General features: G+C 42.7%; 53 protein-coding genes and 2 tRNA genes. 32 read left to right on the forward strand and 23 right to left on the reverse strand.

Annotation, left to right across the window (positions count from 1 at the left end; all coding sequences use genetic code 11):
* Positions 1 to 217: 217 nt before the first annotated feature.
* From Q8M62_RS17525 to Q8M62_RS17555, 7 genes are all read right to left on the reverse strand, one after another.
* Complete coding sequence (locus Q8M62_RS17525) at positions 218 to 439, reverse strand: hypothetical protein (protein WP_304902238.1); 222 nt, start codon at positions 437 to 439, stop codon at positions 218 to 220.
* A gap of 483 nt (positions 440 to 922) precedes the next feature.
* On the reverse strand, positions 923 to 1,816 hold the full coding sequence (locus Q8M62_RS17530) for a nucleotidyl transferase AbiEii/AbiGii toxin family protein (protein WP_305668231.1): 894 nt from the start codon (positions 1,814 to 1,816) through the stop codon (positions 923 to 925).
* 142 nt (positions 1,817 to 1,958) lie between these two features.
* Complete coding sequence (locus Q8M62_RS17535) at positions 1,959 to 2,552, reverse strand: DUF6088 family protein (RefSeq protein ID WP_304902240.1); 594 nt, start codon at positions 2,550 to 2,552, stop codon at positions 1,959 to 1,961.
* A gap of 165 nt (positions 2,553 to 2,717) precedes the next feature.
* A complete protein-coding gene (locus Q8M62_RS17540; protein WP_304902241.1) occupies positions 2,718 to 2,939 on the reverse strand; it encodes a hypothetical protein in 222 nt (73 codons plus the stop codon).
* A gap of 17 nt (positions 2,940 to 2,956) precedes the next feature.
* Positions 2,957 to 4,105: a hypothetical protein gene (locus tag Q8M62_RS17545; protein ID WP_304902242.1), complete on the reverse strand. Its 1,149-nt coding sequence runs from the start codon at positions 4,103 to 4,105 to the stop codon at positions 2,957 to 2,959.
* A 109-nt stretch (positions 4,106 to 4,214) separates the two neighbouring features.
* Positions 4,215 to 4,562: a DUF6717 family protein gene (locus tag Q8M62_RS17550; protein WP_304902243.1), complete on the reverse strand. Its 348-nt coding sequence runs from the start codon at positions 4,560 to 4,562 to the stop codon at positions 4,215 to 4,217.
* 5 nt (positions 4,563 to 4,567) lie between these two features.
* Positions 4,568 to 5,215 carry a hypothetical protein gene (locus Q8M62_RS17555; RefSeq protein ID WP_304902244.1) on the reverse strand — a complete coding sequence of 216 codons (648 nt, stop codon included), beginning with the start codon at positions 5,213 to 5,215 and terminating at the stop codon, positions 4,568 to 4,570.
* Positions 5,216 to 5,882: 667 nt separating this feature from the next.
* On the opposite strand from Q8M62_RS17555, the gene Q8M62_RS17560 reads away from it, so the two are divergent.
* The 3 genes from Q8M62_RS17560 to Q8M62_RS17570 all read left to right on the forward strand — a co-directional run bounded on the left by Q8M62_RS17560 (position 5,883) and on the right by Q8M62_RS17570 (position 8,716).
* Positions 5,883 to 6,314 carry a thermonuclease family protein gene (locus Q8M62_RS17560; RefSeq protein ID WP_304902245.1) on the forward strand — a complete coding sequence of 144 codons (432 nt, stop codon included), beginning with the start codon at positions 5,883 to 5,885 and terminating at the stop codon, positions 6,312 to 6,314.
* A gap of 283 nt (positions 6,315 to 6,597) precedes the next feature.
* Positions 6,598 to 7,083 (forward strand): DoxX family membrane protein, encoded by a 486-nt coding sequence (locus Q8M62_RS17565; protein ID WP_304902246.1) that lies wholly within the window; start codon positions 6,598 to 6,600, stop codon positions 7,081 to 7,083.
* 13 nt (positions 7,084 to 7,096) lie between these two features.
* The gene (locus Q8M62_RS17570; RefSeq protein WP_304902247.1) at positions 7,097 to 8,716 is read left to right on the forward strand and encodes a Gfo/Idh/MocA family protein; all 1,620 of its coding nucleotides are present in this window, start codon (positions 7,097 to 7,099) and stop codon (positions 8,714 to 8,716) included.
* Positions 8,717 to 9,022: 306 nt separating this feature from the next.
* Here the strand turns inward: Q8M62_RS17570 and Q8M62_RS17575 are convergent, their stop codons facing one another.
* The 3 genes from Q8M62_RS17575 to Q8M62_RS17585 all read right to left on the reverse strand — a co-directional run bounded on the left by Q8M62_RS17575 (position 9,023) and on the right by Q8M62_RS17585 (position 11,303).
* Entirely contained in the window at positions 9,023 to 9,274 is a 252-nt protein-coding gene (locus tag Q8M62_RS17575; RefSeq protein ID WP_092733353.1) for a hypothetical protein, read from the reverse strand.
* Between the two features lie 302 nt (positions 9,275 to 9,576).
* Positions 9,577 to 10,029 (reverse strand): hypothetical protein, encoded by a 453-nt coding sequence (locus Q8M62_RS17580; protein ID WP_304902248.1) that lies wholly within the window; start codon positions 10,027 to 10,029, stop codon positions 9,577 to 9,579.
* A 176-nt stretch (positions 10,030 to 10,205) separates the two neighbouring features.
* A complete protein-coding gene (locus Q8M62_RS17585; RefSeq protein ID WP_304902249.1) occupies positions 10,206 to 11,303 on the reverse strand; it encodes a Gfo/Idh/MocA family protein in 1,098 nt (365 codons plus the stop codon).
* Between the two features lie 129 nt (positions 11,304 to 11,432).
* Between Q8M62_RS17585 and Q8M62_RS17590 the strand changes: the two genes are divergently transcribed.
* A complete protein-coding gene (locus tag Q8M62_RS17590) occupies positions 11,433 to 11,885 on the forward strand; it encodes a heme-binding protein (protein WP_304902250.1) in 453 nt (150 codons plus the stop codon).
* Positions 11,886 to 12,233: 348 nt separating this feature from the next.
* Positions 12,234 to 13,418, forward strand: a complete 1,185-nt coding sequence (locus Q8M62_RS17595) for a DUF4221 family protein (RefSeq protein WP_304902251.1) — start codon at positions 12,234 to 12,236, stop codon at positions 13,416 to 13,418.
* 412 nt (positions 13,419 to 13,830) lie between these two features.
* Here Q8M62_RS17595 and fabG read toward each other — a convergent pair whose 3' ends face one another.
* Positions 13,831 to 14,577, reverse strand: a complete 747-nt coding sequence (fabG, locus tag Q8M62_RS17600) for a 3-oxoacyl-[acyl-carrier-protein] reductase (RefSeq protein ID WP_304902252.1) — start codon at positions 14,575 to 14,577, stop codon at positions 13,831 to 13,833.
* A 293-nt stretch (positions 14,578 to 14,870) separates the two neighbouring features.
* Between fabG and lpdA the strand changes: the two genes are divergently transcribed.
* The 12 genes from lpdA to Q8M62_RS17660 all read left to right on the forward strand — a co-directional run bounded on the left by lpdA (position 14,871) and on the right by Q8M62_RS17660 (position 23,145).
* The gene (gene lpdA, locus Q8M62_RS17605) at positions 14,871 to 16,268 is read left to right on the forward strand and encodes a dihydrolipoyl dehydrogenase (protein WP_304902253.1); all 1,398 of its coding nucleotides are present in this window, start codon (positions 14,871 to 14,873) and stop codon (positions 16,266 to 16,268) included.
* 81 nt (positions 16,269 to 16,349) lie between these two features.
* Positions 16,350 to 16,883, forward strand: coding sequence for an RNA polymerase sigma factor (locus Q8M62_RS17610; protein WP_092733377.1), 534 nt, complete (start codon positions 16,350 to 16,352; stop codon positions 16,881 to 16,883).
* On the forward strand, positions 16,883 to 17,707 hold the full coding sequence (locus Q8M62_RS17615; RefSeq protein WP_304902254.1) for an anti-sigma factor: 825 nt from the start codon (positions 16,883 to 16,885) through the stop codon (positions 17,705 to 17,707). Before Q8M62_RS17610 ends, Q8M62_RS17615 begins: the two co-directional genes overlap by 1 nt.
* A 100-nt stretch (positions 17,708 to 17,807) precedes the next feature.
* Positions 17,808 to 18,266: a DUF2721 domain-containing protein gene (locus Q8M62_RS17620; RefSeq protein WP_092733383.1), complete on the forward strand. Its 459-nt coding sequence runs from the start codon at positions 17,808 to 17,810 to the stop codon at positions 18,264 to 18,266.
* Positions 18,267 to 18,273: 7 nt separating this feature from the next.
* Positions 18,274 to 19,218: a glycerophosphodiester phosphodiesterase family protein gene (locus Q8M62_RS17625; protein ID WP_305668232.1), complete on the forward strand. Its 945-nt coding sequence runs from the start codon at positions 18,274 to 18,276 to the stop codon at positions 19,216 to 19,218.
* Positions 19,208 to 20,221, forward strand: coding sequence for a low specificity L-threonine aldolase (locus tag Q8M62_RS17630; protein ID WP_304902256.1), 1,014 nt, complete (start codon positions 19,208 to 19,210; stop codon positions 20,219 to 20,221). The genes Q8M62_RS17625 and Q8M62_RS17630 overlap by 11 nt, the downstream gene beginning before the upstream one ends.
* 65 nt (positions 20,222 to 20,286) lie before the next feature.
* On the forward strand, positions 20,287 to 20,568 hold the full coding sequence (locus Q8M62_RS17635; protein ID WP_092733389.1) for a type II toxin-antitoxin system RelE/ParE family toxin: 282 nt from the start codon (positions 20,287 to 20,289) through the stop codon (positions 20,566 to 20,568).
* Positions 20,569 to 20,578: 10 nt separating this feature from the next.
* Positions 20,579 to 20,878 (forward strand): HigA family addiction module antitoxin, encoded by a 300-nt coding sequence (locus Q8M62_RS17640; protein ID WP_092733392.1) that lies wholly within the window; start codon positions 20,579 to 20,581, stop codon positions 20,876 to 20,878.
* Between the two features lie 133 nt (positions 20,879 to 21,011).
* Positions 21,012 to 22,274 (forward strand): replication-associated recombination protein A, encoded by a 1,263-nt coding sequence (locus Q8M62_RS17645; RefSeq protein WP_304902257.1) that lies wholly within the window; start codon positions 21,012 to 21,014, stop codon positions 22,272 to 22,274.
* A 382-nt stretch (positions 22,275 to 22,656) separates the two neighbouring features.
* Positions 22,657 to 22,731 (forward strand) — tRNA-Val (locus Q8M62_RS17650).
* 47 nt (positions 22,732 to 22,778) lie between these two features.
* A tRNA-Val gene (locus Q8M62_RS17655) sits at positions 22,779 to 22,853 on the forward strand.
* A gap of 43 nt (positions 22,854 to 22,896) precedes the next feature.
* Entirely contained in the window at positions 22,897 to 23,145 is a 249-nt protein-coding gene (locus tag Q8M62_RS17660; protein WP_304902258.1) for a GIY-YIG nuclease family protein, read from the forward strand.
* Between the two features lie 294 nt (positions 23,146 to 23,439).
* Here the strand turns inward: Q8M62_RS17660 and Q8M62_RS17665 are convergent, their stop codons facing one another.
* Positions 23,440 to 25,266 carry a TonB-dependent receptor gene (locus Q8M62_RS17665; RefSeq protein WP_304902259.1) on the reverse strand — a complete coding sequence of 609 codons (1,827 nt, stop codon included), beginning with the start codon at positions 25,264 to 25,266 and terminating at the stop codon, positions 23,440 to 23,442.
* 155 nt (positions 25,267 to 25,421) lie between these two features.
* Between Q8M62_RS17665 and Q8M62_RS17670 the strand changes: the two genes are divergently transcribed.
* Positions 25,422 to 27,377: a M1 family metallopeptidase gene (locus tag Q8M62_RS17670; RefSeq protein WP_304902260.1), complete on the forward strand. Its 1,956-nt coding sequence runs from the start codon at positions 25,422 to 25,424 to the stop codon at positions 27,375 to 27,377.
* A 255-nt stretch (positions 27,378 to 27,632) separates the two neighbouring features.
* Here Q8M62_RS17670 and Q8M62_RS17675 read toward each other — a convergent pair whose 3' ends face one another.
* Positions 27,633 to 28,733, reverse strand: a complete 1,101-nt coding sequence (locus tag Q8M62_RS17675) for a PLP-dependent aspartate aminotransferase family protein (protein WP_304902261.1) — start codon at positions 28,731 to 28,733, stop codon at positions 27,633 to 27,635.
* A gap of 207 nt (positions 28,734 to 28,940) precedes the next feature.
* Positions 28,941 to 29,423 carry a DUF4293 domain-containing protein gene (locus tag Q8M62_RS17680; protein ID WP_304902262.1) on the reverse strand — a complete coding sequence of 161 codons (483 nt, stop codon included), beginning with the start codon at positions 29,421 to 29,423 and terminating at the stop codon, positions 28,941 to 28,943.
* A gap of 51 nt (positions 29,424 to 29,474) precedes the next feature.
* Between Q8M62_RS17680 and truA the strand changes: the two genes are divergently transcribed.
* The 6 genes from truA to hemE all read left to right on the forward strand — a co-directional run bounded on the left by truA (position 29,475) and on the right by hemE (position 35,084).
* On the forward strand, positions 29,475 to 30,284 hold the full coding sequence (truA, locus tag Q8M62_RS17685) for a tRNA pseudouridine(38-40) synthase TruA (RefSeq protein WP_304902263.1): 810 nt from the start codon (positions 29,475 to 29,477) through the stop codon (positions 30,282 to 30,284).
* A gap of 6 nt (positions 30,285 to 30,290) precedes the next feature.
* Positions 30,291 to 32,063 carry an ABC transporter ATP-binding protein gene (locus Q8M62_RS17690; RefSeq protein ID WP_304902264.1) on the forward strand — a complete coding sequence of 591 codons (1,773 nt, stop codon included), beginning with the start codon at positions 30,291 to 30,293 and terminating at the stop codon, positions 32,061 to 32,063.
* Positions 32,064 to 32,097: 34 nt separating this feature from the next.
* Positions 32,098 to 32,688: a hypothetical protein gene (locus Q8M62_RS17695; protein ID WP_304902265.1), complete on the forward strand. Its 591-nt coding sequence runs from the start codon at positions 32,098 to 32,100 to the stop codon at positions 32,686 to 32,688.
* 2 nt (positions 32,689 to 32,690) lie between these two features.
* Positions 32,691 to 33,203: a hypothetical protein gene (locus Q8M62_RS17700; protein ID WP_304902266.1), complete on the forward strand. Its 513-nt coding sequence runs from the start codon at positions 32,691 to 32,693 to the stop codon at positions 33,201 to 33,203.
* A 200-nt stretch (positions 33,204 to 33,403) separates the two neighbouring features.
* Positions 33,404 to 33,955 carry a hypothetical protein gene (locus Q8M62_RS17705; RefSeq protein ID WP_304902267.1) on the forward strand — a complete coding sequence of 184 codons (552 nt, stop codon included), beginning with the start codon at positions 33,404 to 33,406 and terminating at the stop codon, positions 33,953 to 33,955.
* Between the two features lie 103 nt (positions 33,956 to 34,058).
* Positions 34,059 to 35,084, forward strand: a complete 1,026-nt coding sequence (gene hemE / locus Q8M62_RS17710) for a uroporphyrinogen decarboxylase (RefSeq protein ID WP_304902268.1) — start codon at positions 34,059 to 34,061, stop codon at positions 35,082 to 35,084.
* Between the two features lie 31 nt (positions 35,085 to 35,115).
* Here hemE and Q8M62_RS17715 read toward each other — a convergent pair whose 3' ends face one another.
* Both Q8M62_RS17715 and Q8M62_RS17720 read right to left on the reverse strand, forming a co-directional pair.
* The gene (locus tag Q8M62_RS17715) at positions 35,116 to 35,922 is read right to left on the reverse strand and encodes an MOSC domain-containing protein (RefSeq protein WP_304902269.1); all 807 of its coding nucleotides are present in this window, start codon (positions 35,920 to 35,922) and stop codon (positions 35,116 to 35,118) included.
* A 3-nt stretch (positions 35,923 to 35,925) separates the two neighbouring features.
* The gene (locus Q8M62_RS17720) at positions 35,926 to 36,117 is read right to left on the reverse strand and encodes a hypothetical protein (protein ID WP_304902270.1); all 192 of its coding nucleotides are present in this window, start codon (positions 36,115 to 36,117) and stop codon (positions 35,926 to 35,928) included.
* Between the two features lie 235 nt (positions 36,118 to 36,352).
* Between Q8M62_RS17720 and dnaK the strand changes: the two genes are divergently transcribed.
* Both dnaK and Q8M62_RS17730 read left to right on the forward strand, forming a co-directional pair.
* The gene (dnaK, locus tag Q8M62_RS17725; RefSeq protein WP_304902271.1) at positions 36,353 to 38,266 is read left to right on the forward strand and encodes a molecular chaperone DnaK; all 1,914 of its coding nucleotides are present in this window, start codon (positions 36,353 to 36,355) and stop codon (positions 38,264 to 38,266) included.
* A 126-nt stretch (positions 38,267 to 38,392) separates the two neighbouring features.
* Complete coding sequence (locus Q8M62_RS17730; RefSeq protein ID WP_304902272.1) at positions 38,393 to 38,767, forward strand: co-chaperone GroES family protein; 375 nt, start codon at positions 38,393 to 38,395, stop codon at positions 38,765 to 38,767.
* Between the two features lie 31 nt (positions 38,768 to 38,798).
* Here Q8M62_RS17730 and Q8M62_RS17735 read toward each other — a convergent pair whose 3' ends face one another.
* The 7 genes from Q8M62_RS17735 to rocD form a co-directional block, all read right to left on the reverse strand.
* Positions 38,799 to 39,161: a hypothetical protein gene (locus tag Q8M62_RS17735; protein WP_304902273.1), complete on the reverse strand. Its 363-nt coding sequence runs from the start codon at positions 39,159 to 39,161 to the stop codon at positions 38,799 to 38,801.
* Positions 39,162 to 39,456: 295 nt separating this feature from the next.
* On the reverse strand, positions 39,457 to 40,632 hold the full coding sequence (locus tag Q8M62_RS17740) for a porin (protein ID WP_304902274.1): 1,176 nt from the start codon (positions 40,630 to 40,632) through the stop codon (positions 39,457 to 39,459).
* A 115-nt stretch (positions 40,633 to 40,747) separates the two neighbouring features.
* Positions 40,748 to 42,046 carry an ammonium transporter gene (locus tag Q8M62_RS17745; protein ID WP_370690570.1) on the reverse strand — a complete coding sequence of 433 codons (1,299 nt, stop codon included), beginning with the start codon at positions 42,044 to 42,046 and terminating at the stop codon, positions 40,748 to 40,750.
* 516 nt (positions 42,047 to 42,562) lie between these two features.
* Positions 42,563 to 43,528 carry a porphobilinogen synthase gene (gene hemB / locus Q8M62_RS17750; protein ID WP_304901700.1) on the reverse strand — a complete coding sequence of 322 codons (966 nt, stop codon included), beginning with the start codon at positions 43,526 to 43,528 and terminating at the stop codon, positions 42,563 to 42,565.
* Between the two features lie 119 nt (positions 43,529 to 43,647).
* Positions 43,648 to 44,859 carry a porin gene (locus Q8M62_RS17755; protein ID WP_304901699.1) on the reverse strand — a complete coding sequence of 404 codons (1,212 nt, stop codon included), beginning with the start codon at positions 44,857 to 44,859 and terminating at the stop codon, positions 43,648 to 43,650.
* Between the two features lie 240 nt (positions 44,860 to 45,099).
* Entirely contained in the window at positions 45,100 to 45,753 is a 654-nt protein-coding gene (locus Q8M62_RS17760) for an HAD family phosphatase (RefSeq protein WP_304901698.1), read from the reverse strand.
* 70 nt (positions 45,754 to 45,823) lie between these two features.
* Positions 45,824 to 47,095: an ornithine--oxo-acid transaminase gene (gene rocD / locus Q8M62_RS17765; protein ID WP_370690569.1), complete on the reverse strand. Its 1,272-nt coding sequence runs from the start codon at positions 47,093 to 47,095 to the stop codon at positions 45,824 to 45,826.
* A gap of 72 nt (positions 47,096 to 47,167) precedes the next feature.
* Here rocD and Q8M62_RS17770 point away from each other — a divergent pair, with 72 nt between their 5' ends.
* From Q8M62_RS17770 to Q8M62_RS17795, 6 genes are all read left to right on the forward strand, one after another.
* Complete coding sequence (locus Q8M62_RS17770) at positions 47,168 to 47,323, forward strand: DUF5522 domain-containing protein (protein WP_304901697.1); 156 nt, start codon at positions 47,168 to 47,170, stop codon at positions 47,321 to 47,323.
* 99 nt (positions 47,324 to 47,422) lie between these two features.
* Positions 47,423 to 47,665, forward strand: a complete 243-nt coding sequence (rpmB, locus tag Q8M62_RS17775; protein WP_092733452.1) for a 50S ribosomal protein L28 — start codon at positions 47,423 to 47,425, stop codon at positions 47,663 to 47,665.
* Positions 47,666 to 47,697: 32 nt separating this feature from the next.
* Entirely contained in the window at positions 47,698 to 47,880 is a 183-nt protein-coding gene (rpmG, locus tag Q8M62_RS17780; RefSeq protein WP_009036148.1) for a 50S ribosomal protein L33, read from the forward strand.
* Positions 47,881 to 47,917: 37 nt separating this feature from the next.
* Positions 47,918 to 48,070, forward strand: a complete 153-nt coding sequence (locus tag Q8M62_RS17785) for a DUF4295 domain-containing protein (protein WP_304901696.1) — start codon at positions 47,918 to 47,920, stop codon at positions 48,068 to 48,070.
* Between the two features lie 92 nt (positions 48,071 to 48,162).
* Entirely contained in the window at positions 48,163 to 49,119 is a 957-nt protein-coding gene (gene ftsY / locus Q8M62_RS17790; RefSeq protein WP_304901695.1) for a signal recognition particle-docking protein FtsY, read from the forward strand.
* 218 nt (positions 49,120 to 49,337) lie between these two features.
* The coding region (locus tag Q8M62_RS17795; RefSeq protein WP_305668233.1) for an SPFH domain-containing protein at positions 49,338 to 50,101 on the forward strand (764 nt) is incomplete at its 3' end.

The following is a 50,101-nucleotide window of genomic DNA, read 5'->3' on the forward strand; positions in this document are numbered from 1 at the left end:
GCGAAAAAAGCGAAAAATTAACCAAGCCAACCTTTAACTTCGCCTTCCAGAATTCCACTTTTCTGACCCAAAAATCCAAGTAACTCTAGGGGGTCAATTTCCAGCGGCGACAGGGGGTCAATTTAATCGGCGTATGCATTACTGGCGTATTTGGTTTTTTTAAAATTTCAGATTTCACTTGATTATATATTTTAAAAAGCCCCGAAGGGCTTTTTAATCAAGATTCCTCTGATTCCGGATCTTTGACAGAAACATAAACGGTGTGGGTCTTTCCATACTGATCAGACTCTTTAAGCTTAGCAACGTTGAACTTGACGTAAGTTTCTCTTTCGTATTTGAAAGTGTGGTCATGTAGTTCTTCCAATTTTAGGCTCACTTCTACGATGTCCATGTTCTCGACTTGCTTTCCTTTACCAATGTACTTTTTTGAAAATGCCATGATATTTTGGTTTTAGTTAAAATTTATGCAGGTCATTTAGGAGGGCAGGGAAGGTGTAGAAAAATTAGAATTTAAAAACTGGGAGGCAGTCCGTTGGAAACCCCGTTTTTTGAAAATTCTGCTGAAAGCCTCAATTTTTTGAAACTGATAGGCCATCCGACCTTTGTGCATACAATTGGATAAAACCGGAATAGGGCATGATTATCCAATGGTAAATATGCTAGAACAGATAAATTGAAAGGTCATTTCATGTGTTTATAATTGTTTTTTATTGGTCACATGCCCGCCTGTCGACGGACAGGGAATCTTCGCATGCATTATAATCATACCTCTGTGTGTCGCTTAGGGTCATGCCTGTCTGCCTCAGGCAGGCTTGATTTCATCTGTTTATAATTTGTTTTTTATGGCCACATGGAATGAATAACCTAAATAATCATTCCTCTGTGTGAGAAGCCATTTACATGGGCATTTCATCCATTGAATTTATTTACTAGGAAACTCCAATGAAAAAACCCAATCCAGCTTTGAGATCCTAACTTTCAGTTTCTTAATACTCTCGAGCAGTTCATCAAAGGTTGGCGGCTTTTCCTCAAAAATCATTTGTTCACGCATTTTTTGATAATCCGCTTTCCATGCTTCAATCACCTCTGGTATGGGCATTGGATCCAGTGTTTTTGGATTAAGGCTATTATAGTCTATCCCTCGTACTTTTGAAAAAGTAAATCTATGGTTCACTATAGTTTCATAGAGATCTTTGTCATGGATCGCTTTCTCGGCTATTTCAGAATTTGCCAATTGATGCACATCGTACAAATGACGACTTAAACGATCCACCCGCATTTTTTCTGGAGGACGATGAAATTCCTCATGAAGTAAGAATAGCTTTTCCAGGAAAGTTCTTTCCGGAGTTACTGTGGGTACATCAATCAATGGTGAGGCAAACTCTCTCCCTTCATAGTTTTCATCGACAAGTGACCCAAACTTTTTAACGGTGTATGGCTCTCGTAAGGATCGACAACCAACCTCAATTTGTACTCTTGGCAAAACGTAATCGGGTGTTTCTATCAAATTTGGATAGTGAATAAGAATAATTCTGGGGTCTTGATCGCTATCCTCGGCAGGAATCACTTCAAAGTTGACATCATGAAATCCTTTTGCGACGAACCTTGCTTCTAATTCTTGATAAAATGGTTCAGTCGTATAAATACCAGCTTGTTTCCTAAGATTGGTTCTTTGGTTTTTGGATAGATCTCCTTCGAAACCTAAGAAAGCGCGATCAATCGATAAATCAACATCTTCGGAAAATCTCTGGATTAGCTTCCATGCCTTACTTAGTGATGTACCTCCTTTGAACACGAGACTTTGACCAACCTCCATTTCAAAGATGATTCTTAAGGCCTGAGTCACCCACCAGTCTTTCTCTACAGCGAAAGCAGGCATCCCTGTTCTATTACTGATGTCTTGAAAGATGAGTAGTTTTTCCGATGCCTCAAGCGTGTAAAAATTGCCTTTCTGCATTTTATAAAGCTTTCCTCATAATTTTTTGAATCCAAACTGGTGCAAGCCCAATATCGTAAATCAAATTCTTTTCCTCCTCTTGCTTGAGTAGCTTTATTATTTTCGCCTCTTCACTTTCTGTGACTTGACTGTTCCCTATTTCTTTTAAAGCTTGAATGACTAGGCGGCTTATTTTACCCTTTGCCAGAAGATTTTTAGGGGTTGTCTTTTTAAACTTAATTGTACGCTTTCCGATTTTTATTTCTCTTGGAGAGCCATCCGTCAATAAAACAATCCGCATAGGTATCTGCGTACTCAGTCCCAGTGCGTTTAATGCATAGGAGCCAGTCGGAACTGTTCTCACCCTGTCCCGCTTTATTATTGCTTCGGCCACTTCCTCGGCTGATGGCATTACTTCACCAATCAACTTACTTTTCTTAGGTCGGGTATATATCCCCTGTGCTATTCGGAAAATGACCTTTTTATCTTCTAATCGTTCCAATGCTTTTCTTACTGCCTCGGACGAACCGAAACTCGAAAAATCATCTGGAAAGAATAAAGAACCCAATGGTTTCTGTTTAATATGCCTTTCTACTTGTTTTTCAACACTTTCCATAATTTCAGGTTCACCTATTTGTCACAAATATAGTTTCTTTTTGTGACAAATATTATAATCGTTCTGTCACAAATCTTACCAATATTTGTGACAGAACTAAATAGATTTCCTGGCTTTTCGCTTAATTGAACTAAGGAAAATAAAAAAAGCCCCGAAGGGCTTTTCTTAAGATTCTTCTGAATCAGGATCTTTGACAGAGACATAGATCGTGTGGGTTTTACCGTACTGATCAGGTTCTTTAAGCCTAGCCACATTGAACTTGACATAGGTTTCTCCTTCATATTCGAAGGTGTGGTCATGTAGTTCTTCCAATTTAAGGCTCACTTCCACGATGTTCCTATTTTCGACTTGCTTTCCTTTACCGATGTACTTTTTTGAGAATGCCATGATATGCATTACACACCTCACTCAGAATACTCCACCCATTCTCTTTCTACCTCAATCTTTCTCGCCTCTGCGTTTTCACCTTTGGGATAATAGAACTGGGCCAAGTCTGTTCCTAAGGCATGGATCAATTTGGATTTGATTCTTGAAAGCTTTTCACTGGCTGAATTGGTCTTCCATGGATTACTTAATGAATCAATACTTACTTCAACCATCGCCGGATCGCTTCCATTATACAGACCGGCATAAATCCTTTTTAGCTCAGGTTTGAAATCATTAAGCTCAACCAATTTAATCCCCTCGGGATGATTCAGGTACAAGAGAAACAGCGTCTTTTCCAGAGGAGTAAATTTCACCTCCAAGCTGCCCAAATCCGGAAAAATAATCCGTTTGCTTTCTCCTTTGACTTGAAGCTTCGGGGGCTTTGGATCCAGTTTCCACCTGCTTTTGAATAGCATCTGATCCCGAATTCCTTCAATTATTGACAGAACTTGACGTATGACAGCCCTGTCCACATTCCTTCTATCCATCAAATCCATGCAAGCAGGACAGATATCAGCAGTGCGAAGCTTTAGGGAAACCTTCTTTTTCTCAGCACAGAAATCATTCATGCAACCACGGGCCTCCTTGTGCAGATAGGCATTTAAATCACTGTAATTGGTAAATGTGAGCCGTTTTAAAACAGCAGAAACTACATGATAGGCCACTGGATACCGATGATCACTCCCCGTGTAGTGCTCCCAAAATGCCGTGTGAACAAATAAGTTCCGCTGTCCCTTTGGATCACCTGCCGTAAACCAGCCATATTCATTGGAATGCTCGGTCAACAAAACGATAAAATCATTTTCGGAAATCCTCTGGCTGGTTCGATATTCCTGGCATTGATCAAAAATGGTTTCCCATGACACCTTATGATAGGACGGAGGCGGCTCGAAGTATTGTACCATGGAGTTGGATATCTTTTCATACACCACCATTGGCTCCAATTTCTGACTATCCAGATCAATAGTTTCAAAGGGAACCTCTTCCAACTGGTCCTGGGGAATTTCCAAGTGTTTTTCTTGGGTCCTGAATTGAAGCGGACCTTGAAAAGTTTTTAATAATTCAAGTACCTCCCAGAATTTTTCGGCGGAGTATTCATGAGAACGAATCAACCAGATCGTATGCATTTTTGAAGAATTGATGGTTTGAAAAATCCTGGCGTGTTACAGCCAGGATTTATATTACTCAATCTTTGCCTAATATCAAGACTTGATCTTGAAAAGTGACAATTTGCAATTAGCTCTCGACACCTAAATAGATTTTTCTTGGGAAGTATCCGAATACAAACAGGGTTACATCGCACAACCAAACCTCCAGATTAAAATCTTGACCAAAGATGCTTCTTGTCTTATAGAACGCCCCGTTTTGCCTTTCATGAGCATCCCGAATATATTCGAGGAGATCAAAGTTTTCGACAGGTATTTCCGAAACCTTACACACCACTTCCGCCCCTTGATTGCTCAACTTATCCAATAAGATATCGGCTCCACAGACCATTTCCAAATCTGCTTTTGACCCAGTCCATTCTGGTAAATCCACGTACCAGCGGTCGTCATTTTCTTTGTAAAATCTAAGGTTTTGCATGGCTTTTAGAATTGATTTTTAGCTGATTTATTTTTGAAAAACTCATCCTTTTTAGCACCCTCTGATTTCAATTTCATGAAGTCAGTTATCTCATCGCTGACAAAATTCATTGAGGCAGCTATGGTGTTTTTCTCGAAACTGAAAGAGTTTTTCCCATTTCGTTCCAATTCTCGAGTTGCCTCTTCCACATTCAGCCCGGCACCGAGGAAAAGAAATTGCCATTTCCCGCTTAATTCCAACTCATTGATCAGACGCTTGACCTCATGTCCATTGAAAATCCTGGATGAGTTTTCAAAGCCGTCCGTGAGAATTAACATGACCACGTCGGTGTGCTCATTTTCAAGCTCAGTCCTCAATTTTGATTTCAGAAATTGGATGCTGCTTCCGATCGCATCATAAAGCGAAGTCATTCCGTCGGGAAAAATTTCTCTCCAGTCAATGGCTGCTTGAGAAATCGGCAGGATGCCTTCAGAGAATTTCAGTGCCTGATTGAATGCACAATAGGAAAAGAATAAATCCTGATCTGTGAATTCGACCTGTTTGTCTTTGAATCCCTGCAATTGGGATTCAAAGCTTTGTCTTGCTTCTTTCCAGCAGGAGTCCATACTGCCGCTTCGGTCGAGGACCAGATGATAATAAGTTTGTTTGTTCATGGCTTTGTTTGTTAAATCTTCCGAAAGTTCCGGCAATACCATGATGCAGCTAAATCTCTGCAAGCTTGTAGTCCACCTTTGGACAAAAAAATTCTCTTGTTCGGATTTGGCGTTTTTACAAACTGAAAAGGGCATTCTTACGAACCAAAACCAATCTCTATCGGGACAATGTGCCTACCTCTTTTCCTTAAAGGGGACTAAATCAAGCGAAACACTCCTTCTGAAATTATTCCGGGTAATAGGATAGCCATTGTGTAGAGTTTAATCCTGCAGTCATCTAATTTGTATGGGGTATTGTATGGGGCATTATTCTTTTCAGGGCACTTTCCTAGAACACACTAAAACTAAGCTGTCATTATATCCGAAAAACATACAGAGAATAGAACCATTTATGACCACTAAGCTTAAAAATCACATTTTAACGTGAAAACAAAGGTCTTTATTGAACCGACAGCTCTATTCTCACCATTTTCCACATTATACTGTGAATTAGGTTTGATTTGAATTATCCCCATCTTCCAAACGAGCGTAAATTTTACCCCTGTTATCCAAACAAGGGTAAAAAATCAATAAATTTACCCTTGTTGCTTTTACGAATGTAAATTTTACCCCTGTCACTGACCATTTATTGAGAAGAAGTATTCTATTTTTTGTAGCCATATTTTTTATGTTTTCTGCCTTCAGCCAGCAAAGAACAGACTTTTTGGAGGTGTCCAAAGTGGTGGACGGCGACACCTTTTGGGTAATCAATTCCAGGGGCAAGGAAGAGAAAATAAGGTTGATCGGAGTAAATACCCCCGAAGTCAGAAATACCGGAAGGACTCAGGTTGAATATTTTGGCAAGGAGGCTTCGGACTTTGTCAAGGCATTGCTTACAGGCAGACGAGTCCGCTTGGAATATGATGTGGGGCGATATGACCGCTACAAGCGAACCTTGGCCTATGTCTTTCTGGAAGACGGTACGTTTCTGAATGCCCTTTTGGTAAAGGAGGGCTATGCCAACGTGGCCACCTATCCGCCCAATGTGAAATATGTGGAGCTCTTTATGAAATTGGAGCGGGAAGCCCGGAATAAAAAGAAGGGGCTCTGGAAGGAATAGCTTGTCGGACAATGGAAAAGTAATCCTGTGTCGGGTCCTTTGACAGTGCAAATTCGAACGGCAGCTTTGCCGGAAGTCCAAGAAACAAAAAACAAAGCCAATAGGGAACATCCCTTCGGACCTATTCCCATTACCCTTTTTAAACTGGGAAAAAACCAACAAAATGGGATTTCTTAGCCCCTTCCTTTTCAAGACAAACCTCATTCTTTAAGCTGATTATCCTCATGTATTGAGTGGATAATTGTAGGTAGTATCGCCTGATCAAACCAAAAAAAACCACGGTATGACCCGACCTTCCCTTTTATCTCCCCCGCAGACCAGCGCCTTGGTTATTCTGCGAATCCTCATCGGATGGCATTTTCTTTACGAAGGTGTCATCAAGCTTTATAGCCCCTCATGGACAGCCAAGGGCTACCTACTCAGTGCTACGTACATGGAGTCCTTTTTCCACTGGTTGGCCAGTGATTCCATGATTTCTACCATTGATACTTTGAATATCGCCGCACTACTCTTGGTAGGTGTCGGACTGATTTTGGGTTTCAAGACGCAGGTCGCAAGTCTGATCGGAATAGGTCTTTTGCTTTTGTACTACTTTGCCCATCCGCCTTTTCCCGGATATCCTCAGGGACCTGCCGAGGGGAGCTACTGGATCATCAATAAAAACCTGATCGAAGCTGCGGCCCTAGTGGTGATTTTTCTGTTCCCTACTTCCATTTCCTTTGGACTGGAACGGTTTTTCACCAAAAAGGAAATCCAAACTCAACCCTAAAAACACGGAAATCATGGCAACTGACAAAAAATTATTTGCAGCCTTTTCGAGAAGAGATTTGCTTAAAAGCCTGGCAGGAATCCCGGTCTTAGGCGCTGTATGGGCAGCTGGGATAGATACCACTAAAAGGTCGAAACTGGAAAAAGATTTCCTCCTCGAAAAATTAAACATCAAAGCTAGCCCCCCTCCTGCCTCCGGCCCTATGAGTGGCGACCCCTTACGAATCGGTCTTATCGGCTTTGGCATACGAGGCGAGCAACTGATGCGAGCACTGGGATTTGCGACCAATGAATGGGTTGAGGCCATGTCAAAGGCTTTCATGGAGGACCCCAAAGACAAGCGATTGGAAGATTTCAAAGCTCAGGAAAACCTCAATGTCAAACTCACGGCAATCTGTGATATTTTTGATGTTCGGGCCGAAAAAGCCCTAAAATCATTCAATAACGAATCCAATACCTGTAAGCGCTACGAAAGCTACCTGGACCTGATTAACAGCGGAGAGGTCGATGCAGTCATTATTGCTACCCCGGATCACTGGCATGCACCAATGGCACAGGCTGCAATTGAGGCGGGAATCCATGCCTACATTGAGAAACCGATGACTCATACGATCGGCGAGACCTATCTGCTGAGAGAGGCAGTCAGAAAAAACCCCAAAGCTATCTTGGCGGTAGGGCACCAACATCGGCAGACGCTCAGCTTCTTGACCGCTCAGGATGCCATAGCCAAAAACACTCTGGGCCACATCTCCCTGGTCGTAACCAACACCAACCGAAATGATGGCAATGGAGCCTGGCAATATGAGATCCATCCGGAGGCTTCGCCTGAAACCATTGACTGGAATGCCTTTTTGGGCAATTCCCCTTCAGTCCCATTCAATCCGGAGCATTTTTTCCGATGGAGAAAATGGTGGGCTTATGGTTCGGGATTATCCGGAGACTTGCTTACCCACGACTACGATCGAATAAATTGTGTGCTTAAAATGGGGATCCCCAAGTATGTCACGGCCTCGGGAGGAATCTATACCCACCGTGATGGCAGAAATGTACCGGATGTGATGCAGGTGAATATGGATTTTCCGGAATTCAGCACCGGTTCAAGTCAGGAAAGCGGGAAAGAAAAAGGAATGACCCTTGTCTACAGTGCTACCTTGGGAAATCAGTTTGACCGGGGTACCGTACTGATGGGCCATGACGGCAGTATGGAACTGGGCAATATCCTGACTATCTATGCCGACCCGAGATCCACCAAGTACAAGGACATGATCGCAGAAGGACGGATCGACCCTTCGGTTCCCATCTACCAATACGACCCCACTGCCGATGGTGTCGATGCTGTGACCTCCGCTACGACCAAGTACTTCGCAAATAAAGGACTGCTATGGACCTATCGGGATGGCAAGCGTGTAGATTCTACCTTCTTACACATCCGGGAGTGGCTGAGCTGCATCCGATTGGGAGGAGAACCAAGCTGTGGCATTCAGGAAGGATTTGAGGAAGCTATCACCGCACATATGGCAGGACTTTCTTATAAAACCGGCCGAAAAATCGAATGGGATTCCGAAAGTGAGCGAATCATTTCCCTGCCGGGAGAAGACTTGGATGCTATCCTTTTGGACAATTCCATTAGCTGAAAATGAAATGACGCATCTCAAGCTTATGCGTCATTTTTTCTTTTCTGTATATCCGATTTCTTACCAGTAGCCATAGGAAATAAGGCTAGAAGTCCGATGAGACGAGCTGTGGACTTGCTTCCCGATTGCCATCGGGAGTGGACGGTCGTCTGTCGACGATTATCCGCTTTTTTCAAGTTCAATTTTAGCAAACTGGTAGAATTGCGGGTAATCATAAAAATAAAATACAGATGAGTTCAATACTTGAATCATTCCTTTTCTAAACTGATTTGATGGTTGGAAAAGGGGATTGCTGGACTGAATAGTTTACCCCACCCTTGACTCCGAGTACAAATCATAAGCCGCCACCAATAATTGCCGGGCAGGCGAATAGCCATACTTTTCATGTTCCTCGATTTCACTCCGCCGGATTGCGAACCCCGGCAGGTACTTTTCATCCAGCTCGTCCCAAAAAATCAACAAGTAGCAATAGGAAATCGGACTCGCCCTTCCTGCCTCCATCCAGGAATTAAATTGTGCTTCATCTAGGGATTTGGGATATTTGAGGCCTTCGAACATGTGAAACTAGCGCTTGATTTCTTGCAAAAGTAGGGAAAGCAAATAACTATTATGAGTATCCGCAAGGATGCACGTTGGATAAAAATTGGCCCAGTAAGTTGCGGATCCTCGACCATCGTCCATGGTCCTTAGCTTAGCAAATCTGTCCTCCAATCCAAATTTCAAAGGCTATGTGCAGGTTCACGGATACATATACTAACTATTCATTCAGCTCAATTTCAACTAGATGTTGTAAAAAAAAATCCCAACCTTCTAACTGAATGTTGGGACCCTTAACTTTCTTGTTTTTAGCTCTAGCTAAATCAATACACATCCAAAATCTTGTACCGAAGTCCATTGTATTCGATGAGTTCTCCCTTTTTTTTGCCTTTCATCTCAGCATAGATGGGTGCATGAACGGACAAACCAAATACCGACTTTTCATTAATGTCGACTGATTCAATCGAGGTACTGACGAAAAATATCCGCTGATCGGTGACGACGACCGCTCCGACTTCTATTTCTTCACAGATCAAATCCGGATCAATATTACCCAGAGTCATCAGCTCATTTCTCAAAAAAAGTAACTCGTGTTCCATCCTCACCAATAATTCGTTTTGTTCGGATGCACCGCGGTTACCCTGGCTTGGGCTTTCATCACGCGTGGTAACTTCCGACTTGAGCCGGGCCACTTCTTTTTCAAAATCAGAAATGGTCATTTGTTGCTTGATCGTGCAGGCATGCAAAATGCTGCTTTTCGAAAGTCTGGAGTTCATAGTTTGGTCTGATTGATAATCACAATAATACCTAACGCTAATCCTTGAACATATGACGAAAGTCAGCAAAGAAAATGATTTAGCATTCTGAGATAAGGTTCTGCGGGTACTTCGGCGGATAAAGATTACCTGCCCTGAATTGGTTTCAGGCCCTAGCGTTTTAACCCGATTACACCTTAAATAAGCACCTTACCGCCGGTTTGGGCACTTTCCAAAATCGCCTCCACAATCCGAATATCACGCAAACCTTCTTCACCCGGCACGAGGTAAGACTTGCCTGCTAGGATGGCCAAGGCATCCTGATCCATTTGATTGGCTTGCTGCCAAGGCACATCATAAGGAAAATTGATCACTCCAAGTGGGCTCTTACCTTTATTTCCTGCATATCCCTGGAAAGGCGACATTTCGATCAGTCCTTTTTCACATTGGATATTCAGAAAGTTGATGTTTTCTGCAAAAGAGGTCTTGATCTTTCCGATCACGCCGCCGGGAAACTCGAGTTCCGCTTCCACGATTTCGCCCAGACCATCCTTATATACTTCAGGCCTTTCCGTCCAGACTTTGGCAGAATTAACTGAAACAGGTTCCATATTCGCCCCCAACCTTGCACCTTGAATGGAGTAAACGCCCATATCGTAAATCACTCCTCCTCCCATTTCGCGCTTTTGCTTCCAGTGGTCGGTTCTTCCTTCTCGATACCCTGCTGCACAGTCTAGGCTCAGCACTTTACCCAAAGATCCTTCTTTGACGATTTTTTGGAAAGCTTGGGTATTGGGCTCATGCTGACAGCGGTACCCGATCGATAACCCAACACCATTTGCTTTGCAAGCATCAATCATGGCCTGACACTCCTCCACGGTCACAGCCATGGGCTTTTCACACCATACCTGTTTTTTGGCTTTTGCGGCACGCACCACATACTCCCGATGCATGGATGGAGGCAGCACCACGTAAACTATATCGATATCCGGATTGTCCACGATCGTGTCAAAATTCTCGTAGTTGTAGATGTTTTTATCCGGGATATTGTATTTGGCTTTCCAGGTAGCCGCCTTTGAAGCGGTTCCCGTCACAATACCGGCGAGGTAGCAATGCTTGGTGATTTGCAGTGCTGGAGCGAGAAGGTCAGTGCTGTAGTAACCGAGTCCAACCAAGGCAACACCGAGTTTATCTTTCTTTGATTTATTGCTGCACGCAAAAAGGCTGGAAGGAGCTAAAAGCCCAAGTCCGGTAGCCAGTCCAAGGGTTTTGAGGGAATCGCGTCTAGAGGTCATAGAGTCAAAATTTGATTGAAAAAATAAGTTATTGGTTCTTTGTCTTTTATAAAAACCAAACTAGAGGTATTTTCAAATAATATTCTTCCGAAATAAATTCAACAGTCAACCCAATAAACCTCCCTAACTATGAAAAAGCTCCTAATTCTTGTATTCCTTGCCCTTCCGATGATTGCTTTTGCGCAAACCAAACCTTATTTATCAATAGCTGATGCAGAGCGAATTACCGCGGCAGCTCAAGCCAAAGCCACTGCCGAAGGCTGGAATGTAGTCATCGCCATTCTCGACGATGGCGGACATCTGATTTCCTTAAAACGCATGGATGGCGTGCAAATAGGTTCGATTGACGTGGCTCAGGCCAAAGCCAAATCCGCAGTGTTTTTCAAGAGACCTACGAAAGTCTTTGAAGAAGCCATGAAAGGTGAAGGTGGAGGCAGAATCGCTACCCTTCCCAATGCAGTGGGGGTCGAAGGTGGACTTCCAATATTTAAAGATGGAATCATCGTCGGATCGATCGGGATTTCAGGAGTGACTTCTGCACAGGATGGGATCATTGCAGAAGCCGGAGTGAAGGGGTATTAAGAAAGGATGGATTCCATTAAAAATCCGCGCCGATCAGCGACCTTTTCCGCGAAAATCTGCGGGAAAGAAAAAGGGCTAATTATTTGGCTAAAGCCTCAATGGGATAATAATCCTCCCAGAAATGGGCTAAAGCCACATTCCTATTCAAAAAAAAATCTGTGAAAATCTGTGTCTTTTTCTGTGCAAATCTGTGAGAAACAAAACTTACTAAATCTTTGGCTAAAGCCCCATTTAGATCATAATCATCTAGGGAATGGGCTGAAGCCGCATTCCTATTCAAAAATCTGGATTTCAATTGGACAATCCCTATCAACTTCATTACTGAAAATAAACGGCTGAATACCTAAAATGAATAAAACCTATTCCTATTTACTCATTCTGATTATTATTTTTTCCTGCTCACCAGCTCCTTCAGAAAAAATCTACCAAGGTAAATTGGAGGAGTTAATTGTTGGAGACTTTTCACTTCACTTAGACTCTCTTACAAAGGGCATATACAATCCCCGAGTCATTAAAGACAGTAATAAAGAACTGATTCTTACCACCAAAGCAGCGGATAAATTCAAGGGATGGGCTTTTATCTTTTCGGATCCAAAAACTGGTATGGAGGTCGATCGTGTGGAAATTCCCACAGAAGGTCCTCAATCCATGAAAGGAGGAATATTTATAAATATTGTCAAATCCAAAAATCAGATATTCCTTATAAACCAGTATGGTGACATCGGAGAGTATGATCGAGATGGAATCCAGGTCAGATTAGTTTCAGCGATTAAGGATTTCTCTAAATCAAATGAAATCGAAATTCCAATCGCACGCTCTAAAATTTCGGACTTTCGAGCACCGTTTATTCAACTCGGTTTGAATCCAAACTCAATTATTAATTGGAAGGACAGACCCGGTCCCGGTGAAATGAGATCTGAGTTTCAAACTGATTTTAAAGAGTGGATTTTATTTGTCAACCTTGAGACGCAGGAAGTATCAACCAGCAATTTTTCTATACCCACTGGATATGAACTTTTTAAAAATGATTTTACTGCTACCGCACTAGTTGGAGCTTTTGATTCCAAGAGAGACCTATATTATTTAGGCTGGCCTGGATCAAATGAAATCTATGTTTTAGATGGAGTGGATTTGGTAAAAAAAATCACACCAAGTTCGAGAGTCCAATTTAACTTTCTACCCACTGAAGTAATCCCTTGGGGAAATAATTTTACCGTGTGGGCCTTGCCTAAGGAAGCATCTACCAATCTATTTTTGATGTATGATGAGGACAAAGATTTAATTCTCAAATGTTCGAAAATAAATGAATCAGAAGTCGGAGAGACTAATTTTGAGCGGACAAAACACTATGTTTTGAGTATATATTCTGGAGATTGGGATCCACTTGGAGAATACTTTTTTGATTTTGAATCGGAATTGGATTTAGAAAACTGGCTCCTAACATCCGAGGGCCTTTTCATCAACAAACCCGAACAAAAGTCAGAAGATGAATACGAATTCTATAAAATCGACCTATCCAGATTTAAAAATTAAGCTCTAATCAACGTTTAAAAATCCGCGCGCATCAGCGGCCTTTTCTGCGCCAATCTGCGGGAAAGAAAAATGGATGAATGTTTGGCTAAAGCCCCGTGATGAGATTAACTCTAGATGGAATGGGCTGAAGCCGCATTCCTATTAATTAGTTATCAAATCTGTGAAAATCTGTGCTCTTTTCTGTGAGATCTGTGGGAAATAAAAAAGAACTATGATTTGGCTAAAGCCCCACTTAGATCATAATCCTCTAAGGAACGGGCTAAAGCCACATTCCTATTCAAAATTCTGATCTAATCTGTTGCCTTTTCTGTGCCAAACTTGCCTGACGGCAGTCAGGTCTGTGGGAAACAAAAAACGGCTGAATCGCTCCAGCCGCTCTAATCTCAGATTTTGAATTTCAAATTTCAAATCATCAGGTATACATCGCTCCATTCACATGCAGCACCTGCCCTGAGATGTAGCTACTCATATCCGACGCCAAAAAGACACAGGCATTGGCCACTTCTTCCGGCTGTCCGCCACGCTTCATCGGGATTCCGTCTCTCCAACCTTGCACCGTCTTTTCATCCAAAGCGCCTGTCATCTCAGTTTCGATAAATCCCGGCGCCACGGCATTACATCGAATATTTCTGGAACCCAATTCCAAAGCCACCGACTTCGTAAATCCGATAATTCCAGCTTTCGAAGCTGCATAGTTTGCTTGACCTGCATTGCCTTTCACCCCGACTACAGACGTCATGTTGATGATCGAACCGGCCTTTGCTTTCATCATCGTGCGGGAAGCTGCCTTCACCGTATTGAAGCAGGATTTGAGATTTACATTCATGATTTCGTCCCAAGCTTCCTCAGTCATGCGCATCAGAAGGTTGTCACGGGTGATTCCGGCATTGTTGACCAAAATGTCTAAGGCACCAAAGTCAGCTACCACGTCATTAATTAATTGCTCAGCAGCTTTGAAGTCAGATGCATCGGATCGATAGCCTTTCGCCTTTACGCCAAATGCCTCCAATTCGGCTTCAAGCGCCTGTCCTTTTTCCACACTGGACAAAAAAGTGAATGCGACATTTGCACCTTCCAATGCAAATCGAATCGCAATTGATCTTCCAATTCCCTTAGAAGCTCCTGTAACCAATGCGGTTTTTCCTGAAAGTAATCCCATGAAGTGTAAAATTTTGTTCGGTCAAAAGTAAAAAAAAAGCCCGGATTTTTATTTTTCAACAGACCAGAGAATTGGCTTTGTACTGAAAACCAAAGAATTAAACACTCAAAATTCATTTTTGCAAAATATTACTAAGGCCATTGAATTTTTGCTAAAATTTTCATTCAAAATGGGCAAATCATTCAGCTTTAGCAGCTTTTCGCATGAAATCCTTGAACCGTATTGGATTTTTTTCTGAAGTCAAAAGGCCTATTTTTGCAGAGTTTCAATTTGTAATCAAACAAGAATTAAATATGTCTTCGACAAAATTTGACTTGATCGTGCTGGGAAGCGGACCGGGTGGGTATGTGGCTGCGATTCGCGCTTCACAACTCGGACTGAAAACCGCCATCGTAGAAGCTGCCGAATTGGGTGGCATTTGTCTCAATTGGGGTTGTATCCCAACCAAAGCCTTGCTGAAAAGCGCGCAGGTTTTTGAATACATCAATCATGCTGCTGATTATGGTATTTCGATCAAAGGTGCTGAGGCAGATTTCTCCGGAATGGTCAAGAGAAGCCGTGGTGTAGCCGATGGCATGAGCAAGGGAGTTCAGTTTTTGATGAAGAAAAATAAAATCGAGATCATCACGGGTTGGGGTAAAATCCAGCCTGGTAAAAAGGTGGAAGTAGCAGGTGCAGATGGCAAGAAAACGGTTTATGCCGCGGATAATATCATCATCGCTACCGGTGCCCGATCCCGTGAACTGCCATCAATGAAGATTGACGATAAAAAAATCATTGGCTATAGAAAAGCCATGACCTTGGAAAAACAGCCAAAAACCATGGTTGTCGTAGGTTCAGGTGCTATCGGTGTGGAGTTTGCCTATTTCTATAATTCCATTGGCACCAAAGTAACCATCGTAGAATACTTGGATCGCATCGTCCCTGTAGAAGATGTGGAAGTGTCGAAAGCTTTGGAGAAAATCTACAAAAAAGCAGGCATGACCATCATGACTTCTTCCGAAGTGACTGCGGTAGACACCAAAGGAACCGGTTGCAAAGTGACGGTAAAAACTGCCAAAGGCGAGGAAACCTTGGAGTGTGATGTGGTGCTTTCTGCCGCAGGTGTAGTTTCCAACTTGGAAAATATTGGTTTGGAAGATGTCGGAATTCTGGTGGAAAAAGGCAAAATCAAAGTTGACGAATATTACAAAACCAATATGCCTGGTTACTATGCCATTGGTGATGTAGTCTCCGGACCGGCATTGGCCCACGTTGCTTCTGCGGAAGGCATTACTTGTGTAGAGAAAATCGCAGGTCACCATCCGGAACCAATCGATTACAACAATATTCCGGGCTGTACTTATTGCTCCCCGGAAATTGCCTCCGTGGGTTACACCGAAGCAAAAGCAATCGAGGCAGGATACGAAGTAAAAATCGGCAAGTTCCCATTCTCAGCATCCGGAAAAGCTTCTGCGGCTGGCGCCAAAGATGGATTTGTGAAGTTGGTCTTTGACAAAAAATACGGAGAACTTCTCGGTGCACACATGATCGGAGCAAACGTGACTGAAATGATCGCTGAGATCGTTGCAATCCGTAAACTGGAAACTACAGGTCATGAATTGATCAAAACCATCCATCCTCACCCGACTATGTCGGAAGCAATCATGGAAGCCGCTGCAGCTGCATACGATGAGGTAATTCATCTTTAATAAAAAATAAAAGAACTCTAGGCTAAAACATTCGGCCTAGAGTTTTATTTTTAAGCATATTCCACTTCAACCCAAATACTTTTGCAGGAAGAACAACTCATCGAAGGCTTAAGAGCCCGAGACCGAAAAACGACGGAATATCTCTATGAGAAGTATTCAAGGGCACTATTTGCGGTTATAGCCCGCATAGTGTCAGATAAGGACATTGCGGAGGAGGTTTTCCACGATGCTTTTATCAAAATCACCAAAAAAATCGACTCCTACGAAGAGTCAAAAGGCCGCCTGTACACTTGGATGGCTAATATTTGTCGTAATTCTGCCATAGACAAACTTAGGTCCAAGGAAATATCTCAATCCGGTAAGACCAACGGAATTGATGACTTCGTATATGGACTTGAAAGTCAGTCAGGGACTATGGAACAGGTAGAGGCGATAGGAGTCAAAGAGTTAATCAATAACCTCAACGAGGATCAACGATTCATCATCGATCATATCTATTTCAAAGGTTATACGCATTCGGAGGTCTCGGAGGAATTTGATATTCCGCTCGGCACAGTCAAATCCCGCGTCAGGGCTGCACTTCAAGTATTAAAAAAGAACTTACACAGAATCTAGTGGACATCCAATCATACATAGCATCAGGCAAACTGGAACTCTTCCTACTGGGGGAGTTAACTGAGCGCGAGCGGGAGGAAGTTCTGGCCTTGGCAAAAACTTATCCTGAAATCCAAAAGGAATTGGATGAGTTGGAGGAAGCAATGTTTTCCTTTGATAACTTGACAGGACCCGAACCTTCCCCTCAGGTAAAAGAAAAAATATTTGCGAGCCTTGAGGCTGACTTCAAAAAGGAAGAACCTCTAAAAGCAGCTCCAGTTACCCCTAAAGAGACCAAAGTTGTCCCACTTTCCCCTTGGAAAAACTTTGCGGTAGCAGCATCTCTTGTGGCATTGCTGGCAAGTGCGGCAGCGATTTATTTCGCGGGCAAATACTACGACACCGATCAGAAATTCACTGCCCTACTCCTAGATCAGCAAGTGATGGCGGATAACCTGAATCAGGTCAAGCTTCAATACGAAGAAACGGATTCCCGATTGGATCGCCTGGTCTCTGGCGATTTCAAACGCGTGGAAATGAAAGGCGCTGGATTTGAAATGCAGAAAGACGCGAAAGTTGACGTCTTCTGGGATCAAAAAGCACAAGAAGTCTTCGTGGCAGTGAATAATTTGAATTCACTGGACGCAGAATCTGATTATCAGCTTTGGGCGATAGGCAAAGATGGTCCGGTAGGAATTGGCCTGGTCAATCCGGGAGAGAAATTCACCCTACAACAAATGCAAGCTGTGGCCGAAGCTGGTGCCTTTGCCATCACCATCGAGCCAAAAGGAGGCTCTAAAGCACCAACACTTGAAAAGTTGGTCGTGCTGGGAGAAGTTGCTTAATACCTAAAGAATAGAGTTTATCGAGCCTGCTTTGCAAAGAGCAGGCTTTTTTCATGCCTTTTGTTGAACTTAGCTTCCCTGAAAGCACTTTTAAAATCCTATGGAACTCCAACTCTCCACTCCTGCCCTACTCTTCTCTGCCATCACCTTGCTGATGTTGGCTTTCACCAACCGATTTTTGGCCATCGCCACCCTGATTCGTGGCCTGCATAAGAACTACCTAAAAGAGCCCGATTCAGCCATCATTGTTGAGCAGATTCACAACCTTCGCCGTCGGCTGACACTCATCAAAAACATGCAGCTTTTCGGAGTTTTCAGCTTTTTAATGTGCATCATTTGTATGTATTTGCTCTTCCAAGGTTATACTTCCGCGGCTAATTGGGTATTTGTGGCGAGTATGGGTTCACTTCTTGTATCCTTGATGATTTCACTGGTCGAAATCCAGATTTCAACCAAAGCACTCAACCTGGAGCTTTCGGATATGGAGGAAATCTTTCAAAAGCGGGAAAGTAGCTTGGATGTATTCTTTAAAAAAGACCCCAAAAAAGATGATGTGTAAAAATATTTTGTGGATACCCCTTGCGATTTGCTTACTGTTTTCATGCAAATCTTCCAATGGCGTTGAAAACCAAACTGAAATTGACCAAGCTGAAGTTAAGTCTCATTACATTCAGGTCAATTCGCTCAGCGAAACCGAAGACTTTTACACCTGGACAACTGATCGCATTCCTATGGTCTCCGCGCACCGTGGCGGGCCGTACCCAGGTTTCCCGGAAAACTCCATCGAAACTTTTGCCAACGTCCTCAACAACACTCCAAGCATTATTGAGCTGGACGTGGCAATGACCAAAGATTCGGTTTTGGTACTGATGCATGATGATGACTTAGATCGGACAACTACCGGAAAGGGAAAGGTTAATGAGGTGACATTTGAATACATTCAGAGTCTATTTTTGGAAGATAATGATGGGAATCTGACCGAATTCAGGGTTCCGACGCTGAAGGAGGCGCTGCTTTGGTCCAAAGGTAAAGCGCTACTTACTGTGGACATCAAACGATCTGTACCCTATGAGAAAATCGTGGAAGAAGTTCGCGAGACTAAGTCAGAGGCCCATGCGGCTTTGATCACGTATTCATTTGAAGCTGCCAAAAAGTTAAACCGAATGGCTCCCGAGCTGATGCTATCTGTAACCATCCGAAACGAGGAAGAAATCAAACGCCTGGAAGATGCCGGCATTCCATGGAACCGGGTAATCGCTTTCACCGGAGTGGCCGAGCGAACTCCCGAATTCAACAAAGCCCTTCATCAAAAAGGAGTTTTTACGATTCTTGGAGTTTTGGGCAACCTAGACAAAAGCGCCATTGCAAGAGGTGATGAGATTTACGCCAGCTTTGTCCAAAACGGAGCCGATATTTTAGCTACAGACCGACCTATCGAGGCCGCCAAAGCCATTCAGACTTTATCCCCAAAAACAAGTTCAAAATCCAAGTATTTCACCCATGTTGATTGATCTGAGAAGTGACACGGTAACCCGGCCGACTGCGGGAATGAAGGAAGCGATGTTTACAGCCCCGGTTGGCGATGACGTATTTGGAGAAGATCCTACAGTCAATGCCTTGGAGGAAAAAATCGCCAAACTCTTTGGAATGGAGGCCGCGCTCTTCTGTCCTTCAGGGACGATGACCAATCAGATAGCCATCCGCCTCCATACTGGGATTCAAACTGAGGTCATCTGCCATCAATATTCGCATATCTACCTCTATGAAGGGGGAGGGATCATGGCAAATTCACATGCTTCGGTCAAACTTTTACCGGGAGATCTGGGAAAAATCACTGCTTCACAAATTGCCGATTCCATCAATCCCGATGACGTGCATGCGCCTGAGACCACATTGGTTTCGCTGGAAAACACCATGAACAAAGGAGGAGGAAGCATCTATACATTAGACGAAATCAAACCTATTCATGCACTTTGCAAAGAAAAGGGCATCAAGCTTCACCTGGACGGGGCTAGACTCTTCAATGCCTTGGTGGAGACGGGGGAAAATCCGGCCGATTGGGGCGCTCAGTTTGATACGATTTCTATTTGCTTGAGCAAAGGTTTGGGCTGCCCGATTGGCTCCCTTTTACTAGGATCAAAAGCAGACATCAAGCAGGCGAGAAAGGTGCGGAAAGTCTTTGGAGGTGGCATGCGTCAAGCTGGCTTTCTGGCAGCTGCAGGCATTTATGCCTTAGATCATCAGGTCGAGCGACTGAAAGAAGATCATGCTAGGGCCCAAGCTTTGGGGGAAATGCTGGGCAAATTATCGGTGGTTTCAGAGATTTTCCCCGTTGCAACCAATATTGTGATCGCCAGACTTCAGGGAACTACTCCTGAGGAATTCATGAAAAAACTAGCGGAGCAAAACATCAAATCAGTCAAGTTCGGAAAGGATCTCGTGCGCTTTGTGACGCATTTGGACTTTGATGATGATAAATTGGAGGAGTTTGGGAAGAGGGTAAGAGAAATTTGAGATTCAGTATTTGAAATTTGAAATCAATTACTAACTTCAAGCGTTAGTATCGAAAAACAGAACTAGTGATACAATCTTTTGGCGACAAGGAAACAGAGAAAGTTTGGAATGGAATCCGTTCGGCTAAACTCCCAAATGATATTCAAGAAATTGCAAGAAGAAAACTTAGGATGCTCAATAACTCTCAAAACTTAAATGACTTAAGAATACCACCATCAAATCATCTAGAAAAACTCTCAGGAAATTTATCGGGCCAATTTAGTGTCCGCATCAATAAACAATGGCGCATAATATTTACTTGGGAAGGCAATCAATCATTTGATGTTCAAATAGTGGATTATCATTGATATTAAAATAATGGAAAATCTTAAAAACATCCATCCTGGCGAAATTCTATCGGAGGAATTCTTAAAACCAATGAAAGTCTCCGCATATAGACTTGCCAAGGAAACTCATATTCCTCAAACTCGCATTTCAGAAATCATTCAGGGAAAAAGAAGGATTACCGCAGATTCAGCGTTGAGGTTTTCCAAATTTTTTGGAACCTCCCCGAAATTCTGGCTTGGGCTTCAGGATGATTTTGATTTGGAAGAAGAAAAAACCTCCAAACAGACAGCGATTGACTCAATCACCCCATTCAATTATAACCAGGCCTAAAAAGGCCTTTTTTTATGCTAATTTGCTTCCAAAAACTTGCTTGAAAGGTTAATATAAAAACCTCTTGATACTAGCATCTTGCTTCTAGATACTCCTTCTTGTTTCTTGTCTCTAATCTCTTGCCTCTAAATCCATGAACCAAACTCCCCTAGCCGAACGCATGCGTCCTACCCGATTGGAAGACTTGATCGGTCAGGAGCATTTGTCTTCTCCCAACTCCTTTTTATACAAGGCGATCAAGTCAGGAAATGTCCCTTCGCTGATCCTATGGGGACCTCCCGGAGTAGGGAAAACAACTATTGCTAACATCATAGCCAATGAGATCAAAGCGCCATTCTACACCCTGAGCGCAATCAGTTCGGGGGTAAAAGATATCCGTGAAGTGATCGAAAAAGCAAAATTTCAAATGGGCGTGGTGCTTTTTATCGATGAGATCCATCGCTTCAACAAATCTCAGCAAGATGCACTTCTTGGTGCGGTGGAAAAGGGAACCATCCGCCTGATTGGAGCAACGACTGAAAACCCTTCGTTTGAGATCAATGGGGCTTTGCTTTCAAGATGTCAGGTTTTCACTTTAAATCCTCTTGGCAAATCCGAACTCGAAGCGATGATGCATCAGGCTTTGGAAAAAGATGTCGACCTCAAGAAAATTACCGTCGAATTGAAAGAAATCGATGCCCTGCTTCGAATCTCCGGCGGTGATGGTCGAAAACTCCTCAACCTCCTCGAAATCGTCATCGATGGCATCAACGAGAATCCCTGTGTGATCTCAGACGAAATCGTCATGAAAATCGCACAGCAAAAAGTGGCTCTTTACGATAAATCAGGGGAACAACACTACGACATCATATCGGCTTTCATCAAATCAATTCGAGGTTCTGATCCTAATGCAGCGGTTTATTGGCTTGCACGAATGATTGAAGGCGGAGAGGACGTGAAATTCATCGCAAGACGCTTGGTCATCCTCTCCTCAGAAGACATCGGCAATGCGAATCCAAATGCCTTACTTTTGGCTACCAATTGTTTTGAAGCAGTCAAAATCATCGGTTACCCTGAAGCGCGGATTATCCTTTCTCAATGTGTGACTTATCTGGCGAGTTCTCCCAAGAGCAATGCGTCCTACTTAGCCATCAATCAAGCCCAAGCTTTGGTGCGAGAAAAGGGAGACCTGTCTGTGCCGCTCCACCTCAGAAACGCTCCCACCAAGCTCATGAAGGACCTAAACTATGGCAAAGCCTACAAGTATTCCCATGACTTCCCCGGCAACTTCGTCGCTCAGGAATTTTTACCCGATGAAATCAAAGGCACAAAGCTCTATGAACCCGGAGATAATACCCGGGAAAATGAGTTGCGGAAGTATCTGTCAGGAAAGTGGAAGGGGAAATACGGGTATTAAAGGGAATTACGATTTTTGAATTACGAAATACGAGGCTTCTAGGAAAGGCTATGTCCTGAAGAAGATTTACCTCACTCGGTTTTTATTTTTCAAAATAGGTTTCACACATGTCGATTGAGATCTAAAAGGGAAAGAAGACTGCCATAATTTCCATCAAAAAACAAACAATCTGGAATTTCACACCAGCATAAATATCCGCTGAACGATTTAGAAAAATCCGCGAAAATCTGTGCCCTTTTCTGTGTTAATCTGCGGGAAATCATTTTTGTCCGAAAGAAATAAAAAAAATACCGCTCATTTTCAAACAATTGCGAAGGAAACAAACATTTTACTTGCCAATAAAAAATTAGAATTTACCTTTGCAATCCGTTAAGTAAGCGACGGGAGTTTAGCTCAGCTGGTTCAGAGCATCTGCCTTACAAGCAGAGGGTCGGGGGTTCGAATCCCTCAACTCCCACTTTCAAACTAATCAGAAGAGATTAGAAATTACATAGTCCACTTTTAGGGAGTTTAGCTCAGCTGGTTCAGAGCATCTGCCTTACAAGCAGAGGGTCGGGGGTTCGAATCCCTCAACTCCCACAAAAAGCCTTAGAGAAATCTGAGGCTTTTTTTATTTTTAGAGATGGCCTGTTCATTCTATATTCCTTTTTCAAAGTCAAAAGAGAAATTCTACGTGGGACATACTTGCGAGGAGATACAGGAAAGAATCAGAAAGCATAATTCAAACCATAAAGGCTTTACCGGGAGTGAAGCAGACTGGAAACTGGTTTTTATCGAAAATTATCCAGATAAATCGAGTGCTTATGCCAGAGAAAGGGCTGTAAAATCATGGAAATCCAAGAAAAAAATTGAGAAATTAATTAAACATTGACAAATCAGCTGGTTCAGAGCATCCCGATGCAATCGGGAGGGTCGGGGGTTCGAATCTCTCAACTCCCACAACAAAAGCCCTAGAGAATCTGAGGCTTTTTTTATTTCAATTATTCCCTCAGATTTTCGCAGATAAATCCGCTGAACACCGCAGATTTTTTTTGATTGGTGACAACTTACAATCTGAAGTGCTCCCTCCGAATTAAATAATAATAGAAGCATAAAACCGAATACCTTTTATTGATATTCGGTTTTTTATATCTGTGATGTTCTGTGAAATCTGTGAGAAATCTACCTATTCCAAATTCACCATAAATCCAGCCCGAAACCATCTTCCCGGCATTTGCACTGTGCCGGCTTCGATGTAATCAGTATTGGTGATATTGGACGCCTCTGCAAAGAATCCTAATTTACCCATGCGATTATAGTCCACCCGCATATCCAGCAGGAAATAAGGATCCAAACTGATCCGCTCCACATAGCGCATTTTGGTATTCCACTCCACTTTTTCACCAAAACCCACCAAAACCCCTCCGATCAATTGGTTTCTCAGGGCAGTCAACGCATACCGTGACTCTATCCCGGGTTGCGCCACAAAATTCGCATCGATAAAATTGTAAGAAAACATCAATTCTTTGATTTGGACATTTTTACCTGTTGGATTAATTCGATAATAAGCTGAGGCCTCGATTCCGTTAAACGTAACCTCATTGAAGTTTTGAGGCTTCCATGGTACATTCGCACTTACCCGGGTCCATTCGATTACACTTTCTGAGTAGCGATTGAAATACACCAACTCTCCTCTCCAATTGGAATGAGCCCATTTCCCCCCAAACTCGAAGGATCTCGCCTGTTCGGGCTGCAAATCCGGATTTCCGATATTTGTCGGGCCAACATAAAACAGGTCGGTATAAGTTGGAATTCGAAAGCTAGATCCAATTCCTGAATAAAGTCTGATCGCTTTTGTCGCCTGAAAGCCCACTTCCAAACCCGGAAAATGCTTCCAGCCATACTCCGAATAGTAATTGGAATAAACCCCGGCCCGGATATCAGTTTTTTCTCCCAGATTTACCATTTGCTCCAAGAAAATACCGGTAAGGGAGCGCTCATGATCACCTAGGTTATTGCTTTCAATCTGCTCTTTGCGAAGCTCTACCCCAAAACCTGTCACTCCTAATTTACTTTTATAGCTTCCGTTGGTCTCGAGGGCAAAAACATCAGAGGTATGGTTATTTTGATAAAATTGAGGTTCATTTCTACGAAGGCGATATTCATCTGAATTTCTTCTTCCATACACTCTGGTATTGAGTGCAAAAGCACCGGAATTAAACGTATGGCTCAAGGCACCCAAGGTGGTCTGCAGGCTTTCCCACTGATCCGGAAAGGCAGAAGTATAAAAGCCATTGGCACCAAAAGTCCGGTCAGTATAGGCTATCATTCCCCTGATGGAGTTTTTGGAATTCAAGTCCAATCCTCCTTCATAAAATATATTGCTCACCTGATAGTCGGAATTGTACTGATGCCCATTGGAATCGTCGTAAGACACCGCCAAGTTTTGCCGGTACTTCCCGACTGGCAGCGAACCTGCAAGATTTATCCCTTTCATCCCAAAGTCACCACCATATCCCTGCAATCTTAGGCTTTGCTTATCACTCAAGCTCGTGATTACATTCACGGCACCAGTGTAGGCATTCTGACCAAAAATCCTGGAGGCGGGCCCTTTCAGGACTTCTATTCGATCAATATTGACCAAAGGAACGGGAATGTTCATCATGTGATGTCCAGTCTGAGGATCGCTGAGTTTGATCCCATTGAGCAACATCAGGGTTTGCTCAAACGAACCGCCGCGAATCCCGATATCCGCCTGTACTCCGGTGACACCCCGCTGCCTTACATCGACACCCGGCACAAAACTCAGCACCTCCTGAAGACTTCTTCCCGGAGTGGTTTCGATTTGCTGCCGATCGATCAAAGAAATATTTCTGCTTTGCTTTGAAAAAGGAATCTGAATCCTGTTTTCCTGAATAATTACTTCATTCAGATTCTGGGTAGTGGTGTCCGTTTGGGAGTTTGCTTGGAAAGACAAAATGGCCAAACAGCTAATTAATAGTGCTTTTTTCATCAAGATGATTGGTAATTTGGCCAAAGGTAAAGGCCTTTTACCCCTTCTTGCAAGCCCAATCAAAATCAAAATTTTGGTTAAAAGTTTTTATTCCGCGTAAAAAGCATTCATCCATTAGGCCTTTGTCTGTATTTTGAGCTCAAATAGAACGAATGATGAGAAAATTAAAATTATTGGGTTGGACAGTTACCCTATTACTATTCACGGGATCCTTTTCCGTTTTTGCGCAGCAGGGAAAAGATAATAACCAGAAATATTTCGGGGAATTCTTAGATCGAAAGGGAAACAGCTATCGAACTGCATCCGGCAAACCGGGTGAAGCTTATTGGCAAAATGCTGCAGACTATCAGATTGAAGTCGGCCTGAATGATTCCAGTCATGTTCTTTCCGGCAAAGTCACCATCACTTACACCAACAATAGCCCCGAATCACTGGATTTCATTTGGCTGCAATTGGAACAAAACCGATTCACTCCAGATTCTCGAGGCACACTGACAACTCCGATTCAAGGTAACCGCTACAATGGTGATATTGACGGCGGCTACAATATTACCAACGTCAGTGCAAAAGTGGGCCTCAAAGGTGCCAACTCCACCAAGCATCTGATCGATGATACCCGGATGCAGGTTTGGTTTGCTGAGCCGATTCCGGCAAAAGGCGGAAAAGCGACAGTTTCCATGAATTTTTCTTTCAAAGTCCCTCAAAAAGGGATGGATCGAATGGGTAGATTGAAAGTGAAGGACGGTTGGATCTATGCTTTTGCACAGTGGTATCCTAAAGTTGCGGTATTTGACGAAATCGAAGGATGGAATGTAGATCCCTATCTCGGAGCAGGTGAGTTTTACCTGGAATACGGCAATTTCGATTACAAAGTCACCGTCCCATACAATCATATAGTCGTTGGATCGGGCAAGCTGATGAACCCGAATGAAGTTCTCAGCAAAGAACTTCAAAATAGAATGGCCAAAGCTGCTGCGAGTGATACGGCCATTTATTTGATTACCCCTGAAGAAATCAAAAACACAAAACTCACCCGCCCAAAACAAGAAGGAACAGTAACATGGCATTTTAGGATTCAAAACTCCAGAGACGTGGCATTTGCAAGTTCCGATGCATTTATCTGGGATGCTGCCAAAATCAATTTACCGTCGGGCAAAGCCGCGCTCGCGCAATCGGTCTACCCCATGGAAAGCAACGGGCAGGATGCCTGGAGCCGGTCTACCGAATACAGCAAGGCTTCCATCGAGTATTATTCCAAACAGTGGTTTGAATTCCCCTACGAAACAGCTACTAACGTCGCTGCAGAAATCGGCGGAATGGAATATCCTGGATTAAACTTCTGCCACTACAATTCCAAAGGCGCATCACTTTGGGGTGTGACAGATCATGAATTTGGGCACAACTGGTTCCCAATGATTGTCGGCACCAACGAGCGTCGATACGCTTGGATGGATGAAGGCTTCAACACCTTTATCAACCATTACAGCTCCAATGCTTTCAACAATGGAGAATACCCCTCCACTTTGAATCAAACCCGACGTTTTAACAATTATTTCACAAGCGATACACGCGAAGGAATTGATAACTACCCCGATTTGACCGACACCCGAAATCTCGGAATGGTAGCCTACATGAAGCCTGCTATTGGATTGGTGATGCTCAGAGAATACATTTTGGGTGAAGAGCGATTTGACAATGCTTTCAAATCCTACATCAAAACATGGGCTTATAAGCATCCCCAGCCAAATGACTTTTTCAATCACATGGAAAATGTGGCCGGAGAAAACCTCTCCTGGTTTTGGAAAGGTTGGTTTTATGGCAATGGCAACATAGACCTCGGCATCAGCTCCGTACAGCCTTATGGCGGAAATTATCTGGTAAACCTTGTAAATAAGGGAGACTTCCCCATGCCTGTTTTATTGGAATTTATTTACGAAGATGATAGTAAGGAGCGTGTCAAGCTTCCGGTTGAGATCTGGCAAAGGGGAAATTCCTGGTCTTACCTTCACAAGACAGGCAAGCGGGTGAAATCAGTTGAAATTGATCCTGACAAAGTCATTACAGATATTAACCTCGGCAATGATCACTGGCCAATGGAGATTTACAAGTAAAAATCGACCAGACTAATATTGATACTTTCGGTAGTTTGCTGGGCTGTAGTATTGGAAGACCGGAGACCGGAGACAGAAGAAGTCCAAAATTTGAAACCAATCACTATATAAACTGCTTCTAAGAAACCTTAGCTTTAAATAAAAAATGGCTCTCAATTGATTTTGAGAGCCATTTTTAATTACACACATTTAATTTGCGGAAAAATTCAGGAGAGATCTAAGCCTAATTTTTCAATTTTAAAATCTTCCAATCTATCAATCTAAAGCCTGCGCTAAATCCTCCAACAAGTCATCCGTATGCTCCAAGCCTACTGACACACGAAGCAGATTCTGGGGAGTTTTGGTATTTGGCCCTTCCACAGAAGCTCGACGCTCGATCAAACTTTCCACACCACCAAGGCTTGTGGCATTGGCAAAATATTTAAGTTTGGAAACCACTTCGTCAGCCCTTTTCGCATCACCTTTGACCATAAACGAAACTATCCCACCAAATCCGCTCATTTGAGAAGCTGCTATGGCATGACCCGGATGAGATATCAACCCCGGATAAAAAACTTTTTCGACATTAGGATGATTTAGAAGGTATTCAGCCAAAATCGTCGCATGTTCAGTATGACCTTTCATCCGGTAGGCCAAGGTCCGGATACTGCGGCAAAGCAGGTAACAATCCATTGGCGCAGGCACAGCACCTCCAACCCGCTGGACAATTTTAACTTTTTCCCAGAAAGGATTTACCTCCTTAGTGATCAAGGCTCCTCCCAAAATATCCGAATGCCCCCCAAAATACTTGGTGCTGCTGTGCATCACGATATCTGCACCGAGATCGATTGGATTTTGAAAAACCGGAGTTGCAAAGGTATTATCGCAGGCAATGATCGCTTTTTGCTCTTTGGCTAAAGCTGATATCTTTCTAATATCGGTGATTTTCAAAAGTGGATTGGAAGGCGTTTCCACCCAAAAAAGACGGGTATTTGGCCGAATAGCCTTTTTGACTTCTTCCAGATTACTCATGTCCACGAATGTCACTTCCAAAATTCCTGCAAAAAGCTGAACCATGGAATTGTGCAACCCATGGTACATATCATCCGGAGCAACAATATGCGAACCGGGTTCCAGGGCTTGGAAAACGGCAGTTCCGGCAGCATTTCCTGATGAAAAAGCGGCGGCATCGGCCCCTTTTTCCATGGCTGCAAGTAAATCTTCAAGCGCTTTTCGATTGGGATTATTGGCTCGGGTGTACATCATTTCCCCAGCTCCGTGCTCAAAAGTGGTGCTGAGCGTAATTGGCTGAACAACGGGTTTTGCGGAGTCTGTGATCAGATTTCCTTTATGGATAGTGAGTGTTTCGAATCGCATTGTTGGTGTATTTGGATTTGAAATTAGAAAAGTCTCTGTGGAGATTGACTTTATTTTCTAAAAATTCCTTGAGAGGCAACAATGATCCTGCCCAGGCCGAAAAACAGAAAGCCAGCGTACTGCCGGCTTTCTGCCATTTCAAATTTCAAATCTCGAATCTTGTGTCTTGTGTCTTGTGTCTTGTGTCTTGCTTCTAAAATCTTGTTTCTATCTAATTCTATCCACCGACCGAACCAAGGCCTCGTCTTTTCGGATAAATCGATTGGCAAGCATATTACAGACCATGGAGGCAAGGATAGCCCAAAATCCGATCTGATAAGCCCCGGCCACTTCAGCCGAAATAGCCTGATTGATTCCGTTGGTTGTCAAAAACACCGTTGCCACAAGGCCTACCATCAGCAGGCTGTTGATCATATTGATCATCATTTGTCTCGCGCGATTTTTATACTGAAAAATTGAAATCAGTGCCAAAAGCCCTGCAAATGAGGCCAATGTTGCGATATACCATTTGGAGGAAGATTGAATCTCTTCACCTGCGGAATCTAAGTTGGTCAGCATAAATGCGGTGAGATTCCAGGAATCCCCTGTACCCGATCCGGTGTCTACCTGCTCCCATAAAGGAGTGCCTACAGTAATTCCCATTCCAATCACTACGAGAAACAAGAATATGGTTTGAAGTCGCTGAATCATTTCTTTCTGTTTTTTTGGCAAAGAAAAGGGCAAATCCCATCATAACCAAGGATGGAAAAGACTCCCGTCGGATTTGACGGGGAATTGTATCTTTGCAGCCGTATGAGTGAGACGAAGCGATATTTTCTTGAATTGAGCTACAAAGGCACCCCATTTCATGGTTGGCAAATCCAAAGCAATGCCTTTACAGTCCAGGAATGCGTACAAACAGCCCTCAGTACTTATTTCCGAAAACCCATCTACATCACCGGAAGTGGCCGGACAGATACTGGCGTACATGCCAGTATGCAAGTATGTCACTTCGATCTGCAGGATGTCCTCCCGGGAGTAAACTTCCTCAAAGCCATCAATTCGATTTTGCCCAAAGAAATTTCCATTCATTCCATCCGTGAAGTAAAACCTGATGCAAATGCGAGATTTGATGCAAGGAGAAGGTCTTATGTGTATCGGATAATTTTTCGAAAAAATCCATTTCTGAACGATCTGGCGTGGCTTTGTTTTCACAGCCCTGATGTGGAAAAAATGAATGAGGCTGCGCAAGCCCTTCTACGCCATGAGGATTTTGAGTGCTTTAGTAAAGTACATACCGAAGTCAAGCATTTCCGTTGTGAAATTATCTCGGCCCACTGGGAACAAAAGGACGACCAATTGTTATTTCATATAACCGCCAATCGTTTTTTGCGTGGTATGGTACGGGCGATTGTCGGTACTCTGATGGAAGTGGGGCTGGGATTAAGAAAAGCCGAGGAAATGGACGATCTGATTCGTTCACGAAATCGGGCGATCGCCGGAAAAGCGGCCCCAGCCAAGGGACTTTTCCTGAGTCAAATCGTTTACAAAGAAGACATTTACCTAGACTAACCAGCCTTGAGCTTAGAAAAAGAAAAAGAATCGTCAGGCGAAATCGTCGACATGAAAGTACTGCAGCAGCTTTACTCCTTCGTAAAGCCTTATAAAGCGCAGTTTTACTTTCTTGTCTTTTTGACGATAGCCATGGCGATTTTGGCACCGACCCGACCTTATTTTATTCAGATCGCCATTGATGATTATGTTGCTATGGGCGATGCGGCAGGCCTGGTAAGGATCATTTACATTCTGGTAGGGCTGATGATTTTGCAGGCCCTTGTACAGTGGGCTCACACCTATTACTCTGGCTGGATAGGTCAAGTGATCATCAAGGATATACGGGTAAGATTGTATAAGCACCTACTCAAGCTCCGTCTCAAGTTTTTTGACAATACACCGATAGGCCGCTTGGTGACACGAAATGTCTCCGATATAGAAACTCTTGCCGATGTATTTAGTGAAGGGCTTGCAGCGATTATCGGAGATCTGCTTCAGATCATCACGATTTTGGGCGTGATGTTTTACATTGACTGGAAGCTGACCTTGGTGAGTTTGTGTACGCTACCGCTTTTGATAATTTCCACCTACGTCTTCAAGGAAAAAATCAAAGTCACCTTCAATGATGTTAGAAATGCGGTCTCCAACCTGAATTCATTCCTTCAGGAGCACATTACCGGGATGAATATTGTGCAAATTTTCAACCGGGAACAGCGGGAATTCGAAAAATTCAAAGACATCAACCGGGAGCATCGTACGGCCCACATTCGCTCAGTCCTGTATTATTCCATTTATTTTCCTGTCGCAGAAATTATCCAGGCCATCGGAATTGGTCTGGTAGTATGGTATGGTGCGGTGGGTGTTTTGGGACTTGAATTGCAAATTGGTATCCTGATATCCTTTATCATGTACCTTCAGCTGTTTTTCAGACCGATCCGTCAGATCGCTGATCGGTTCAACACCCTGCAAATGGGCGTTGTCAGTTCCTCACGGATTTTTAAACTTTTGGCAAGCACAGATAATATCGCAAATGAAGGCAATTACAAGCCTGAAAAAATCAAGGGAAACATCCGACTTGAAAATGTATGGTTTGCCTATGTGGACGAAGAATATGTACTTAAAAACATCACTTTTGAGGTAAAAGCCGGACAGACCATCGCTTTGGTAGGAGCTACAGGTGCAGGAAAATCCTCGATCATCAATTTGATTTCAAGATTCTACGAAATCAATCAGGGTCAGATTTTCATCGATGGGACCGAGATCAGAGAATATGAATTGGGGACTTTGAGAAAGCATATTGGAGTCGTGCTTCAGGATGTGTTCCTTTTCTCCAACACGATCTATCACAATATCACGCTCGGAAACCCTTCTATCACCAGAGAGCAGGTCCTCGAAGCTGCCGAAAATGTAGGTGCACGAAAATTCATTGAGCGGCTTCCCGGAGGGTTGGATTACAATGTAATGGAGCGCGGCGCTACGCTTTCAGTGGGCCAAAGACAGTTGATTTCATTCGTCAGGGCCATGGTTTACAATCCCGAAATCCTGATTTTAGACGAAGCCACCTCTTCCGTCGACAGTGAAACCGAAGAATTGATTCAGGAATCCACAGAGAAAATGATGAAAGGCAGAACTTCAATTGTGATCGCTCACCGGCTTTCCACCATCCAAAAAGCAGACAAGATTCTCGTCCTTCACAAAGGTGAAATCGTAGAATCGGGAACACATGATTCGCTTCTTGAATTGGGAGGTTACTATACTCAACTCCATCAAATGCAACTGAAGATGATGGCGATTTAATTCAGTAATCAACTTTAAACCAACTATCAATCCAGTGAAATATCGTATTCTATTTATCCTCATTTTATTGCCCTTTCTGGGTTTTGCGCAAGAAAGGGGCGTAGGAATCAGATTGGGAGAACCACTTTCAATTACTTACAAAGACTTTATTGAAGACTACCTTTCTTACGAAATTATGATCGGTGGCGCAGGTGTCAACGGCTCGGACTATTACAGAAAGCATTTTGAAAACAACCCTCCGTCATCCAATGCCTTTTATCAGGGGCATTCGGCAAGCAGGGGTATCTCCCTCAATTTCAGAATGGCATTGCATGAAGATATCACGGATGTTTTTGAAATTACCCAAGGGTATCTTTTGGGCTATGGCGGAGCCGGAGTGCAGCTCAGGACCACCAATGTCAATTACAGTTATTTTCAAAGTTCACCGGGTTCACCGGGTCAGCAACCGTTTTTATCCATTAAGCGAAGCAATATTGATTTAGGCCCTGAGGTTTTTGCCGGAGCAGAATATTATTTCAGTGAGACACCTCTCAACGTATTTGTCGAAGTAGGGATGTTTTTGGAATTGATTGATCGGATCAATTTTAAAGGTCAGGGAGGAATCGGCGTACGCTATCTGTTTTGAAAATGAAAAAAACAGGGATTGCTTTTGTGATTTTACTTGCCGTCTCAACGGTTTTCTACTTCATTTTTGACCGACTTGGGGGAAATAACCCCATCGAAATTGAGTTGGTAGAGGCCTCTCCTCCTACGCTAGCCGGAAAATATTTTATAGGACAGCCACAGGATCAAGAGTTGGGGAATACGTTTCGATCGATTGAGACATTGTTATCTCTCAACCCCGGAAAGAAAATCCATACCATCTATTTTGAAGAGCCAAAGGGAAAATTGGATACCATGAAAGTATTTGTCGCTCTGGATTTACCCTTTGCACCAGCTGATTTGGAACTACTGGGATTTGCCGAGACTAGGCACATGCGAGCAACGATTAAAAGAAACAAATGGGTGATGCCAAGTCCGGACCAAGTCAAGAAGGAGATTGAAGCATCAGCCAAATCGCGAAATCTTTCACTTTCCGGAATTTTTATCGACCGGATAATTAGCGAATCTGAAGTTCAGGTGATCGCACCGATCAGGTAGCTAATCTTTTGGGGTTTTAAACCCAACCTTGGCATCAAAACTGCCGTGAAAGAGTGAAAATAATTTAAAATCGAGCACGCCGAAATGCCTACAATCAAGGTGATACTTACCAGCCATCTGTCTGCCCTTGGCAAGTGAGAAATTCCTAACGTTAGCTAACTGGATATCCGATCAAAATCAAATTTTAATCCTATAAAATCATGCGAAATCTATCTTTAATTTTTGGCCTGGCTGTGGTTTTGGCCTTTCAGGCATGTGAAGGTCCGGAAGGCCTACCGGGATTGCAGGGTCCTCCGGGTCCTCAAGGACAACAAGGCGCACCCGGTGTAAATATTGTAGCCACCACCTACGAAGCCACCGTTGATTTTACAGCAGCAAATGATTGGGAAGCCTTTCTGGAATTTCCCGAAGAGTTGGTGGAAAGTGATGTTGTATTGACTTATATCCTTTGGGATGTAGTCCAGGGAAGAAAAATATGGAGAGCTGTCCCTCAAACCGTCTTTTTTCCTGAAGGGCCTTTGGTTTACAATTTCGATTTTACACAGGCAGATATTCGTCTCTTCCTTGAAGGGACGATTAATTTGAGAACTTTAGACCCGGTTTGGACTCAAGATCAGGAATTTAGAATTGTTGTAGTTCCCTCGGATTTTCCAAAAGGGCGAATTGATTGGACCAATTATGATGCAGTGACCAAAATGTTCGGAATAACAGATGCTCAGTTCCGAAAATTAGAGCCTAAAAAGAAAAATTAAAAGTAAACCAACTCTTACCACAGGCGAGGCCCGGAAATCCAGGCTTCGCTTTTTTATTTTAAGGCAATCCCTCCAAAAATAATTTGGTGCTTATCTTTGCGGCATGCAACTCAAAAACGATCTACTGCTTCGCGCAGCCAGAGGTGAAAAAACAGAAAGAACTCCAGTTTGGCTGATGCGTCAGGCAGGTAGAATCCTGCCCGAATACCGCGCAGTCCGTGAATCTGTCAGTGGATTCATTGAACTAGCCCAAACTCCGGAGCTTGCCGCAGAAGTCACTATACAGCCTGTTGATATTTTGGATGTGGATGCAGCCATTATTTTCTCTGACATTTTGGTCATTCCTGAAGCGATGGGTTTGCCTTACGAAATGATTGAAAAACGAGGGCCGTGGTTCCCGAATACAGTGCGAAGCAATTCGGATTTGAAAAAGTTGCGCGTAGCAGATGGAGATCATGATTTGAAATACGTGATCGATGCTATCCAGATCACCAAAAAGGCCCTCAACGGGCGAGTCCCACTGATCGGATTTGCAGGGGCTCCTTGGACGATTTTTGCCTATATGGTTGAAGGAAGCGGTAGCAAGACTTTTTCAAAATCCAGGGAAATGCTTTATCGAGATCCGGTCTTTTCTCATAGACTATTACAGCTCATCACCGATTCTACGATCAATTACCTCAAAGCTCAGATCCGTGCCGGTGTGGATTTGGTTCAGATTTTTGACAGTTGGGCGGGGATTTTGGGGCCAAAGCAATACCGGGAGTTTTCCTACAACTACATTTCACAGATTTGCGACGCCATCAAGGAGGTGCCGGTCACGGTCTTTGCGAAAGGCGCTTTTTTTGCAAGAGAAGAAATGGGGCAATTAAACTGCGAAACCATCGGACTGGACTGGAATATGGGCATCGCAGAATCCCGAAAGCTGATCGGTGCAAACAAGACCCTCCAAGGAAATCTTGATCCAGCAGCACTTTATGGAAATCCTGACCAAGTTCGGGCGGCTACCCTAGAGATGATGGAACAGTTTCGTGGATCACGGCATATAGCCAATTTAGGTCATGGAGTCTACCCGGATATAGACCCTGAAATGGTGAAGGTTTTCATCCAGACCGTGAAGGAGTTTAAGTGATCCGCTTTGAGAATTGGAAACCCGTCTGCCCTTAACGTTCACTGATTGCATCTCCAACGCGGATTTGACCTGTCTGAAGTGCTACGACATTTTGCCCGAAATAGACCTTATTGGAAATGGTGCGGTAGGATGAAAGCGTTTTTAGAGGCTCCTTTCCCTTCACTCCGGAGTCCTGATCAACCGTGGTCAACACACAACGTGCACAAGGTTTGACAATTTGAAATTCCACCTCACCGATTTTAATTTCACGAAGAGAATCTTCTAGGTAGGGAGTTCCCCCTGAAAAAACAAGATTGGGCCTGAATCGATCCATAGACACCGGATTTTCCAATCGGGAATTCAAGTCATTCAGCGACTCTTGGCCAATGATCAGGTAAGGCATTCCGTCCGCAAAGCTGACTGATTCATCATTGACCGCATAGCGCGGATCGACTTTACGATGGGAGTTTTCAGGCATTAAAACCAAGCTGGCTTTGAAGCCTAAAAATCCCGAAAAGAATTGGTCAAGATCAGGGTGGACAGTTTTAGCCAAAACCTGATCGTCCCATATCGTCACCGTCAGTTCCGGTCCGGACGCTAAATCAAAAGGAACTTTGACGGTTTTTCCCAGTTCCTTTTTGTGAGAAACGACCAGCTCATTATCTCCTAAAGTCACCGCAAGCAAGGCTAATTGAGGGTATTCGCGCTGTGTGATAAACATTCCCTCATCATCTACCAGCATCCATCTTCGGTCGTGTTGAAAACCTTTTTCCTCCACAACAGCTTCAGAAAGCCGAATTCCCCCCAAAGATTTTATAGGGTAAATAAAAATATCCTGAATGATGAGTTGATTTTCCATTGATCAAAAATAGGAGAATTCGGCGTCGGCTTTGAGGCAAAAAGGAATATTTTTCAGGTTTATCAGTGCCATCAACTGGCGAAAATCCGAAAGTGTCTGAAAATGATGCGTGGCATGAATCACTGCCAATCCTAAAAAAATGACTAAAAGCCATTTGGCTCGTTCCCGGTTTCTAAGAGAGGAAAAATATTGCATTAACTTTTAGATGCAGGTTTTTCAATTCAGGTTGCACAACTATTTTATTTTTTGAGAAAGCCTGCCAAAATCGGCTAGCCTAATTTTCCAAAAAGTGACAAATCGATTTTTATCCGATTAAATCCATGGCAGGTTGACTGACAATCTGGCACCAAAAAGTAGAATTTCTCCAGTGGCACAAGCCTTGAAGAAAGGGGATTGTACAATTAATGCAACTATCTAAATCTATATAACAATGGGAAAAATTATAGGCATTGACTTGGGTACCACCAACTCCTGCGTAGCCGTAATGGAAGGTAACGAACCCGTAGTCATTCAAAACAGCGAAGGAAGAAGAACCACCCCTTCAATTGTGGCTTTTCTTGACAACGGAAACGGTGAGCGTAAAGTAGGTGATCCCGCAAAGCGTCAGGCTATCACAAACCCGGCAAACACCATTTCTTCAGTAAAGAGATTCATGGGAAAGAAATTCTCTGAAGTTTCAGCTGAGAAAAAGCATGCATCTTACAAAGTAGAGCAAGGAACAAACGATACTGTTGTCGTAAGAATCGGCGACAGATCCTATACGCCTCAGGAGCTTTCTGCGATGATTCTTCAGAAAATGAAGAGCACTGCTGAAGATTTCTTGGGACAAACTGTAACTGAAGCCGTCATCACAGTTCCTGCATATTTTAACGACGCAGAGCGTCAGGCCACCAAAGAGGCCGGACAAATTGCAGGTCTTGAAGTAAAGCGTATCATCAACGAGCCTACGGCAGCTGCTTTGGCATACGGGATGGACAAGAAGCACCAAGACATGAAAATCGCAGTATATGACCTTGGCGGTGGTACCTTCGATATTTCTATCCTGGAGCTTGGCGATGGCGTTTTCGAGGTAAAATCCACCAACGGTGACGTTCACTTGGGTGGAGACGACTTTGATCAAGTAATCATCGACTGGCTGGCTAATGAATTCCAAACTGAAGAGCAAATTGATCTAAGAAATGATCCAATGGCACTTCAGCGTTTGAAAGAAGCTGCTGAAAAAGCTAAAATCGAGCTTTCCAGCTCTGCTTCTACTGAAATCAACCTGCCATATATCACTGCAACCCAAACGGGACCAAAGCACTTGGTTAGACAGCTGAGCCGTGCAAAATTTGAGCAGCTATCTGAAACCTTGGTAAGAAGATCGATGGATCCTTGTATCAAGGCCTTGAAAGATGCAAATATGACTGCTGCTGATATCGACGAAGTAATCTTGGTGGGTGGTTCTACCCGAATCCCCAAAATCCAGGAAGAAGTTGAGAAATTCTTCGGAAAGAAGCCGTCTAAGGGTGTAAACCCTGATGAGGTTGTGGCAATTGGCGCAGCTATTCAAGGTGGTGTATTGACCGGTGAAGTGAAAGACGTGCTTCTATTGGACGTCACTCCACTTTCTTTGGGAATCGAAACCATGGGTGGTGTTTTCACCAAACTGATCGAATCCAACACCACTATTCCTACCAAAAAGTCCGAAGTGTTCTCCACAGCAGTAGACAATCAGCCTGCAGTAGATATCCACGTGCTTCAAGGTGAAAGATCTTTGGCCAAGGACAACAGATCCATTGGAAGATTCCAACTTTCTGATATCCCACCTGCACAAAGAGGCGTTCCACAAATCGAAGTTACATTCGACATCGATGCTAATGGTATTCTGAATGTATCTGCAAAGGACAAGGGAACTGGAAAAGAGCAGAAGATCAAAATCGAAGCTTCTTCCGGACTTTCACAGGACGATATCGAACGAATGAAGCGTGAAGCGGAAGCCAATGCGTCTTCTGATAAGGCCGAAAAAGAAAAAATCGAGAAGTTAAACCAAGCTGACAGCCTAATCTTCCAAACTGAGAAGCAGCTGAAAGAATATGGGGACAAACTTTCCGATGGAAACAAGGCTAACATCAGTTCCGCTTTGGAAGCATTGAAATCCGCACATGGATCCAAAAATCTTGAAGGTATCGATGCTGCAATGGAAAACTTGAACAAAGCTTGGGAAGGTGCTTCTCAGGAAATGTACAATTCCACCCAAGGTGCTGGTGCACAGCCGGGACCTGATGCCAATGCAGGAGAAGGAACTGCCGGAGACGGGGTTTCGGATGTAGACTATGAAGAAGTAAGCGAAGACAAGAAGTAATCCAAGCTAAACCAATAAGACGGCACCTTTTTTCGGATTGGTGCCGTTTCTTTATTTAGAGCCAAGAATCTAGGATTTAATCATCAAGACTCTTGGCTCTTATTCTTGATTCAATTCAAAAATGAGATGCGACTTACAGCAGAAAATAAATTGAAGAAACTAATTGTGGTGGGTGACCGGGTTTTGATCAGGTTAAAAAAACCAAACGAGAAAATGGGGTCAGGGCTTTACCTTCCCCCCGGAGTGCAGGAAAAAGAAAAAGTGCAGCAAGGATACATTATTAAAGCTGGGCCTGGATATCCTATTCCGATGCCTGTAGAAGATAGTGAGCCATGGATGGATCAGGAGGAAAAAGTTAAGTATGTTCCACTTCAGGCAAAAGAAGGGGACTTAGCCATTTTTCTTCTCTCAGGGGCTCATGAAGTAATTTATGAAGGCGAAAAATATTTTATCGTATCCCAAGGGGCTATTTTGATGCTGGAGCGGGAAACAGAACTATAAAAAAAAGCCCGGATGACCGGGCTATTCTGATTTAGTGAATCCAAGATTTCTTTGACCTCATTGATTTTGGCTCTTCGTAAACTGCTTTAGTGTCCACGCTTGAGGGCTTCTTATCCCAAGGATTTCTATTTTTAGCTTGAAGTCCTTTTGGGTTATCGATAGTGTCTCGGAAACCAATTTTAAGCTTTGATGCAGGTTCACTCATCCATACTTCGGTATTCTTAGCGGCTGGACCTTGCAAGGCAGAAGGGTGGGACTCATGAACCAAAGTGATTTTTGGCCCTTGAACTGTTCCAACTGATGCATTTTTAAACTTAGGTCCCATCAACATATCTTGGGAAAACGAAAGTGTAGAAATTAGGAATGCGGAAATAAACAGGGTCAACTTTTTCATAGCTGTACATTTGGGTAGTACAAAACTATACTAATTTTTGAGACCTAGGGTTTCAAAAATCAGTTGATTTAGATCAAAAAGGCCCTCAAAAAGCAAATATTGTTCTTATTTCATGTTTTAACCGATAACAAACAGCATTTAATTCTAAACCGGAGATTTCCAAATTTTCACTTTTTCAGAGAATTTTCGTCTTTATTACAACTTAAATTAATTCACTTTTCATAAAAAATAAAAAACCGAGGTGAAATTCACCCCGGCTTTAATTTAACAATAGACCCTGTTTAAATTTTCAATATTAGAAGGCAAAAACTGCAGCTAATAGGAATGAAGCCAAGCCTTTACTTCCATTGAGATCTTTATTTACGAAAAACTCTTCTTTCATGCTATCTACTCTAAGCTCTGGAATCAAGGTCAGGTTGCCACCAACTTTGATGTTCCCAGAAAGAGTTGCTGCAAATACGCCCCCATCTCCAGTTGTGGGATTTAATCCCACTACACCTTCCAAGCCATTGTTGAACACACTGAAGTATTCTCCACGGAACCCAATTCCAAACTTATCTGAAGGCTTGGTCTGTAAATATCCAGCAAATCCATAAAAACCGGCGCCATCGCCGTTTACATTCTGAATGTCAGATCCTGTAAAAAACTCACCGGAGCTCGTCGTATTGTAAGTGGTATTGAAACCAAGATAAAACTTATCGGACAGATCAAACCCAGTGGTCAAATCCACCTGGAATGTTTTTCCTAAAGAAGACTGATCAGTGATCAACGTACCATCATTGCTCAATTTGCCATCTTGATCGCCATACACAAAATTCAGGTAGGTACTACCTGCATCACTTGAATATCCAAGCTGGGCCCCGAGCGTATAGGTACCTATTAGGTTAAACTCAGTCATATCAGTCGGATTCATCACAGCAGCAAGAAAAGAGAATTTGTCAGAAAGCTGAAAATTCGCTTTCAATCCAGTGTGGGAGAACGGTCCGTAAGAAAACATGTATGAGGTAGAATAATTGAAATTGGCCGTTGGAGAGATGACCTCGTATCCGAGGAAAGTATTGAAATTACCCATAGTGAGCGTGACTTTGTCAGACACATTCCAATAGACATACAGCTGATTTACGATCTGGGAGCTTCCAGCCATTCCTCCGCCATAAAGCGGAGAACCAAAAACTGCATCCTCACCTCTTGGACCAAATACTAAGTCAGCAACGGCACCAACTTTTTTGCCCTGATAGGTCGCAATGATATTGGCCATACCTAGGGAAAATCCCGGAAGATTCCCAAAAGAGGAGGCTGGGGCTTGGAAGCTTTCTCCTTTGTTGGGAGCATTAAGATTTGTTCGGAAATAAGCATCTACTGAACCTGATAGTGTCAGAGAACCGGTCTCTTCAGTAGTCTCTTCTTGAGCGAAAGCATTTTGAAAGGTGGATAAAACCACACATAGTATTAGTAGGGATAAATTTTTCATTTTAATTTTGAGTGTTGGTGAATGATAGAGTTGACCAATAGATCCCCAGTCTGGCCGAAAGAGAGTCGCGTTTTTTTCTCCAGGCGGGGGTCTTTTTTTTTATATAAATAAGGGACTATTCGTCATAGACGATGGTATAGCCGCGGATTCCGTGTTCGTGAGAATCCAATCCGCTTTTCTCGTGTTCTTCGGAAACCCGGATACCCATTGTCACTTTTAAAATGTAGAAGATCAGGAATGCTGAGCCAAAAGCCATTGCTCCGCAGACTGCTACACCTATTAATTGAGCTAAGAACGAATGGTCAGGATTGGTGGAAAATATACCCACGGCTAAAGTTCCCCAAACTCCACAAGTCAAGTGAACAGAAACTGCACCTACCACATCATCGAGTCTCAATTTGTCTAAGAAGACAGCGGAAAGTACCACCAGAATACCGGCCACAAAACCAATCAATAACGCTGCTGCGGGAGTAAACACATCTGCACCTGCCGTAATTCCAACCAAACCCGCCAAGATTCCATTAAGAAGCATTCCAAGATCAAGCCTTTTGAAGGTAAAATAGGCGGTGAAAAACCCTCCCAGACCACCGGCACATGCTCCTAAAGAGGTGATAACTAATACAGAGGAAACTAAGGCAGGATCAGCGGAAAGAACAGATCCCCCATTAAAGCCAAACCACCCTAACCAAAGCAGGAAAACTCCTATCACAGCCAAGGGTACGCTCGCTCCTGGCTTCTCTACAGTTTTGCCATTTACATATTTACCTATTCTCGGGCCTACCAAAATCACTCCAGCCAAGGCACCCCATCCACCCACTGAGTGAACTAAAGTACTACCTGCGAAATCATAAAAGCCCATATCGTCAAGTGCTCCTCCGCCCCATTTCCAGCTGCCGATCAAGGGATAAACCAAACCGACAAACAATAAAGTAAAGATCAAATAGGCCGAAATTTTAACCCGCTCGGCGATAGCCCCGGATACAATCGTAGCAGCTGTTGCAGCAAACATAGCCTGAAAGAGAAAGTCTGTCCAATAGGTATATCCTCCATCGGCATACCCAGAAGTAACATCGGCATCAGCAGGAGAAAACCAGAACATGTTCCACCCAGCGGAGTCGAAGCTAAACCAACCAGGCACTTCAAAGCCCGGATACATGAGGTAAAATCCTACTAAAGCATAGGACACAATTCCGATAATTGGGGTGATTGTGTTTTTGAACATGATATTGACTGTGTTTTTGGCCTGGCCAAATCCAGTCTCTACCCCTGCAAATCCAAGGTGCATGATAAACACCAAGGCAGTGGAAAGCATCATCCAAACATTATTTGTCGTCAGTAGATTTTGAGAAATCTCTAAGGCCAAATCCGGGGTTGCGGCCAAATCTTGGGCCAACAGGGTTGCGAAATACATCATAGGTTTTAGGTTAAATTTTGAACGTTTTCAGAATTTAAATAGGTTTGATAGCTAAATATTGAATCGAATGTAATTATAAAAAAGGCATAAAAACAAACTGATTTTTTTTGTTTTATCATTTTATTAAGCTTTTTGATATGATTTTTGAACCATTTTTTACATTTTTTTCAATTATTGATCTTTTTTAGACTCTTTTGCTATCCATATAAATGAAAAAATAATATTTGGTAAATCTTTATGAAATTTTATGAAAACGATTACGAAAACCGCCAAACAGTGGCATAAAACATCAAACAGCTTTTTTTTAAAATTATATTCTGATTTTATCCAATTTTTAGAATTTTAATTCATTTGACGAAATTTATGAAAAACATAATTTTCAATTATTTTGGATTTTTTTTAACCTGAAATTATTTTTTGACTCTATAAATTGAAAATAGATGGCTCATATTTAACCAAAGAGCAAAAAAAAACCCGATTGAATCGGGTTTTTGATGAGATAAGTAAGCGATAGACTTATTTTAGTCGTGCAAATTCTTTTGCAAAGTATGTGAGGATTATTTTTGCACCCGATCTCTTGATGGAGAGTAAGATTTCGAGCATTGCACGTTCAGAATCCAACCAACCTTGTGCTGCCGCAGCCTTAACCATACTGTATTCGCCTGAAACATTATAAGCGGCCACTGGAACAGGATAATTATCACTCAGGAGTTTAATGATGTCCAGGTAAGACAAGGCCGGTTTCACCATCAAAAAATCTGCCCCTTCTTCCATATCCAAATCTGCTTCAATCAAGGCCTCTTTTGAATTGGCCGGATTCATTTGATATGTTTTTTTGTCACCGAATTTTGGGGCTGAATCCAAAGCGTCCCGGAAAGGACCGTAAAAAGCACTTGCATATTTGGCAGTATAGGACATAATAGAGGTGTCAGCAAATCCATTTTCGTCCAAAACATTACGGATAAATCCAACCCTCCCATCCATCATATCTGAGGGACCTAGGATATCCACACCTGCATCTGCTTGTGCCAAAGACATTCTCCCCAGAATTTCAAGCGTTTCATCGTTGATTATTTTACCGTTTTTCACCAATCCGTCGTGCCCATCGCTGCTGTAGGGATCCATGGCAACATCTGACATCAGGCATATTTCGGGAAATTGCTTTTTGATCTCTCGAAGAGCCCTGAGATAAAAAGTCTCAGGATTGTGGCTTTCTGTTGCCCTGGAGTCCTTGAGGGATTCAGGGTAAGCGGGAAAAACATCAAAAGCGGATATCCCCAATTTCATACACTCCTCAATTTCCTTAAGCATGAGATCTTGAGAAAATCTGAAAATTCCAGGCATGGAACTGACTTCTGACTTTTTTTTTGATCCATCGATTAAAAAAAGTGGAAATATCAGGTCTTTGACCGAAAGGCTGGTTTCTTCCACCAAACTTCTCACTGACTCAGATTTGCGGTTCCTTCGGGGTCTTCTTTGCATTTTATTCTGGCTAATAAACAATGGCAAAGTTAACCATAGCGGTCTTAAACTTTTGCTTTAAACCTAAAAAAGCATCCCTTATTTAAAAGAGATGCTTTTAGGCCCTTCGCTTTCTACGCCTAAAAATTTACCTGAGCCTGAATCCTGAGGAGGCTTCCTTTTTCACTATTGAATGGATCCCTGGAATTTTGTGCGGAACGATCCGAAATCGTGTACATAGTGACTAATTCAAAAGCTTTGTTAAACTGCCATTCCACTCCAATTTCCAATTCATTGACGCGATGTCGAGTGGCATCCAGTTCAAACTTCTTTCCCCCAGAAAAATAATGATAGCGTGTAAAAGGGATAATTGCACCTTGTCCGGTTTTTTTCATGTATGAAGCCAAGACATACCCACCCCTGATAGGTGCATCCTCGACATCATTCGTTTCCGGATTATATTGAGGTCCTTTTCCCCAGTTGTATTCAGCCTGAAGTCCAAATGGCTGCGGATAGATCACAAAAGATGGCCCGTAACGAAGTTCTTGAAATTCGTCTTGATCAAAATCAGTATTTACATTTCGATTTACTATATACTTACCGGTATATCCCTGAAACGAGGCTTCCAAAAACTGCCCCGTTGGCAACTCAAAAGGATACGTAATCCTGGAAACAATATTTAGATTCTTATTTTTATCAAGTGCATTTGGTCCTTGTCCATTATATACACCCAATCCAAATACCCCATAATCGCCTGAACCCTTTAATCCTGAAGACACCAATTGACTAAATCGCTTACGGATGTGTTGTGGGGCGTAGTAAAAAAACACTCCCGATTCCCGCTCATTCGGCACTGCTGAATTCAAACCATCATTTCGATCCAAGGGAATCCGGTTTTGACTTGATTGCATGTTTTCAAAACCAAAAGGAACTTTGGATTGCCCAATTCGAATTCGGAATTCTTGTTTTTGATCGAAGGCAACATCAAAATATGCATCTCGGATTTGAGCAAAGTTACCTCCTCCAGAGGCAAAGTCTGGTTGGATGTAAAAATAAACCTGTGGATGAATTTGACCATAAAAAATCAGACGAATTCGACGAAAGAAAAATCCTCCTCCATCTCCTCCCCAAGATTTATCACATTGATCGCATTTGAGATTAGAATTTGTTTCCAAAAGCCCATTATACCTGAGTTGGGCATACCCTCTCAGTTGAATACGATCATACCATTCTACTTTAGCTGAAGATTCAGCCTTTTTAATCAGCAGCGAGTCTTCATCGGTGCTCCTTGCAAAAGCACTTATTGAAAACATTGTCAGGATGACAAGCGCTGCAGCGAAGCGGATTCGCATACAGGAAAGATTTTAAATTAATAATTGTACAGCAAGACAAAGGTCGCACTGCAACATGTACTAAAAGTGAATCAGGGGTTATCAATCCGTTAACTGAACTAAAAAATTATATATTTTTTCTCCACATTCTACCCAAAAAACCTCACTCAAATTCAACAAATAAACTTTATAATATTATCCCAATGTTAAGTCTAATTACAATGTTAAAAAATCTTGAATTTAATGTTAAGCGATTTTGGATTATTCCAATAACGCTGCTACCCTGCTAATCTCCAAGCCGGAATAATCTCTGATGTAAAAATCACAAATCGGTAACTCCTCAATGGAATGGGAAGACAGGACTCCAACAACTTTCATCCCGGCATTCTTTGCAGCGCTCACGCCAGAAAAAGAATCCTCGAAAACCACACACTGACTCGAATTAAGTGAAATGTTTTTGGCTGTTTTCAAATAAACCTCGGGATCAGGCTTGTGCTTACTGACATGCTCACTGGCAAGTGCTGATTCCAAATGAGGAAATAGATCCAATGTTCCTGCAATCAGTTCAAGATTGGCAAATGGCGCAGATGTGGCTACAGCAGTTTTGAAGTCACCATTTCTCAATTCATGAAAAAACTCCAAAAACCCCGGGATGGGAGTTACATGATGTTGATAGATTTCACGGAAAAGACTTTCCTTTTCAAATTCAAGTTCAAGCAATTCCTGCCCTTCAATTTTTCTACCCAGAAAATGACTTAAAATGTAGCCGTTATTTTTCCCGTACATGTGAAGCATAAATTCATCCTCTGTCGGGAATAGATTTCGCTTTTCGAAGAAGATTTTGAAGGCTTGGGAATGAAATGGATTCGTGTGGCAAATGACGCCATCCATATCGAAAATTACTGCTTTTGACATCGGAACTTTATTAATTAAAAGGTCGCCTTTGTAAAAGAATAAAGGCGACCCCAAAATTGTCACGGGAAACCTATTTATTGAATTCAGAAATTACTTTCTCGATGATATCGCAACACTCATGAAGCTGCTCTTCTGTCATAACCAATGGTGGGGCAAACCGGATGATATTCCCATGGGTAGGCTTTGCCAAAAGTCCATTCTCAGCAAGCTTCACACAGATATCCCAAGCTGTAGTGCTTTCTGGAGAATCATTGATCACGACCGCATTGAGTAGGCCTTTACCACGAACCAGTTTGGCAATGGGATTTTTGTCCACCATTTTCTGCATCCGCTCACGAAAGATAATTCCAAGCTTGCGGGCATTTTGGGCCAATTTTTCATCTCTCACCACTTCAAGCGCTGTCATAGCTACTTTAGCCCCAAGTGGATTTCCTCCAAAAGTTGATCCATGTTGCCCCGGCTTGATGACATCCATTATTTCACGATCGGCCAATACGGCGGACACGGGATAGAATCCTCCTGAAATAGCTTTTCCCAGAATCAAAATATCAGGTTTGGTATAAGTTTCTTGCTTTTCGCAATGCCCCTCGCAGGTGCAATTTCCACACACCGCAAGCAAGGATCCGGTTCTTGCAATTCCCGTCTGAATTTCATCGGCGATGAACAGAACATTTTGAGCAGCACAGGCTTCTTTTGCTTTTCTTAAATAACCTTCCTCCGGAACATAGACACCAGCTTCACCCTGAATCGGTTCGATCAGGAAACCTACAACTCCTTCAATTTTCAACGCCTCTTTAAGTGCGTCTATATTATTATAAGGTATACGGATGAATCCGTCTGTAAATGGACCGAAACTTTTACGCGCATTGGCATCATTGGAAAATGAGATGATTGTAGTCGTACGTCCATGGAAATTATTTTCCGCCACAATGATTTTCGCTTGATATTCAGACACCCCTTTTCGCTCATAGCCCCACTTTCTGGCCAGTTTTACTGCTGTTTCGACCCCTTCAGCGCCTGTATTCATAGGCAAAACCATGTCGAATCCAAAATACTCCGTAATGTACTTCTCAAATGGACCAAGGATGTCATTATAAAAAGCCCTTGAGGTTAGTGTCAATGTGCCTACTTGCTCAATCATGGCATTTTTGATTCGGGGATGACAATGTCCCTGATTGACCGCCGAATAAGCAGATAGAAAATCAAAGTACCTTTTACCCTCAACATCCCAAAGGAAGACACCTTCTCCTCTAGTCAAGACTACCGGCAATGGATGATAATTATGAGCCCCGTATTTGTCCTCGAGTTGTATTGCTTGCTTACTGGTAGAAATGGTATCCATGATTTCGTTATTTTTACGCGATATTGAAAAAGATAAGACTCTCAAATATAGTAATTGCCTTTTGGCAAATCCATGAAACAAGGAAAGAACCCTTTACCAAAAGTAACTGAAGAGGACTTTTATATTAACGAGCAAGGCTTAATGGTTTTTACAGAAAAATACCATCTCAAAAGGGGCTTTTGCTGCGGAAATGGATGCAAACACTGTCCATTCACAAAAGCCAATTGAAATAAGGAATTATTTTAAAACTGCTTGTTGTTAATTCCCGAAAAGTTCCGATATTTGCAGACTCATTACAGAAACGCATCCAATTTACGATACTATATCATGGCAAAAGTTTGTGACATTACCGGAAAAAGACCTCAAGTAGGTAACAACGTGTCCCATGCAAACAACAAAACCAAGCGTAGATTTTACCCAAATCTTCACAAGAAGAGCTTCTACGTACCAGAGGAAGACGCATGGATTACTTTGAAAGTTTGCTCCAAAGCATTGAGGACAATCAATAAGAACGGTATCACCGCAGTTTTGAAAAAAGCTCAGGATACGGGTATGATTGTTATTAAATAATCAAAGTCACAGTCCCTTAAACCAATACAGCGATGGCTAAGAAAGGAAATAGAGTACAAGTGATTATGGAATGCACAGAGCATAAAAACTCAGGCATGCCAGGTACTTCAAGATATATCACAACAAAAAACAGAAAGAACACGACTGAGAGATTAGAATTGAAAAAATTCAACCCAATCTTGAAAAAGGTTACTGTTCATAAAGAAATTAAATAATTTAGCTCGGAAGTAATTCCGCTTAAACGACAAAGAAATGGCTAAGAAAGTAGTAGCAACCCTAAAAAAAGAAGGTGGCGTAACTTACGCCAAAGTGATCAGAGCAGTAAAGTCTGAAAAGACCGGTGCTTACACCTTCAGAGAAGAAATGGTTCCTTCCACATTGGTGCAAGAGACCTTGAAAAAATAATTGAATAGCGCATCCTAATGCACTAAAAGTCCCTCTGGTAATTAATCAGGAGGGACTTTTTCATTATATTCCACTTTTAATAATAGCACCTCATGGGAATCTTTGGGTTTTTCTCAAAAGAAAAAAAAGAAAGTCTCGATCAGGGACTTCAAAAAACCAGTGAATCCATTTTCTCCAAGCTAAGTAAGGCTGTCGTCGGTAAATCCCAAGTCGACGAGGAAGTACTCGATCAACTGGAGGAAATCCTCATCACCTCAGACGTAGGTGTGGACACTACAATCAAGATCATCCGAAGAATAGAAGAGCGAGTAGCCAGGGACAAATACCTGAATTCTTCCGAACTGGATGAAATCCTTAGAGAGGAAATAGCTTCGCTTCTTGAAGAAAATAATACCCAGGATCTTTTGGATTTTGACATTCCTTCTGACAAGAAACCCTACGTCATCATGGTGGTGGGAGTCAATGGAGTGGGTAAAACAACTACCATCGGAAAGCTGGCCAATCTTTTTAAAAATGCAGGAAAATCAGTAGTGCTCGGCGCCGCAGACACTTTCCGGGCCGCTGCTGTGGACCAGCTGATTCTCTGGGGTGATCGCGTGGGTGTACCGGTGGTTTCGCATGGAATGAATACCGACCCGGCCTCAGTGGCATTTGATGCCGTCAAACAAGGGATGGACTCAGGCGCTGACATCGTCATAATCGATACAGCGGGAAGGCTACACACCAAAGTCAATCTGATGAATGAATTGAGCAAAATCAAACGGGTGATGCAAAAGTTTATCCCGGATGCGCCTCATGAAATTCTATTGGTGTTGGATGGTTCGACTGGACAGAATGCATTTATTCAAGCAAAAGAATTCACCAAAGTGACTGAAATCTCTGCTTTAGCTATCACCAAACTTGACGGCACAGCCAAAGGAGGAGTTGTAATCGGAATTTCCGACCAATTCAAAATCCCAGTAAAATACATCGGTGTGGGTGAAAAAATGACGGATCTTCAGCTATTTAACCGAAAGGAATTTGTGGATTCACTTTTCAAAAAGAAATAATATCAACCAGTTTGATGTGTTTATAATTGTTTTTAGCTGTCATATGGAATGGACTAATCATCCCATTTTGTGACTATTTAGTCATGCCTGTCTGCCTCAGGCAGGCTCGATTTCACCAAATGCCCCAAAATTTCTGGGGTATTTTTTTTTGCAAAAATTTGAACAATAGAATTATTTTTTCGTAATTCACAATGATATCATTTTAACATCATAATGAAATGGAAAAAGTAATCAAACCCGCTTCAGGCTACATCTATCTTTTCATGGCTTTAGCCGGAATCGCAGCCTCTATTTACCTCTTTACCCAAGAGATGGCCATCGAGGGAGGTATCCTCCTTTTTTTGTCAATTACCTGTATACCGGGGTTCTTTATTGTAGAGCCTAACAAAGCGCTGGTGATGCTTTTATTTGGGGAATACAAAGGAACAGTGAAAGCTTACGGTTTTTTCTGGGTGAATCCCTTTATGACAAAAAAGAAAATCTCTCTTCGAGTAAGAAACTTTGAAAACAAGCCTGTCAAGGTGAATGACAAGATCGGAAATCCCGTCATGATCGGCACAATCGTAGTCTGGCAGGTACAAGACACATTCAAAGCCACCTTTGATGTGGAAGATTATGAAAACTTCGTTCACTTACAAACTGACGCAGCAGTCCGAAAAATGGCAGGAAAGTATCCTTATGACGATTTTGAGGCTGAAAATGCAGAAATCACCTTGAGATCTGGAGTCGAGGAAGTCAACCACTCCCTTGAATTGGAAATTTCAGAACGACTCGAACATGCCGGTATCAAAGTGATTGAAGCCAGAATTTCTCACTTAGCATACTCCTCAGAAATCGCATCCGCCATGCTCCAGCGACAACAAGCGACAGCTATTGTTGCGGCACGTCGCAAGATTGTAGATGGAGCAGTTGGCATGGTAGAGATGGCACTACATGACTTGAAAATGAAAGACATCATTGAATTTGATGATGACAAAAAAGC

Source organism: Algoriphagus sp., from assembly GCF_030694375.1.
Lineage (GTDB): Bacteria > Bacteroidota > Bacteroidia > Cytophagales > Cyclobacteriaceae > Algoriphagus.

Bases quoted from the DNA above. Each gene is read 5' to 3' on its own strand.
- Q8M62_RS17560 (WP_304902245.1), top strand. From the start codon at position 5,883: ATGTTTTCTGCCTTCAGCCAGCAAAGAACAGACTTTTTGGAGGTGTCC.
- rpmG (WP_009036148.1), top strand. From the start codon at position 47,698: ATGGCTAAGAAAGGAAATAGAGTACAAGTGATTATGGAATGCACAGAG.
- hemE (WP_304902268.1), top strand. From the start codon at position 34,059: ATGCAACTCAAAAACGATCTACTGCTTCGCGCAGCCAGAGGTGAAAAA.
- Q8M62_RS17570 (WP_304902247.1), top strand. From the start codon at position 7,097: ATGGCAACTGACAAAAAATTATTTGCAGCCTTTTCGAGAAGAGATTTG.
- rpmB (WP_092733452.1), top strand. From the start codon at position 47,423: ATGGCAAAAGTTTGTGACATTACCGGAAAAAGACCTCAAGTAGGTAAC.
- fabG (WP_304902252.1), bottom strand. From the start codon at position 14,577: ATGGGATTACTTTCAGGAAAAACCGCATTGGTTACAGGAGCTTCTAAG.
- Q8M62_RS17785 (WP_304901696.1), top strand. From the start codon at position 47,918: ATGGCTAAGAAAGTAGTAGCAACCCTAAAAAAAGAAGGTGGCGTAACT.
- hemB (WP_304901700.1), bottom strand. From the start codon at position 43,528: ATGCAAAGAAGACCCCGAAGGAACCGCAAATCTGAGTCAGTGAGAAGT.
- Q8M62_RS17550 (WP_304902243.1), bottom strand. From the start codon at position 4,562: ATGCAAAACCTTAGATTTTACAAAGAAAATGACGACCGCTGGTACGTG.
- Q8M62_RS17555 (WP_304902244.1), bottom strand. From the start codon at position 5,215: ATGAACAAACAAACTTATTATCATCTGGTCCTCGACCGAAGCGGCAGT.
- ftsY (WP_304901695.1), top strand. From the start codon at position 48,163: ATGGGAATCTTTGGGTTTTTCTCAAAAGAAAAAAAAGAAAGTCTCGAT.
- Q8M62_RS17760 (WP_304901698.1), bottom strand. From the start codon at position 45,753: ATGTCAAAAGCAGTAATTTTCGATATGGATGGCGTCATTTGCCACACG.
- Q8M62_RS17660 (WP_304902258.1), top strand. From the start codon at position 22,897: ATGGCCTGTTCATTCTATATTCCTTTTTCAAAGTCAAAAGAGAAATTC.
- Q8M62_RS17700 (WP_304902266.1), top strand. From the start codon at position 32,691: ATGAAAAAAACAGGGATTGCTTTTGTGATTTTACTTGCCGTCTCAACG.
- Q8M62_RS17595 (WP_304902251.1), top strand. From the start codon at position 12,234: ATGAATAAAACCTATTCCTATTTACTCATTCTGATTATTATTTTTTCC.
- Q8M62_RS17565 (WP_304902246.1), top strand. From the start codon at position 6,598: ATGACCCGACCTTCCCTTTTATCTCCCCCGCAGACCAGCGCCTTGGTT.
- dnaK (WP_304902271.1), top strand. From the start codon at position 36,353: ATGGGAAAAATTATAGGCATTGACTTGGGTACCACCAACTCCTGCGTA.
- Q8M62_RS17645 (WP_304902257.1), top strand. From the start codon at position 21,012: ATGAACCAAACTCCCCTAGCCGAACGCATGCGTCCTACCCGATTGGAA.
- Q8M62_RS17640 (WP_092733392.1), top strand. From the start codon at position 20,579: ATGGAAAATCTTAAAAACATCCATCCTGGCGAAATTCTATCGGAGGAA.
- Q8M62_RS17545 (WP_304902242.1), bottom strand. From the start codon at position 4,105: ATGCATACGATCTGGTTGATTCGTTCTCATGAATACTCCGCCGAAAAA.
- Q8M62_RS17720 (WP_304902270.1), bottom strand. From the start codon at position 36,117: ATGCAATATTTTTCCTCTCTTAGAAACCGGGAACGAGCCAAATGGCTT.
- Q8M62_RS17535 (WP_304902240.1), bottom strand. From the start codon at position 2,552: ATGGAAAGTGTTGAAAAACAAGTAGAAAGGCATATTAAACAGAAACCA.
- Q8M62_RS17745 (WP_370690570.1), bottom strand. From the start codon at position 42,046: ATGATGTATTTCGCAACCCTGTTGGCCCAAGATTTGGCCGCAACCCCG.
- lpdA (WP_304902253.1), top strand. From the start codon at position 14,871: ATGTCTTCGACAAAATTTGACTTGATCGTGCTGGGAAGCGGACCGGGT.
- Q8M62_RS17620 (WP_092733383.1), top strand. From the start codon at position 17,808: ATGGAACTCCAACTCTCCACTCCTGCCCTACTCTTCTCTGCCATCACC.
- Q8M62_RS17590 (WP_304902250.1), top strand. From the start codon at position 11,433: ATGAAAAAGCTCCTAATTCTTGTATTCCTTGCCCTTCCGATGATTGCT.
- Q8M62_RS17580 (WP_304902248.1), bottom strand. From the start codon at position 10,029: ATGAACTCCAGACTTTCGAAAAGCAGCATTTTGCATGCCTGCACGATC.
- Q8M62_RS17675 (WP_304902261.1), bottom strand. From the start codon at position 28,733: ATGCGATTCGAAACACTCACTATCCATAAAGGAAATCTGATCACAGAC.
- Q8M62_RS17585 (WP_304902249.1), bottom strand. From the start codon at position 11,303: ATGACCTCTAGACGCGATTCCCTCAAAACCCTTGGACTGGCTACCGGA.
- Q8M62_RS17530 (WP_305668231.1), bottom strand. From the start codon at position 1,816: ATGGAGGTTGGTCAAAGTCTCGTGTTCAAAGGAGGTACATCACTAAGT.
- Q8M62_RS17730 (WP_304902272.1), top strand. From the start codon at position 38,393: ATGCGACTTACAGCAGAAAATAAATTGAAGAAACTAATTGTGGTGGGT.
- rocD (WP_370690569.1), bottom strand. From the start codon at position 47,095: ATGGATACCATTTCTACCAGTAAGCAAGCAATACAACTCGAGGACAAA.
- Q8M62_RS17670 (WP_304902260.1), top strand. From the start codon at position 25,422: ATGAGAAAATTAAAATTATTGGGTTGGACAGTTACCCTATTACTATTC.
- Q8M62_RS17770 (WP_304901697.1), top strand. From the start codon at position 47,168: ATGAAACAAGGAAAGAACCCTTTACCAAAAGTAACTGAAGAGGACTTT.
- Q8M62_RS17715 (WP_304902269.1), bottom strand. From the start codon at position 35,922: ATGGAAAATCAACTCATCATTCAGGATATTTTTATTTACCCTATAAAA.
- Q8M62_RS17630 (WP_304902256.1), top strand. From the start codon at position 19,208: ATGTTGATTGATCTGAGAAGTGACACGGTAACCCGGCCGACTGCGGGA.
- Q8M62_RS17735 (WP_304902273.1), bottom strand. From the start codon at position 39,161: ATGAAAAAGTTGACCCTGTTTATTTCCGCATTCCTAATTTCTACACTT.
- Q8M62_RS17740 (WP_304902274.1), bottom strand. From the start codon at position 40,632: ATGAAAAATTTATCCCTACTAATACTATGTGTGGTTTTATCCACCTTT.
- truA (WP_304902263.1), top strand. From the start codon at position 29,475: ATGGAAAAGACTCCCGTCGGATTTGACGGGGAATTGTATCTTTGCAGC.
- Q8M62_RS17680 (WP_304902262.1), bottom strand. From the start codon at position 29,423: ATGATTCAGCGACTTCAAACCATATTCTTGTTTCTCGTAGTGATTGGA.
- Q8M62_RS17705 (WP_304902267.1), top strand. From the start codon at position 33,404: ATGCGAAATCTATCTTTAATTTTTGGCCTGGCTGTGGTTTTGGCCTTT.
- Q8M62_RS17755 (WP_304901699.1), bottom strand. From the start codon at position 44,859: ATGCGAATCCGCTTCGCTGCAGCGCTTGTCATCCTGACAATGTTTTCA.
- Q8M62_RS17540 (WP_304902241.1), bottom strand. From the start codon at position 2,939: ATGGCATTCTCAAAAAAGTACATCGGTAAAGGAAAGCAAGTCGAAAAT.
- Q8M62_RS17575 (WP_092733353.1), bottom strand. From the start codon at position 9,274: ATGTTCGAAGGCCTCAAATATCCCAAATCCCTAGATGAAGCACAATTT.
- Q8M62_RS17525 (WP_304902238.1), bottom strand. From the start codon at position 439: ATGGCATTTTCAAAAAAGTACATTGGTAAAGGAAAGCAAGTCGAGAAC.
- Q8M62_RS17665 (WP_304902259.1), bottom strand. From the start codon at position 25,266: ATGAAAAAAGCACTATTAATTAGCTGTTTGGCCATTTTGTCTTTCCAA.